This window comes from Actinoplanes sp. NPDC049599 (assembly GCF_044465625.1).
Lineage (GTDB): Bacteria > Actinomycetota > Actinomycetes > Mycobacteriales > Micromonosporaceae > Actinoplanes.
In genome coordinates this window covers 59746-115792 of sequence record NZ_JBITLX010000024.1, presented here as the reverse complement: position 1 = coordinate 115792, position 56047 = coordinate 59746, and the positions used below count along the sequence as shown (strand labels likewise).

Below are 56047 nucleotides of genomic sequence, written 5' to 3'. Positions count from 1 at the left end.
CGAGGTGGCTTCCGACGGCCCGGGTGCGGTCGAGGCCGCCCGCCGGACGCCGCCGGACGCGATCGTGCTCGACGTCATGCTGCCGGGCTTCGACGGCCTCGAGGTGTGCCGGCGCATCCAGGCCGAGCGCGGCGTGCCGGTGCTGATGCTCACCGCCCGCGACGACGAGACCGACCTGCTCATCGGGCTCGCGGTCGGCGCCGACGACTACCTCACCAAGCCGTTCTCGATGCGCGAGCTCACCGCGCGGGTGCACGCCCTGCTCCGGCGGGCCAGCCGCAACGCCACGCCGGCCGAGCCGGCGCCGGCCGACGACAGCACACTGCGCTTCGGCGATCTGGAGATCAATCTGGCCGAACGGCGGGTGCGGCGCGCCGGGGTCGAGGCCAAGCTGACCCCGACCGAGTTCGACCTGCTCGTGCACCTGGCCGGCCGGCCGCGCACGGTGCTGCCCCGGGAGCGGTTGCTCGCCGACGTGTGGGGCTGGGCGGACGCCTCGGGCACCCGTACGGTCGACAGCCACATCAAGGGTCTGCGCCGCAAGCTCGGGGCCGACCTGATCCGCACCGTCCACGGCGTCGGTTACGCCCTGGAGGTGCGGCGGTGAGCTCACCCGCGGTCGAACGGCTGCTGCGCCGGGTGTCGCTGCCGCTGGGCTGGGCGCTCGGCTGGGTGGCGCCCGCGCTCGGCTGGTTGCCGCGCCCGCTCGACCCGGTGCGCTCGATCAAGGCCAAGCTGTCGGTGGCCCTCGGCCTGTCCGGCGGCGTCGGCCTGCTGATCTTCTGGTGGAGCCTCGACTTCATGCGGGTCGAGCTGTCCTGGTTCGCGATCGCCGTCGCGCTCGGCCTGGTCACGCTCCAGGTGGCGGCGCACGGTGCCACGGTCCCGCTGCGCGAGATGACCGACGCCGCCCAGGCGATGGCCCACGGCGACTACACCCGCCGGGTCCGGGCCACCTCCCGCGACGAGGTGGGCGAGCTGGCTCGGGCGTTCAACCAGATGGCGGCGGACCTGGCGGCGGCCGACCGGCAGCGCCGCGAGCTGATCGCCAACGTCTCGCACGAGCTGCGGACCCCGATCACCGCGCTGCGGGGCCTGCTGGAGAACATCGTCGACGGGGTGTCCGAGGCCGAGCCGGAGACCATGCAGACCGCGCTGACCCAGACCGAGCGGCTGGGCCGTCTGGTCACCGAGCTGCTGGACCTGTCCCGGCTGGACGCCGGCGTGGTGCCGCTGACCCGCACCCCGATCGACGTCCGGGCGTTCCTGGACGACGTGGTGCGCGAGGCGACCGTGAACGCGGACGGTGCGGGCCATGACGTCCGGTTCGTGGTGTCGGCGCCGGCGATCTCCATCGAGGGCGACCGCGAGCGCCTGCACCAGGTCTTCGCCAACCTGCTGGACAACGCGGCCCGGCACAGCCCGCCGGGCGGCACGGTGACGGTCCGGGCCGAACGCCACCACGCGCACCTGCTGGTGGCGGTCGCGGACCAGGGCGAAGGCATCCCGCAGGCCGACCGCGACCGGGTCTTCGAACGCTTCACCCGCGGCGAACGGGCCACCGACGGCGGCACCGGCCTGGGGCTGGCGATCGCCCGCTGGGTGGTCCAGCTGCACCGGGGCACCATCGCCGTGGTCGATCCGCCGAGCCCGGGGCCGGCCTCCGGCGCCGCGGTGCAGGTTCGCAGCCGACCGGGCTGCCTCATCCACGTGACGCTGCCGTTGCCGCCGGCCAGCTTCCCGACCTCCTGACGAAGGAACTCATCGTGTCCACGAACCCCCCATCACCGGCACCCGAGAACAGCCCGGCCGGAGCGCCGCAGGCGAAGAAACCCGAAACCCCGGGCAAGTCCGTGCTCGCGACCACGCCACCGCGCCCGACCGCCCCACCCGCGCAGAGCCAGCCGGCCATGCAGGTGGCGCCGCTGCACGGCCCGTGGGCCGCGCCGTCGCTGTTCGGCAACCGCTGGGCCGGTCCGGCCCGGCCGGCCTCCCGGGCCACCGTCGTCGCCGTGCTGGTCGCCGCCCTGGTGGCCGCGCTCAGCGTCCCGCTCGACCGCAGCGGGGTCGGCTGGCTGGTCACCGCGATCGCCGGGGTCGCCGCGCTGATCGTCGCCCGGGTGGTGCCGGACCAGGCTCCGCAGCGGGGGCCCGCGCCCCTGGTCCACCGGAACCTGCACACCGTCAGTAAGTTCCGGTTCTTCTGGGCCGCCACCACGGTCGCCCTGCTCGGGGTCGGCACCTTCCGGGCCGCCGGCTGGCTGTTCTTCCTCTGCCTGTGCACGGCGGTGGTCACCGGGGCGCTCGCCGTCGCCGGGGGCCGGTCGCTGCGCGCGATGATCGTGGCAGTCCTGATGGCGCCGGTCGCAGGCTTCCGGGCCCTGCCCTGGGTCAGGCGCGGCCTGACCGCGGCCCGCCAAGGCGGCGGTGGCAAGGGGCTGCGGATCGCCGCCACGGTTGCCGTCTCCGTCGCGCTGCTTGTCGTCTTCGGCTCGCTGTTCGCCTCGGCCGACGCCGCGTTCGCCGACCTGATCGACCGGGCGGTGCCCGACTTCGACGGTGTCACGGCCGTCCGCTGGGTCTTCGTCTTCGTCGTCACGGCGTTTGTGCTCGGCGGCGCCGCATACCTGCGGGCCGCGCCGCCCGATCTGACCGGGCTGGAGCGGCCCGGCAAGCGGCGGGTGGCCCGGCTCGAGTGGGCGGTGCCGCTGACCCTGCTGGTGCTGCTCTTCGCCATGTTCGTCGCCGTCCAGCTGACCGTCCTGTTCGGAGGGTCGGAGCACGTGCTGGACACCGAGGGCCTGACCTACGCCGAGTACGCCCGCGGCGGCTTCTGGCAGCTGCTGATCGCCACCGGCCTGACCCTGGCGGTGCTGGCCGGCGCGGCCCGGTGGGCGCCACGCGAGACCACGACCGACCGGGTGCTGATCCGGGTCGTGCTCGGCGCCCTCGCCGTGCTGACCCTGGTGATCGTCGCCTCCGCCACCCACCGCATGGACCTGTACGCCGACACCTACGGCCTGACCCGGCTGCGGCTGCTGGTCGCGCTCTGCGAGCTGTGGCTGGGCCTGGTGTTCGTGCTGATCCTCGTGGCCGGCGTCCGGCTCACCGGGCTGTGGCTGCCCCGGGTCGTCGTCGGCACCGCGGTGCTGGCGCTGCTCGGCCTGGCCGGCGCCAACCCGGACCGGCTGATCGCCGACCACAACGTCAGCCGCTTCGAGCAGACCGGCCGGATCGACACCTACTACCTGTCCACCCTCTCGGCGGACGCCGTACCGGCCCTGGACCGGCTGAGCGGCACCAACCGCGACTGCGCCCTGGCACCGATCGACGCCGATCTCCGGGCCGACCGCGACGACTGGCGCGGCTGGAACCTGGGCCGCTACCAGGCCCGCGACCTGCTCATCCACGACCCGCCGCACCAGCCCGGCGACACCTGCCCGGGAAGCTACGACCTGTACTGACCGCGGGTCTTTCTTGACATTGGCCGAGCGGCGGCAAGACTGCCGGGCATGGACGGCGACGCGAGCGAGCAGGCCAAGGTACGGCGCACCCGCGTCGTCCTGGGTGAGGTCGCCGCGCGCCGGCCGGTGCCCGATCCCGCCCGGGCGGACCTCGCCGAGCAGACGCCGGTCGGCGAGGCGCTGGTCAAGGGGCTGGTCCGGGCGCAGCTGGCGCTGGCCCTGCGGCTGTCGCTGGTGGTCCTGGCGGGGCTCGGCGCGCTGCCGCTGCTGTTCACCGTGGCACCCGCGGTCGGCCGGGCCCAGCTGCTCGGCGTCAACCTGCCCTGGCTGCTGCTCGGTGTGCTGTCGTTCCCGTTCCTGGTCAGCGTCGGTTGGGCCTACGTGCGCTGGGCCGAGCGCAACGAGCAGGACTTCACCGCCGTGATCAACAGGCCGGAAGGGTGAACCCGTACGTCGTACCGGGGCTGGTCCTGGTGCTGCTCGTGACCGTCGGGATCGGCGCGTACGGGCTGCGCTTCGCCCGTACCACCTCGGACTTCCTGGTGGCCTCGCGCTCGGTCAGCCCCAGCTGGAACGCCGCCGCGATCAGTGGCGAGTACCTGTCCGCCGCGTCCTTCCTGGGCGTCGCCGGCCTCGTGCTGCGGTACGGCGTCGACGTGCTCTGGTATCCGGTCGGCTTCGCGGCCGGTTATCTCGCGTTGCTGCTGTTCGTCGCCGCCCCGCTGCGCCGCTCGGGCGCATTCACCCTGCCCGACTTCTGCGAGGTGCGGCTGCGGTCCCCGGTGCTGCGCCGGCTCGCCACGGTCTTCGTGGTGTTCATCGGCTGCCTCTACCTGGTGCCGCAGCTGCAGGGCGCCGGCCTCACGTTCACCACCGTCACCGGCGGCCGGTACGAGTGGGGTGCGCTGCTGGTCGGGCTTGTCGTCACGGCCAACGTGGCGCTCGGCGGGATGCGGGCGATCACCTTCGTGCAGGCGTTCCAGTACTGGCTGAAGCTGACCGCGCTGGCCGTACCGGTGCTGTTCCTGGTCATGCAGTGGCAGGCGGACGGGCGCCCGGCCGTCACGCCCCCGGCCGGCCCGGTCTTCTCCGCCACCACCACGGTCACCTTCACCGAGGCGGCCACGCTGACGCTGCCCGACGGTTCGCAGACCCGGGTGGCCGCGGGCGAGGAGCGGACGTTCGCGGCCGGCGACACCGTCCCGGACGTGGGCTCGGTCGACGACAACCGCGGGGCGGAGTGGCTGCTGCCCGGCGGCGACGCCACCCTGTTCGCGACGTATTCGCTGATCCTGGCGACGTTCCTGGGCACCATGGGCCTGCCGCACGTGCTGGTCCGCTTCTACACCAATCCCGACGGCGCCTCGGCCCGGCGCACCACCCTGGTCGTGCTCGCCCTGGTCGGCCTCTTCTACCTGCTGCCCACCCTGTACGGCGTGCTCGGCCGGATCTACACCCCGCAGCTGCTGATGACCGGCCGGACCGACGCGGTGGTCCTGCTGTTGCCGGAGGCGGCGCTCGGCGGCGGCCACCTGGGCCGGTTCCTCGGCGCGCTGGTCACCGCCGGCGCCCTGGCCGCGTTCATGTCCACCTCGTCCGGCCTGCTGACCAGCGTCGCCGGGGTGGTCTTCACCGACATCCTGCACGCCGACCGGGGCGGTTCGGTGCGCGACTTCCGGCTGGCCACGGTGCTGTCCGCGATCGTGCCGATGGCGTTGTCGATCTACGTCGCGAACATGGACGTCTCCCGGGTGGTCGGGCTGGCCTTCGCCGTGGCCGCGTCGAGCTTCTGCCCGCTGCTCGTGCTCGGCATCTGGTGGCGGGGCCTGACCGACGTCGGCGCGGTGGCCGGGATCCTGGCCGGCGGCGGCGCGGCGATGGCGGCGGTGCTGATCACGGTGCTCGGCCCGCCGCTGTCCGGCTGGCCCGCGCAGTTCATCGGGCAGCCCGCGGCCTGGACAGTGCCGCTGGCGTTCCTGGTGATGGTCTCCGGCTCGCTGCTGACCAAACGCCGGGTGCCGCGGGACATCGGCGCGACCATGCTCCGCCTGCACGCTCCGGAGTCACTGCGGCTCTGACCGTCAAGCTTAACAATATTTAAGAAACTTGTCTGAACTCTCCGCGGCGCCCGCCCCGTAGCTATCCATGCTGCAACGGGGCAGCCCGACGAACGCGGAGGAGCGCTGCATGTACCGCAGGAACAGGATGAGCGGCCGGGCCCGGAAACTGCTGATCGGCGTGGCCGCAGCGACGCTGGCCGGCGGCGCGTTCGCCGTGAGCACCGGCATGAGCAGCGCGGGCGAGAACTGCGCCGGCCTGGACGGCGCGCTGCGCAACAACCTCGACTTCATCGCCGCCCAGCGGGCCAACCCGGACGCGCTCTCCGACGCGCGGATCGCCAACCGCCAGGCCGTGGTCGACCTGATCAACCAGCGTCGCGCCACCGCCGGCTGCACCGGCAACGTGCAGGCGGCACCGACAAAAGCCGCGCCGACAAAAGCCGCACCGACCAAGGCGGCGCCGACCAAGGCACCGGCCAACACCGGCACCGGTGAGGTCGTCTGCAAGGGCTCGACCGTGACCCTGTCCGGCGAGGGCGGCGCGCCGGCCGCGTCCAGCGGCACGTTCCCGATCGGCACCACGCTGAAGGTGACGAACCTGGACAACAACAAGAGCATCACCGTCAAGGTGGCGACCCCGTCCGGCAGCTGCGTGCTGCTCAACAACGCGGCCTTCGAGGGCGTCCGGGAGCCGGGCAAGTTCCTCATCCGGCGCGCCGTGATCGAACGAGTGGGATAAACGTGAGCGGCCCGGGCTGGTCCGGGCCGCTTACCAACCGTTAAGTTCTGGGGCATGACGGTTCCCCAGCAGCGCTCGAGCCCGGACCCGGCGCTCGCGCTGCGTGGTCTCGTCAAGCGGTTCGAGGCCAAGGTGGCGGTCGCCGGCGTTGATCTCGACGTGCCGGCCGGCTCGTTCTTCGGACTGCTCGGCCCGAACGGCGCGGGCAAGACCACCACCCTGTCCATGGCGGTCGGCCTGCTGCGGCCCGACGCGGGCCAGGCTCGCATCCTCGGGTACGACGTCTGGGCCGACCCGGTCGCCGCCAAGTCCCGGATCGGCGTGCTGCCGGACGGCGTCCGCCTCTTCGACCGGCTCACCGGCACCGAGCTGCTGGCGTACCACGGGCTGCTGCGCGGGATGGACGCCGAGGTCGTCGACCAGCGCGCCGCCGAGCTGCTGGACGTGCTGGCCCTGGGCGCGGACAACCGCACCCTGGTGGTCGACTACTCCGCCGGCATGAAGAAGAAGATCGGCCTGGCCTGCGCGATGCTGCACGCGCCCCGGCTGCTGGTGCTCGACGAGCCGTTCGAGGCCGTCGACCCGGTGTCCGCGGCGCTGATCCGCGACATCCTGCAGCGGTACGTCTCCGGCGGCGGCACGGTGGTCTTCTCCAGCCACGTGATGGCGGTGGTCGAGCGGCTGTGCAGCCACGTGGCGATCCTGGCCGACGGCACCATCCGGCTGCGCGGCACGCTCGCCGAGGTCCGCGGCGAGCGGTCGCTGGAGGACGTGTTCGTCGAGGTGGTCGGCGGCCGGACGGCAACCGGGTCGGAACTCGCGTGGCTGTAGGCGTCCGGCACTTCGTCCGGCTGAAGTTGCGCGTCACCGCGAACGGCCTGCGCGGCCAGACCTGGCGGGTCGCCCTGTTCGTGCTCGGCGCGGTGCTCGCGGCGTGCGCGGCCGTCGGCGGGTACGCCCTGTTCAGCCTGCCCGGCCTGCTGCACGAGCAGCGGGCGGCCGAGGTGGCGCTGCCGCTGGCCGGCGGGATCGTCATGCTCGGCTGGCTGTTCCTGCCGCTGGTGTTCTTCGGCGTCGACGAGTCCCTCGACCCGGCCCGCTTCGCGCTGCTGCCGCTGTCCCGGCACACGCTCATCCGGGGCCTGTTCGTCGCGTCGCTGGCCGGCGTCCCGGCGGTGGCGACCTTCGCCGGCACGCTGGGCATGGTCGACTCGGCGGTCCGGCTCGGCGGTCCGGGCGCCGGGCTCGTCCAGCTCGCCGGGGTGGTCACCGGCATCCTGCTGTGCGCGGCGATCAGCCGGTCGCTGACCAGCGCCTTCGCCACCGCCCTGCGGTCGCGGCGGTCCCGTGACCTGGCAACCGTGCTGCTGGCCTGCGTCGCCGCGCTGCTCGGTCCGCTGCAACTGGCCGCGCTCGCCGGCGCCGAGAACGCCGACTGGGCCGGGGTCGCCCGGGTCGCCGACGTGGTGGCTTGGACACCGTTCGGGGCGCCGTACAGCGTGGGGCTGGATGTCGCGGCGGGGCGGCTGTGGGCCGTACCGGTGAAGTTCGTGCTGGTCCTGGCGACCATCGGGCTGTTGTTGCGGTGGTGGTCCGCGACGCTGGAGCGGGCGATGCTCGGCGCGGTCGGCCGGTCCGGTCCGCGCGAGCGGCCGGCCTCGGCGCGCCGGCCGGTCGCCCAGCTGGTGCCGTCCTGGCTGCCGCGCAGCCGGTTCGGCGCGCTGACCGCCCGGGAGATCCGGTACTGGTGGCGCGAGACGCGGCGGCGGGCCAGCCTGATCACCTTCAGCGTGGTCGGCGTGTTCCTGCCGGTGTTCATCGGGGTGAGCAGCGGATCCGCCGACGCCCCGATCGGCATGCTGGTCTTCGTGGGCGCCCTGGCCGCGGTGAGCCTGGCGAACCAGTTCGGCTTCGAGGGCAGCGCCTACGCGGCCAACGTCGTGGCCGGCGTCCCCGGTCGGCTCGAGCTGACGTCGCGGGTTGCGGGTTTCTCCGTGTACGTGATCCCGGCGCTGATGGCCATCTCGGTCATCGTCGGCGTCGCCGTGGGCCGCCCGGAGACGATCCCGGCCCAGCTCGGCATCCTGGCCGCGGCGTACGGCGTGGGCCTCGCCCTGGTCCTGCCGATCTCGGTGCGGGTCGCCTACGCGCTGCCCGACACCGCCAACCCGTTCGCGCTGTCCTCGGGCGGCGGCATGGCCAAGGGGCTGCTCACCTTCGCCGCCCTGTTCGGCGCGGCGCTGATCACCGCGCCGCTCCAGGTGGCCGCCTTCCTGGCCGACGACGTCTGGCTGTGGGCCGGCCTCCCGGTGGGCGTGCTGTACGGCGCCGGCGCCCTGCTGATCGGGCTCCGCCTGGCCGGCCCGATGCTGGACAGGCGGATGCCCGAGCTGCTGGCGACCGTGACCGCCCGTCAGTAACGGGTGCCCATCGCCTCCCGTACCTCCTCGAGGGTCTGCTCCGCGATGGCGTTGGCCCGCGCGTTGCCGGCCCGCAGCACCTCCCGCACCAGCCCCGGCTCCTGCGCGTACGCGGCCCGGCGCGCCCGCATCGGCGCCAGGAACTCGTTGACCGCCTCGGTGACGGTCCGCTTCAGCGCCGCGGCGCCCGCGTCGCCGATCCCCGCGGCGACCTCGTGCGGATCCCGGTCCAGGCAGAGCGCGGCCAGCTGCACCAGCCCGGCCACCCCGGGCCGCCCGTCCGGATCGAAGGTGATGTGCCGGTCGGCGTCCGTCCTGGCGCCCCGGATCAGCCGGGCGGTCTCGTCCGGGGTCGCGGCGAGCGCGATGGCGTTGCCGCGGCTCTTGCTCATCTTCGTGCCGTCGGTGCCCAGCAGCAGCGGCGCGGCGCCGAGCAGGGCCTCCGGCACCGGGAACACCGGCCCGTAGCGCTCGTTGAAGCGCCTGGCCACCGTCCGGGTGACCTCGACGTGCGGGAGCTGGTCCTGGCCGACCGGCACCAGGTTGCCCTTGCAGAACAGGATGTCGGCGGCCTGGTGCACCGGGTAGGTGAACATCAGCCCGCTGACCGAGCTCTGCCGCGAGTGCGCGACCTCGTCCTTCACGGTCGGGTTGCGCTGCAGCTCGGGCACGCTGACCAGGCTGAGGAACGGCAGCACGAGCTGGTTGAGCGCGGGCACCGCGCTGTGCGTGAAGATCGTGGCCCGGGCCGGGTCGAGCCCCGCGGCGAGGTAGTCGAGGACCAGCCCGTCGACGGTCGGGCCGAGCCGTTCAGCGACGTCGCGGTCGGTCAGCACCTGATAGTCGGCGACGACCACGACCAGTTCGACGCCGCTGCGCTGGAGCCGGACCCGGTTGCGCAGGGTGCCGAAGTAGTGGCCGAGGTGCAGGGGGCCGGTGGGCCGGTCGCCGGTCAGCACGCGGAAGTCGCCGGGCCGGGCGGCGACGCGGTCGGCGAGGCTCAGGGTCTGGGTGGACACGGTGGTCTCCTTCGAGGGTCGGCGGACGCCCCGGGAAAGAGAAAACGGGCCGTCCGATGGGACGGCCCGCGCGTGCGGAGGTGGCAGCCGTCGCTAGGACGGACGCCAGCTCTGCGGGCACGCGGTGTACACAGCACAGAGATTACCGCGCGACCGGCAGAATGTTTCCCGTGAAACCTGTCGAGCCCGGTGCGCACATCCACTCCAGTGATCCGTTCGCCACCCCTGAGCAGGACAGATCCGCGGTCCGGCGGCTCCGGGGCCGGCTCGCCGCGCCGGTCACGCTCTGGACCGCGCCCGGCCCGGCCGGCCTCACCGTCTCCTCGATGCTCGTCGCCGACGGCAGCCCCGGCCGGGTGCTCGGGCTCGTCGACGAGGAGAGCGAGTTCTGGGACGCGGCCGCGCTGGCCGGGCGCTTCGCCGTCACCCCGCTGGGGCCGGCGGACCAGCAGCTCGCCGACCGCTTCGCCGGCCTGATGCCCGCGCCGGGCGGGTTGTTCGCCGGCCCGGGGTGGACCGGGACGGAGTACGGGCCGGTGCCGGCGGGAGCGGGCACCTGGGCCGGCTGCCGGCTGGACGAGCGCCGGCCGTACGGCTGGGGCCTGCTCGTCGAGGCCACCATCGAGTCGATCCAGCTGGACGACGCCGGGCTCGTGCCCCTGCTCCACTTCCGTGGCCGGTACCGGGGGCTCGACCGGTAAGCGCAACAGAGCCGCCGCTCGGCGCACCCCCTGACCAGCGACCAGTGACGGCCACCACTGCTTCGTACGGTGCGGAAAAGACCCGCCCCCACGAAGGTGGTGAGCCACGTTGACAACCGAAGTAACCCCGACCGAGAAGTACCTCGAGGTCCAGCGCTCCGCTGAGTTCGCCGGGTTGCGCCGCAAGCTGCGCAACTTCGTCTTCCCCATGACCATCGCGTTCTTCCTCTGGTACGCGCTCTACGTCCTGCTCTCGGCGTACGCCCGGGGCTTCATGTCCGTGAAGCTCATCGGGAACATCAACGTCGCGCTGCTGCTCGGACTGCTGCAGTTCGTCTCGACGTTCGTGATCGCCTGGTACTACTCGCGGTTCGCCGCCAAGGAGATCGACCCGATCGCCGACAAGATCAACGCGGACCTCACGGCCGGCGCCGCGGCCCGCGCCGACGCGGCGGCTCCGGCCCGCAGCGACGACGCCCCCGAGACGGACCAGGAGGCGGCCAAGTAATGGAATCTCATCTGAACCTCGCGGCCGAGGCGAGCCAGGCCAGCAGCCGCACCCTGACCATCACGCTGTTCCTGGTCTTCGTCGCGATCACCCTGGGCATCACGATCTGGGCGAGCCGGCAGACCAAGACGGCCACCGACTACTACGCCGGCGGCCGGTCGTTCTCCGGCTTCCAGAACGGCATGGCGATCGGCGGCGACTACATGTCGGCGGCCTCGTTCCTGGGCATCGCCGGCCTGATCGCCCTGTACGGCTACGACGGCTTCCTGTACTCGATCGGCTTCCTGGTCGCCTGGCTCGTCGCGCTGCTGCTGGTGGCGGAGTTCCTGCGCAACTCGGGCCGGTACACGATGGCCGACGTGCTGGCGTTCCGGATGCGCCAGCGCCCGGTCCGCACGGCGGCGTCGGTCTCCACCATCGTCGTGTCGATCTTCTACCTGATCGCCCAGATGGTCGGCGCGGGCGCGCTGGTCAGCCTGCTGCTCGGGATCAAGCCCGGCACCACGTTCCTGGGCATGGACGCCGACACCGCGAAGATCGCCACGATCATCCTGGTCGGCGCGCTGATGATCGTGTACGTGGTGGTCGGTGGCATGAAGGGCACCACCTACGTGCAGATCGTCAAGGCGTTCCTGCTGATGTCGGGCGCGCTGCTGATGACCCTGCTGGTGCTGGCGCACTACAAGTTCAACCTGTCGACGCTGCTGGGTGACGCCGCCGAGCAGTCGGGCAAGGGCACGGCGTTCCTCGAACCGGGCCTGCGGTACGGCGTGGAAACCGCCGGCGACGCGGCGAAGACGTTCTACAGCAAGATGGACCTGCTCTCGCTCGGCATCGCGCTGGTGCTCGGCACGGCGGGCCTGCCGCACATCCTGACCCGGTTCTACACGGTGCCGACCAGCAAGATCGCTCGCAAGAGCGTGCTCTGGGCGATCGGCATCATCGGCACCTTCTACCTGTTCACCCTGGCCCTGGGCTTCGGCGCGGCGGCCCTGGTGGGCAGCAAGGCGATCACCGCACAGGACAAGGCGGGCAACACGGCCGCACCGCAGCTGGCCCAGGCGCTCGGCATCGACTACTTCGGCGGCAACACCGGCGGCGCGGTGCTGCTGGCGATCATCGCGGCGGTGGCCTTCGCCACCATCCTCGCGGTGGTGGCCGGCCTGACCCTGGCGTCGTCGTCGAGCGTGGCGCACGACTTCTACGCCAGCGTCGTCAAGCGCGGCCAGGCCTCGGAACGCGACGAGGTGCGGGTGGCCCGGATCTCGGCGTTTGTCATCGGCGCGATCGCGATCGTCTTGTCGATCTTCGCGCAGAGCCTGAACGTGGCGTTCCTGGTGGCGCTGGCGTTCGCGGTGGCGGCCTCCGGCAACCTGCCGGCGATCATCTACAGCCTGTTCTGGAAGAAGTTCAACACCTCCGGCGCGCTGTGGGCGATCTACGGCGGCCTGATCTCCGCCGTGGTGCTGGTGTTCTTCTCGCCCGTCGTGTCCGGTTCGCCCACGGCGATGTTCCCGGACAGCGACTGGCACTGGTTCCCGCTGAACAACCCGGGCATCATCTCGATCCCGATCGGCTTCCTCTGCGGCTGGATCGGCGCGGTGATCTCGAAGGAGTCGGACGAGGACAAGTACGCCGAGCTCGAGGTCCGGTCGCTGACCGGCTTCGGCGCGCACTAGCCGAGCACCAGCCGGCAACGGCGGAAACAGCCCCGGGGCCGACGCGCGAAATGCGCGCCGGCCCCGGTCGCTTAGAGTTGCCACCATGTCAGTGCAGCAGCGGTACGGCGAAGGCCATCGAATCCTCGTCAGCGGCGGTGCCGGTTTTGTGCCGTCCCACGTCGTCGACGCCCTCCTGGCCCGGGGCTGCACCGTGGTGGCGATCGACAACTTCATCACCGGCGCCAAGGAGAACGTGGCGCACCTGGCCGACGAGCCCCGCTTCACGATGGTCGAGGCCGACCTCAGCGACGGCCTGCCCGCGCACCCGGCGCTGCTCGACCGCTTCGACGCGATCCTGCACATGGCCTCGCCGGCCAGCCCCACCGACTTCACCAAGCTGCCGGTGGAGATCCTCAAGGTCGGCTCGGTGGGCACGCTGGCGCTGCTCGACCGCTCGGTGGTGGACGCGGCGCGCTTCCTGATGGCGTCGACCTCGGAGGCGTACGGCGACCCGATGGTGCACCCGCAGCCGGAGACGTACTGGGGCAACGTCAACCCGATCGGCATCCGCTCGGTCTACGACGAGTCCAAGCGGTTCGCCGAGGCGGCCACGATGGGCTACCACCGGTTCCACGGCCTCTCCACCGCGATCGTGCGCATCTTCAACACGTACGGCCCGCGGATGCGCCCCGACGACGGCCGGGCCATCCCCACCTTCATCAGCCAGGCGCTGCGCGGGGCTCCGATCACCGTGCACGGCACCGGCGCGCAGACCCGGTCCATCACCTACGTCGACGATCTGGTCCGCGGCATCCTGCTGCTGCTCGACTCGGCAGAGACCGGCCCGATCAACTGCGGCACCGAGCACGAGCTGACCATGCTCCAGCTGGCCGAGCTGATCGTCCGGCTGTGCGGCAGCGACTCGCGGATCGACCTGGTCGAGCGCACGGCCGACGACCCGGAGAAGCGCCGCCCCGACCTCACCCTGGCCCGCACGCTGCTCGGCTACGAGCCGCAGGTGGGCCCGGAAGAGGGGCTGAAGCGCACGATCGACTTCTTCAAGGGCTGAGCATTTCGGCCCGGTAGTGAACGTTTCACGAAGAGTAATTGTCTCCTCCCTTCGTGCCGCGCCAGTGTCGATGCACGCTTTGCCTGGTTCCCGGTACGTAACCTGAAGTCATGTCTGCGACCACGTCCCCTTGGGGTAGCTCCTCCGGCCGGGCTTCCGTGCCGGGCTCGATGAGCCGGGCCTCGGTGCCCGGCTCGGGCCGCGCCGGCGTCGGCGGTCCCGCATCGGCACGCGCCGGTGTCCCCCGCGGGTACGGCGCAGCCCCCGCCGGCCGCGAGGACTGGCCGCCGCGAGGCTCCGGCGCGGGCCCCGGCGGACCGGTCGGCCCGCCGCGTGGGCCCGGCTCCGGCCGGCCGTACAAGGGCAAGCGCAAGCCGCACTGGGGCCGGATCGCCGCCGTGGCCGCCGCCGTCCTGGTGGTCGGCGCCCTGGTCGCCGGCATCTCCCTGTACGGCTACGCCAACGGCCTCAACGACGACCTCAAGCGCACCAACGCGTTCGAGGACATCACCAACGGCCGGCCGGCCAAGACGGTGGACGGCGCGCTCAACATCCTGCTGGTCGGCAGCGACTCACGGGACCCGGACGCGACCAAGGACGACACCAACCAGTGGCGCGCGGACACGCTGATCGTCATGCACATCCCGGCCGACCACAAATCCGCCCAGCTGGTGTCGATCCCGCGGGACCTGTGGGTGCAGATCCCGTCCGGCAACTCGGCGGACTGCAGCAGCGGCAGCCGGGCCAAGATCAATGCGGCGTTCGCGTTCGGTGGCCTGCCCCGCGCGGTGCGGACCGTGGAGTGCATGACCGACGTGCACCTGGACCACGTGCTGGCGATCGACTTCGGCGGCTTCAAGGAGGTCACCGACGCCCTCGGCGGCGTGGACCTGAAGGTGGAGCAGAGCATCACCTCGATCCACAAGCCGTTCCGCAAGTTCAAGAAGGGCACCATGCACATGGACGGTGCCCAGGCGCTCGACTGGATCCGTCAGCGCAAGCAGTTCGCCCGCGGCGACTTCGCCCGGATGCAGCACCAGCAGGAGTTCCTCAAGGCGCTGATGGACAAGGCGGCGAGCACCGGCACCCTGAGCAACCCGGCGAAGCTCAACAGCTTCCTGAAGGCGACCACCAACGCGATCACCGCCGACCAGGACTTCTCGCTGACCGACATGGCGCTGCAGTTCCGCAGCCTGCGCGGCGAGAACCTCACCTTCATCACCAGCCCCAACCTGGGCGGGCAGACCATCGCCGGGCAGAGCGTCGTGGTCTCCGATCGGGAGAAGGCTCTTGCTTTGTACAAGGCGATCGCTGCCGACAAGATGGATGAGTGGATGACGTCGACCAAGACGGCGCCGTCGACCCAGGCCAACGGCTGATCTGAACAAGATCCGGGCAAACGGCGCGGGTCGGCGGTAATCGTCGGCTCGCGCCGTTGTTTAACGCTGCGTGTCATTTATCCGAAACCTCGGAGACCTCGCAAGAGATCGAAGTTGAACGTACAGTGATGTCCGCCCGGATGCCGAACCGCTTGGAGAGCGCATGACCGTCCAGACCCCCCGACGGGTTTCGTCGATGGATCGGGACGCCGTGAAGGCCCCCAACCGTCCGGCACCGCCGGCCTCGTCCCAGGTCCGCAAGAAGGCCAAGAAGAGGGACCCGCTCTGGGCGAAGATGACGCTCGTCTTCGGCGCGGTCCTGATGATGGCCAGCGGCGCCGGCATCGTCGGCACCAAGTGGATGGTCAGCAGCGCGACCAGCGCGGTGACCCAGGACAACCTGCTGGGCGGCACCAAGAAGACGGCGGCCGAGGGCGGCAACAGCCTCAAGGGCCCGATCGACCTGCTGCTGATGGGCGTGGACGCGCGCAAGCGCTGGGCGGTCGACGACCTGCACGCCGACACGATCATCATCCTGCACATCCCGGCCAGCCACGACCAGGCGTACCTCGTCTCGATCCCGCGCGACACCGAGGTGCGGGTGCCCGCGTTCGCCAAGAGCAAGTATCCGGGCGGCACCGCGAAGGCCACCGAGGCGTTCTTCCACGGCGCCCAGAACGGCGGCGGCTGGGCCGGCGGCGCGCAGCTCATGGCGCAGACGCTGAAGAACACCACGGGCATCAGCTTCGACGGCGCGGCGATCATCGACTTCAACGGCTTCAAGGGCGTCATCGACGCGCTCAAGGGCGTCAGGATGTGCGTCGACCAGCGGGTCAAGTCGCACCACATGGTCATGGTGGGCGGCAAGCCGATGTATCTGGCCGACGCCCGCAAGACCGGCAAGGCCCAGACGCCGATCTGGCACGAGAAGGGCTGCCGCGACATGGAGGGCTGGGAAGCCCTCGACTACGCCCGCCAGCGGTACGGCCTGGAGAAGGGCGACTACGACCGCCAGCGCCACCAGCAGCAGCTCATCAAGGCGATGGCGAAGAAGGCCAGCAACAGCGGCGTGCTGACCAACCCGGTCAAGGTCAGCTCGCTGATCAAGGCCGCGGGCAAGGCGTTCGTGCTGGACACCGGCGGCGTGCCGGTCGCCGACTTCATCTTCACCCTCAAGGGTGTCGCCGCCAACGACCTCGTGTTGCTGCGCAGCAACAACGGCTCGTTCGCCGGCAACGGCAGCGGCCGGGAGACGATCACGCCCAAGACGATGGACATGTTCCGGGCCGTCAAGCAGGACAAACTCGCGGACTTCATCATCGGCAACCCGGACGTCGTGGCCAAGGAGAAGTAGCTCTACGCTGGTCACGTGTTCGGACCTCAGGTACCCAGCGTGACGCCGTCACAGGTCGAGGCCACTGCCTACCTGCTTGATGTGCGGGAGCCCGACGAGTGGACGGCGGGCCATGCCCCCGGCGCTCACCACCTGCCGATGATGGAGGTCCCCGCGCGCCTCGCTGAGATCCCGGCCGACACCGAGGTCGTGGTGGTGTGCCGCTCCGGCGGGCGCTCCGGCCAGGTCGTGTCGTACCTGATGAGCAACGGGTGGGACAACGTCCGCAATCTCGACGGCGGCATGCAGGCGTGGGCCGGCAACGGCCGCGATGTCGTCAGCGAGAACGGTCAGCCACCCCGCGTCCTGTGACCGACGGCCGACCCCTGGTCTTCGCCCACCGCGGCGGGGCCGACGCGCTGCCGGAGCACACCCTCGCCGCGTATCTGCGCGCGCTCGACGAGGGTGCCGACGGCGTGGAATGCGACGTGCGGCTGACCCGCGACGGCCACCTGGTCTGCGTGCACGACCGGCGGCTCAACCGCACCAGCAACGGCACCGGGCTGGTCAGCGGCAAGACGCTGGCCGAGCTGGACGCGCTCGACTTCGCCTCCTGGCACCCGGCCGCGGCGACCGAGGAGTGGCAGGACGACCACGTCCGGCTGCTCACCCTGGAGCGTCTGCTGGGTGCTCTGCGTGACCACGGCGGCCCGGTCCGGCTACTCATCGAGACCAAACACCCGTCACGGTACGGCGCCGAGGTCGAGCGCCGGCTCGTCGAGATGCTGCACCGGTACGGCCTGGCCGAGCCGAAGCCGGACGACCCGATCCAGGTGACCGTGATGTCCTTCGCGGCGCTGGCGCTGCGCCGGGTCCGCCGGCTGGCTCCGGCCATCCCGACGGTCTACCTGCTGGAGATCGTGCCACCGGGCGTGGGCCGCGGCCGGCTGCCGTTCGGCGCCCGGATCGCCGGCCCGGGGATCGGCCTGATCCGGTCCCGCCCCCAGCTGATCTCCGCGCTGCGCGCCGCCGGCCACCAGACCTACATCTGGACCGTCAACGACGAGCCGGATCTCGACCTGGTGCTCGCCCAGCGCCCCGACGGCATCATCAGCGACCGCCCGAAGTTTGTGCTCGACCGGCTGCAGAAGGCGCCACCCGTGTGACACCTGACACTCTTTGCCGGATAGCGGCAAGATCCACACTAACCGCCCTGCCCAAAAGCCCGTAAGCGAGGCAGACTCGCAGACATGCCGGATCGACCCGACTACGCCGCGCTGACGCGAGGGCAGATCGCGCTTCTCGACCGGATCAACGCCGGCGAGGCCGGCCTGGCTGTGCTGAACCAGCTCGTCCGCCTCGCCCAGGACGTGCTGGGCGGGCTCGGCGCCAGCTTCGCCGAGTACAGCCCCGGGCACGGCCGGATCATCGCCGCCAGCGGCCGCTGCGCCCGCGCGCTGGGCCGCCGGGTGGACCGCGAGAACAACCCGCTGGCCACCGGCGACCGCACCCAGCTGCTGCCGCTCGGCTCGGTCAACGACGAGCTCGCCGGCCAGATCGAGGGCGGCGACCGGCACCGGCTGCTGGGCGCCCGGTGCGAGATCGGCGGCCTGATCGTGGGCTCCCTGCACGTGTACTACGGCGCCGTCGACGAGCCCGGCCCCGAGCACCACGACGTGCTGGAACTGCTCGCCACCAACATCGGCCACATGTACGGCGACCAGGCCGGCCTGCCGGTGCACGGCGACGGCCCGGTGGTGGCCGCCCTCTCCGACGGGTTGACCATCATCGACCGCGACGGCGTCGTGCAGCTCTGGAACCCGGCCGCCGAGCAGCTCACCGGGCGCAGCGCCGCCGAGGTGCTGGGCCGCGAGCTGCAGTTGCCGGTGCCGCCGCCGGGCCAGGTGCTGGTGCACCGGCTGCCCTCCGGCCGGCTGCTCAAGGTCACCGCGGGCGATCTGCCGCACACCCCGTCGATGCGGGTGGTGACGTTCCGGGACTCCACCGACCAGGACCGCCGGCACGAGGACCGCGACCTGTTCGTCGCCGTGACCAGCCACGAGCTGCGCACCCCGGTCACCGTGATCAAGGGCTACGCGGACACCCTGACCAACCACTGGGAGACCCTCGGCGAGGACGGGCGGCAGGAGGCGGTCCGGGTGATCGGCGCGCGCGCCGGTGAGCTGGCCCGGCTGGTCGACCGGCTGCTCTCGGCGACCAGCGACGACGGCGAGGTGGGCGGCCAGCCGCCCGGGCCGTTCGATCTCACGGAGGGCCTGCGGCACGCCGCCGGCGACCTGCCCGCCGACCTGCGCCGCCGGCTGGTGCTCGACCGGCTGCCGACCGAGCTGCCGAAGGCGTTCGGCGACCGCGACTCGCTCGCCACGATCCTCACCGAGCTGGCCACCAACGCGGACAAGTATTCGGCCCCGGACACCGAGGTCGAGCTGACCGCGGCGGCCGACGAGGCGACGGTGACCTTCCGGGTCGCCGACCGCGGCGTCGGCGTCAAGCCGGAACACGTCGAGCGTGCCTTCGAGCGTTACTGGCAGGGCGACTCGCACGACCGTGGCCGCAACCCGGGTGCCGGCCTGGGCCTGTACCTGGTCCGCCGGATCGTGGAGCGGCAGCACGGCTGGGTCTCGCTGCGCCCGCGCGAGGGCGGCGGCACGGTCGCGGAGGTCCGGCTCCCGCGAGCCTGAGTGCCCCGATCGTCCGGCCACCGCATAGGCTGGTTCGCCGTGAGCAAGCGTCGAAACCCCCGCGCCGCCGCCAACGCGGCCCCCAAGCGCCAGAAGGTGCGTGACATCTTCGTCGCCCGGCCGTTCGAAGGCCTGGCCGACGAGCCGGAGTGGATCGCGCTGAGGGAGCTGGTTCCGGCCGCTTCCGCGCCGCTGACCCTCAAACCGGAGATCATCTCCGAGTACGGGGACCGCCCCGTCACGCTCTCCACGGTGCTGCCGATGGCCTGGCCGGCGATGACCCGCCAGGACGGCCGGATCTTCGTCGGGCTGCAGCGGCACGTGCAGTCCGGGGACGTGTCCCGGGACATCGCCGTGGCGATCCTGTGCGCCCTCAAGACCGAGCCCGGTGACACCGTCGCGGTGCCGGCGCTGCCGGGCGAGGGCCCGCGGCTGCAGGACATCCTGGTGGACGGCCCGCTCGACATCTCGATGCACGAGGGCTTCGAGTACTGGCTCGACGCCGAGCAGGCCGAGGACCCGAACGTGAAGGCGTCGCTGGAGCGGGCGAACGCCTCGATCTACCCGACCGTACGGCTGGGCGTACCGGCCGCGTACTGGTGCCGGGTGCAGCCGGACAAGTCGCACGTGCGCTGGGTGCTGCCACAGGAGGAGGACCCGGCGCTGGACGCGCTGGCCCGGCTCTCCGCGAGCGGCGACCTGCTGCTCGGCGAGAACACCAAGTTCGCCGGGATGTTCCGGGCGCACGGCCTGCTGGTGCCGGTCTGGGACGTGCCCGGTGAGCCGGAGGCCGGCGACTGGGAGGCTCCGCTGGCCGACTTCGCCAAGCGCTACACCGACATCCTGGCCGAAACCGGTCCGCTGGACGCCGCGGCCCGGCGCGCCAAGCAGGGTCTGGTCGGTCGGCAGCTGACTTTGCGGTAGGTAGCCGGGTACGTTGCGTCGATGGAGGACCACTTCGCCGGCGACGCGCTCGACACCGAGGTGTGGTTGCCGTATTACCTGCCGCACTGGAGTTCGCGCGCGTCGTCCGCGGCGACGTATCAGGTCTCTGACGGCGAGCTGCGCCTGAGCATCCCGCCCGAGCAGGGCCTGTGGTGCGCGGAGCTGCACGACGGGCCGTTACGTGTCTCGGGCATCCAGAGCGCCGGCTTCTCGGGGCCGGTGGGCAGCCCGGTCGGCGGGCAGCCGTTCCGGGACGACCTGCTGGTCGCCAGCGAGGAGCCGGATTTCTGGGGCTACACACCGCTGTACGGCCACATCGAGGCCCGCGCCCGGGGGGTGCTCTCGCCGCACTCCATGATGGCCTTCTGGCTCGCCGGCATCGAGGACAAGCCGCAGCACTCGGGTGAGATCTGCGTGATGGAGATCTTCGGGGACGCGGTCCGGCCCGGCTCGGCCGACGTCGGCATCGGGCTGCACAAGTTCCGCGACCCCGGGCTGACCGAACAGTGGTCCACAGTGCCGCTGGACCTCGAGGTCACCGAATTCCACACGTACGCGGTCGACTGGCAGCCCGGGTCGCTGGTGTTCACCGTGGACGGTGCGCCGGTGCGCCGGATCGACCAGTCACCGAACTATCCGGTGCAGCTCATGCTGGCGGTCTTCGACTTCCCCGACAAGGCCACCGGCGACGGGCCGGTGCCCGTGCCGGAGCTGGTCGTCTCGCACGTGCGAGGGTCCTGAGCCTCAGCGCTGCGCCCGTTCGATCGGGCAGCTCATGCAGCGCGGCCCGCCCCGGCCCGAGCCCAGCTCCGAACCGCTGATCGCGATCACCTCGATGCCGGCCCGCTCCAGCTGCGCGTTCGTCTCGACGTTGCGCTCGTACGCGACGCAGAGCCGGGGCGCGATCGCCAGCGTGTTGTTGCCGTCGTCCCACTGCTCGCGCTCCGCGGTGACCGGGTCCAGCCCGGTGTCGATGATCCGGAGCCGGTCGATGCCCATCGCCTCCGCGGCCGCGTCCAGGAACGGCCGGGACGGGCCCACCACCGGCTCACCGTCGTACCCGGCGGTCACCGGGTACGCCCGCAGGGTGTCCGCGATGTTCGGGTACATCACCACGGCGTCGACGTCGACCATCGTGCAGACCGTGTCGAGGTGCATGGTGGCGCGTTCCTGGGCGATCGGCACGGCCAGGATCGTGTGGGCCAGCCCGGCGGCGAAGACCCGGCGCGCCAGCCGCTCGGCGCCGGCCGGGGTGGTGCGCTCACCGACGCCGATCGCCAGCACGTTCGGGGCCAGCAGCAGCACGTCGCCGCCCTCGACGTGTTCGAGGCCCGGCCGGTGCAGCAGCTCGGTGCCGGCGAAGCGCGGGTGGTGGGTGTAGATCGCCTGGGTCAGCGTGGTCTCGCGGTTGCGGGCCGGCATCGCCAGGCTGGTGACCGCGACCTGGTCGCGCACCCAGACCGAGGAGTCCCGGGTGAACAGCAGGTTGGGCAGCGGGTCGATGACGAAGTCCAGCCGGTCCATGAGCTGGTAGACCAGCCCGCCCGAGCGGCCGGCGCCCGGCTTGACCTCCTCGTGCGCCAGCCCGGCCATCAGCACCTGGGCCAGCTCGTGCGGCCCGAGGTCGGCCAGGTGGGCGGCGACCCGCTCGCGCAGGGTGTCGCCGAGCCGCGGGGCTTCCAGCACGCTCGCGGTCAGCGCCTCCCGCGCGGCGCCCACGGCCAGCGTCTGCTCCAGCAGTTCGCCCAGGTAGAGGACCTCAACGCCGCGCTCGCGCAGGGCCGCGGCGAACGCGTCGTGCTCCTCCTGGGCCCGGCCCACCCACGGGATGCCGTCGAACAGCAGGGAGTCGTTGTTGCGCGGGGTCAGTCTCGCGAGCTCGGCGCCCGGCCGGTGCAGCATGACCGTGGCTAGCCGGCTCACTTCGCTGTCGACGTAGTGGGCCACGCTCCGAGCCTAGGGCTTGGCCGCCGTTCGGGCGCGTCGTCTGGGGTGTGGCCGTACGGCGCGGAGCCGAGCTGTGACTTAGCGCGCAGAATTTTGAGACAACGCTGCGCGAGCAAGGTAGGTAAGGCTAACTTGGCGGGGACGTTTCGGATTCCTGGGAGCCCTAGGTCGCGTGATGCACCATACGGAAAAAGAGGATGTGCGTGAATGCGGCATTCATCCCCACTCATTCCGCTTTCTGTCCCATCCGATGACTTGCTTGAGTACCGGGTCCAACACTTACCGTAGTGAAAAGAGAGCCCGATGGACCTTTTGCCGGAGGTCGCAGTGACTGTCTTCCCCGCACGTCCCGCCCTGCCAGTCCCGTCTCGCAACTATCCACCCGCCATCGATCCTCGACGCACCGCACCGCCCGCGGCGCTCGAGCCTCGCCAGAGTCCCGTCGAGTGGGCCCGCCGCCGCCGCGCTGAGCGCGACGCCCGCCGCCTCGAGGCCGCCGGTGCGCGCGCACTGACCCGCCTCGACCGGCTCGGTCCCGCCTGGCACATCGTCGACTGGCCCCGCACCGATTCGCTGGGCCACGAGAGCGACCCCACCGACGACCGCGCCGGATTCCTCGCGATCGGCCCGGGCGGTGTCTATGCCGTCACCGTCGCCGACCACGGCCGCGCCCGGGTGCTGATCGCCGGGGACGTCGTGCAGATCAACGGCAAGCGCCCGGCGTACGTGGCCGAGGCGCGCCGCGACGCCAAACGGGCCGGCCGGGCCATGAGCTCCGCCGTGGGGCTGAGAGTGCCCGTCACCCCCGTGCTGGCGTTCGTCGGCTCCGGGGTGATCAGCGTGCACGGTCTGCCCAAGGACTGTCTCGTGGCCACCCACAAGGAGCTCGACCGGCTGCTGATCGCCGGCGGCGCGCGGATTTCGCCCGCCACCGCCAGCAAACTCTCCGCCGTGGCACAACAGCCCGCTACCTGGGCAAACGCGCCATATCGGCCGAGCGGCGACTACCGGTGGTACCCAAGCGGCCAAACGGCCGCTGACAAGCGGCCGACCCGCCGGTAACGTTCCTTGCAGGGCACCGCACGCCGTCGCAGGTTGACGCGAGCGACGCCGGCCGGACACTCGAGCGGCCGAGGCTTACGCTTCGGGCCCGGGCAGTCCGGCCGGAGTCAAGCCAGGTGCCCGGCACGGATCAGGAGGAGGTGCGGGTGGCGCACGTCGAGCTCTCACTCTCGGGAGCGTTTGTGCCGCAGGCGCGTACGCCGGACGAGTCCGAGTTCGTCTCGAGCGTCGACCGCTGGGCGGCGACGGTCTGGCAGGCCGTCGAGCCCTGTCTGGTCATCGACGTGGCCTTCAGGATCGTGGCCGTGTCGCCGTCGGCGAGCGAACTCCTCGGACTGGGCAAAGGCCTGGACGCGGTCGGGCAGCCCCTGCTCGGCGCCGAGGGCTCCCTGCGCCTGATCGACTTCACGGCCGGCGGGGGCGACCTCACCGAGCAGGAGATCGAGAAGATTCCGCCGCTGCTCGCGCTCACCAGCGAGCGGCTGGCCCGGGGCCTGATGCGGGTCCAGCCCGACGGTGAGGACAGCCATCTCACGGTCGACGCGATCGCGAGCCCGCTGCTGGAGGCCGGCCGGGTGGCCGCGTCGCTGACCTTCTTCTCCGCGATCCGGTATTAGTCACCCGTTCGTGTGGCGATCAACGCACCCGCTACCCATTGGGAACGTAGGTCTCCGGACCGTAGTGTCTCCCTCATGCTCGATCTAGATCTGCTACCAGAGGAGTACGCGGTGTGCCGGCTGCCGGCCGGTTCCGCCCTGCCCGCTTCCCTGAGCGCCGGTCCGGACGACAAGAGCGTCATCTCCGTGACCTGGGCTCCCGACGAGCTCTCGGTGATCTGCCCGGCCGACCGGGTGCCGGAGGGCGCAACCGTCGAGGCCTCCTGGCGCTGCCTGCGGGTCGTCGGCCCGCTGGACCTGGCGCTCACCGGCGTGCTGGCGTCGCTGATCGGCCCGCTGGCCGAAGCCCGGGTCAACATCGTCGCCTTCTCCACCTACGACACGGACTATCTGCTGATCCCCCAGGTGCGGCTCTCCGAGGCGGTCGACACATTGATAGCCGTCGGTCACCGACTCGCCTCCGCCTGACCGCAGCGGTAACCCGCCGGAGGACCTACCATGGGCGCGTGCTGCGCAACGTCCCTCTCCGACTCCTGGCGCTCGCCGGGTCGTTGACGCTGCTCGCCGCGTGCGGGGAGCCGCCGGCCCCGCCGCTCACCGCGCCGCCCGGACCCTCCGCCAGCCCCGGCACGGGCGCCTCCGGCCCCGTCCTCCCGCTGCCCAGCGGTTACCCCACCGGGCCGCTGCCCACCGGCACCCTGCCGCCGGGTGCCCTGCCACCGGGCGCGCTGCCCACGCTGCCGTACGTGCCGCCCGCGACGCTTCCCCCGGTCGCCACCACGCCGCCGCGGACCACGGCCACCACCACGCCGCCGACCCCGACGGTGTCACCCGCCGCCAAGTGCCCCGCCGCCGGTCCGACGAAGGCGCAGGTGCTCGCGGTCCTGGCGGGTCTGCCCGGCATCCCGGACAAGAAGCTGGAGGTGGCCGAGGGCCCGTTCTGCTCGGGGTCGTGGCAGTTCGCCGCGGTGCGGATCGCCGACGAGGCCAAGGCCGAGCAGCTGTTTGTCGTGACCACGGGCAAGCCCACCGCGCTCAAGGTGATCGAGGCGGGCACCGACGTGTGCAGCACCGAGGTGCAGACCAAGGCGCCCGCCCCGATCCGGGTCCGGGCCTGCGGCGCCTGACCGGCCGCGCCGCCACGGGTACGGGTTGCCGCTAGGCTCGGCACATGCCGGGAAACCCGCCCACCCGCTTCGTCTATCTCGGCCCGGAGGGCACCTTCACCGAGCAGGCGCTGCGGACCATCCCCGCCGCCGAGCACGGGATCCGTACGCCCGCCCGCAGCGTCCCCGAGGCCCTGGAGGCCGTCCGCGCCGGTGACGCCGACGCCGCGCTCGTGCCGCTGGAGAATTCCGTCGGCGGCGCGGTGCCGGTCACCCTGGACGAGCTCGGCACCGGCACGCCCCTGGTGATCACCCGCGAGGTGGTGCTGCCGGTGGAGTTCGTGCTGGCCGCCCGGCAGCTCACCGGCCTGCATCGGATCCGGTCGGTGGCCGCGCACCCGCAGGCGTCCGCGCAGTGCCGCAACTGGCTGCGGACCCACCTGCCCGACGCGGTGGTGGTCGACGTGCTGTCGAACGCAGCGGCCGCGATCAGCGCCGCGACCGGCGAGCACGACGCGGCGATCTGCGCGCCGATCGGGGTGCCCCGCAACGACCTGACGGTGCTCGCCGACAAGATCTCGGACCACGAGGACGCGGTCACCCGGTTCGCGCTGCTGACCCGGCCCGGCCCGCCCGGGCCGCCCACCGGCGACGACGTGACCTCGCTGGCCGTGATGATCGACCATGACCGGGTCGGTGCGCTGCTGTCGGTGCTGACCGAGCTGGCCGTCCGCGGCATCAACCTGTCCCGCATCGAGTCCCGCCCGACCGGCAAGCAGCTCGGCGTCTACGTCTTCTTCCTGGACTGCGGCGGGCACGTCGCGGAGCCGCGGCTGGGCGAGGCGTTGCAGGGGCTGCGGCGGATCTGTGCGGAGGTGCGCTTCCTGGGGTCGTACCCCCGGCACCGGTGGTCGAAGGCCGCCGCCGGGGAGCCGGCGCCGTCGCAGCCGGGCCTGACCAACGCCGACTTCGCCGACAGCGCCGCCTGGCTGGACCGGCTGCGCTCCGGCGAGCCCACCTGACCAGCGCAGCGGCCCGGGTCCTGCAGCGCAGGACCCGGGCCGTTGCCGTGCCGGTGGTGCGAGGGCCGAGGATCAGCCCATCAGGTTGCCGAGGATGCCGCCCTGCTGCTGCTGGCCCTGCGCGGCGCCGGCCAGGCCGCCCGGCGGCTCCTCCGACGGCTGCACGACGACAAAGCCCTGACCGGCGAAGCTCATCGTGAAGCGCTCGCCGGTGCTGCGGCCCAGCAGCGTGCCGAGGCCCATCTGCTCGGCCCGGTGGTAGCCGGTCTGCAGGTTGGCCGACCAGCAGATCGCCGCCTGCGGGTCCACATAGGTCGGCTGGTCCACGCTGAGCACGACCGGGGTGCCCTTGGTGGTGACCGCGATCCGGCCGTAGCCGGAGAAGACGCAGTTGAACAGGCCGGCGTTGGACAGCATGCCGGCGCCGCCGACCATCTTGATGTCGTAGTTCAGCGTCGAGTCGAAGGCCAGGACGTTGGCCCCGTTGATCGACAGGGCGTCGCCCGGCTCGATGTCGATGATGTGGATGTCGGCGGCGTTCTCGGCGAGGAAGACGTCACCGCGGCCGCTGACCTTCATCAGCGGCACACCCTCGCCGGTCAGCTTCTGCTTGAGGAACTTGCCGAGGCCGCCCGAGCCGAGCGCCTCGAACTGCACCTGACCCTGGTACGCGACCATCGTCCCGACGCGGGCCATGAACTCGCCGTTCAGCTCCGCCTTGAGAAGTTTGGAATTCTGCAGCCGAAGTCCCGGCTGGGACGATTCCTTCTCGAGGTTTTCGGCCGAGAACAGTTCGCTGCGCATGGAGGCCCTCCTGTTGGCGTGGATTCTCAGGGTAGGCCCACTCGGCAACGGCCGGGTCGGCCTTTCAGCCCCAACCCAACTCGTGCAACCGCTGGTCGTCTATGCCGAAGTGGTGGGCGATCTCGTGCACCACGGTGATCGCCACCTCGTCGATGACGTCCGTCTCGGTGTCGCAGACCTGCAGCGTGGGCAGCCGGTAGATGGTGATCCGGTCGGGCAGCACGCCGGCGTAGTCCCAGCCGCGATCGGTCAGCGCGGTGCCCTCGTAGAGGCCGAGCAGGCCCATCCCGCCGTCCGGCGGTAGGTCCTCCACCAGGATGACCACGTTGTTCATGACTTTCATCAGGTCGGGTGGCACCTCGTCCAAGGCCTCGCCGACCAGTTCCTCGAAGCGCTCACGGCTCATCTCGACGGGCACGCCGCCCATTGTGCTCCACCCGTGACACCACACGGGTGGAGCACATCGCGGGTCAGGCGAGCTTGGCGCTCAGGGTGATCTCGGCGCCGGGCGACAGCAGCCGGGAGATCGGGCAGTTCTCCTTGGCGCCTTCGGCGATCTTGGCGAACGTGCCCTCGTCGATGCCGGGGACGGTGCCCACGGTCTCGAGATCGATGCGGGTGACCCCGAAGCCGGCGTCACCCTTGTCCAGGTGGACCTTGGCGACGGTCTCGACGGAGGTCGGCGTGAAGCCGGCGTCGGCAAGGCCCTTGGAGAACGCCATCGAGAAGCAGCCGGCGTGTGCGGCGCCGATCAGCTCCTCGGGGTTCGTCCCCTCGCCCTCCTCGAAGCGGGACTTGAAGGAGTAGTTCCCCTCGTACCCGCCCTTACCGGTCTTGATCGTTCCGGAGCCCTCGGTGAGGTTGCCCGACCAGCGGGCGGAAGCAGTGCGAATAGGCATACGACTGACGCTAGCCCATCTCCGTGAGCACTGGTCGGCGGACAGGGCACGGGCAATGATGGATCTCATGCCGGAGAGCGGAGAGGCCGTCGTCGAGTTCGGCGCGGACAACGATGCCGAACGCGCGCCGGGCCGCCGGGCCCCGATCGGCGCCTTCCTGACCGGGCTGGGCGCCGATCGCCGGCTCGTGCCGCTCGCCGCGGCCCTGGGCGGGGTGGCCCTGTTCGCCTCGCTGATCTCCGAGTGGCAGCTCACCGAGGTCGACGGCACGTTCTGGGGCGACGGCGAGGTGGGCGCCCGGCCGCCGCTGGAGACCATGGTGGCCGACCTCGGCGGCTGGGGTGGCGGCTATCTGGCCGGGCTGTTCCTGCTGGTCACCCCGGTGGTGCTGACCCTGTTCGGGCCGTCGGCGGGTCGCCGGTACGCCCGGCTGTGCGCGCTCAGCGTCGGCGGGGTGCTGCTCGCCATGGTGGTCGCGATGGCGTCGTACCTGGGTGACACCAGCCGCACCGTCGGCCAGATCGGCCTGACCGGCCTCGAGGAGGACCAGATCGCCGTCTCGCTCGGCCGGGGCAGCTGGTGCGCGGCGGCCGGCGTGCTGCTGGTCCTGCTGGCGATGGTGCTGGCCGGTCGGCACCTGCGGGCCGGGCCGGCGCCCGCCGACGGCACGGCCGAGGCGGAGCAGCCGGCGCCCGCCGAGGCGCCGATGTGGTCCTGGCGGCGCCCGGACGCCGGCCCGGAGGACGGGCTCCCGGAGGCGCCGTTTGATCTCACCGTGGGCCCCGCGAAGCCGTTCATCACGTCGCCGGACAACCGGGACACCTCCGGCCGAGGGATATCGGGGTGAAAGCCGGACATCGCCGCCGGTAGGCTCACTGCCGTGATTGACCTGCGCCTGCTCCGTGAGGACCCCGACCTGTTCCGCGCCAGCCAGCGGCTGCGCGGCGAGTCCCCGTCGAAGGTCGACGACCTGCTGCGCGCCGATGAGGAGCGCCGGGCCGCGACGAGGAAGTTCGAAGCCGTACGGGCGGAGCAGAAGTCTCTCGGTGGCGAGGTCTCGCGGGCCCAGGGTGACGAGCGGGCGGCGCTGCTGGCGCGCACCAAGGAGCTCAGCGCCACGGTGAAGGAGGCACAGGCCGCGACCACCCGGGCCGACCAGGCCCTGCGCGAGGCTCACCTGGCCGTGCCCAACCTGGTGCAGGACGGTGTCCCGCCGGGCGGCGAGGACGACTTCGTGGTGCTGCGCGAGGTCGGCGACCTCCCGCAGATCGACAACCCGAAGGACCACCTGGAGATCGGCGAGGCGCTGCGCGCGATCGACACCGAGCGCGGGGCCAAGGTGTCCGGCTCGCGGTTCTACTTCCTCACCGGCGTGGGCGCGCTGCTCCAGCTCGGCATGCTGCAGCTGGCCATCGCCCAGGCCGTCGAGCACGGGTTCATCCCGTCGATCACCCCCGCGCTGGTCAAGCCGGAGGCGATGGAGGGCACCGGCTTCCTCGGCGCCCACGCCGGCGAGATCTACCGCCTCGAGGCCGACGACCTCTACCTGGTCGGCACGTCGGAGGTGGCGCTGGCGGCGTACCACTCGAACGAGATCCTGGATCTCGAGCGGGGACCGGAACGGTTCGCCGGCTGGTCGTCGTGTTTCCGCCGGGAGGCCGGCTCGCACGGCCGGGACGTCCGCGGCATCCTGCGCGTGCACCAGTTCGACAAGGTGGAGATGTTCTCGTTCTGCAAGCCCGAGGACGCCGCCGGCGAGCACGAACGACTGCTCGCGATGGAGGAGGAGATGCTCGCCAAGGTCGAGATCCCGTACCGGGTGATCGACGTGGCGGCCGGTGACCTCGGCTCCAGCGCGACCCGCAAGTTCGACTGCGAGGCCTGGGTGCCGTCGCAGCAGCGCTACCGCGAGGTCACCTCGACGTCGAACTGCACCACGTTCCAGGCGCGCCGGCTCAACATCCGCTACCGCGACGAGGACGGCAAGGCGCAGACGGCCGCCACGCTCAACGGCACGCTCGCCACGACCCGCTGGCTGATCCCGATCCTGGAGAACCACCAGCAGCCGGACGGCTCGGTGCGGGTGCCCAAGGCGCTGCAGCCGTACCTGGGCGGCCGGGACGTGCTGGAACCTTCGCGTTGACGAACTGGTAACCGGCCCGCTACCAAACGGCATAGCCGCTGGTGGCCGGGCCGGTGTAACGTTTTCCTTCCGCCCTCCGCGGGGGTTGTCACACCCTCGGAGGCATGCATGGTCAAGCCTGGACTGCCCAAGCTGATCGCCACGGATCTGGACGGGACGCTCGTCCGCAGCGACGACACAGTTTCCGCGTACACCCATGAGGTGCTCGGCCGGGTCCGCGCCGCCGGCATCCGGATCGTCGGCGCGACCGGCCGCGGCCCGCGGCTGACCAGTCTGGTGCGCAACGACATCCGGGACGCCGACTTCCTCGTGCTTGCCCAGGGCGGCTGGGTCATCGACCAGCAGCTCGGCCAGGTGCTGCGCGCCGCCCGGCTGCCCGGCCGCGACCTGGAGCTCGCGCTGTCGAACCTGGAAGCCGCCGCCGGGCCGCTGTCGGTGATGGTCGAGGCGCTGGCGCACGACGACGCGCCGCTCTGGGGCGACTTCGACCCGAGCTGGCGCTACCCGGTCGTGGTGGAGCAGCGCCCGCGCGCGGAGTGCGTGACCGGTGACGTGATCAAGGCGTTCGCCCGGTCGTTCGCGCACCACGTGGACGATCTGCTGGCGGTGGCCCAGCGGGTGATCCCGGCGCACGTGGCCTCGGTCACCCAGGCCGGGCTGAACTACCTCGAGATCTGCCCGCCGGACGTGGACAAAGGCACCGGGCTGGCGGTCGTCGCGGAGGCGGTCGGCGTCGACCCGGCCGACGTGCTGGTCTTCGGCGACATGCCCAATGACCTGCCGATGTTCGCCTGGGCCGGGTGGGGCCGGGTGGCGGTGCGCAACGCCCATCCGGCGCTGCTCGCGGTCGCCGACGAGGTCACCCTGAGCAACGACGAGGACGGGGTGGCCGTCTATCTGGACCGGCTACTGTCGAGGTGATGCATCCTTTTCGGCTCGTCGCCTCCGACATCGACGGCACCCTGATCCGGGCTGACGGCACGCTCAGTCCCCGCACCATCGAGGTCCTCGACCAGCTGTACTCGCGCGGCGTCCCCACGGTGCTCGTGACGGGCCGGCCGGTGCGCTGGCTGCGCCAGCTCTACGACCAGATGCTCGAGCCGCTGCCGGCGGTCTGCGCCAACGGCGCCGTGGTCTACGACCCCGACACCGACGAGATCCTGCGGGCCGCGCCGCTCTCGGTCGACCTGCTGCTGGACGTGACCCGGCAGCTGCGGGAAGCCGTGCCGGACGTCGCGCTCGCCGTTGAGGTCGAGGACGGCCGCAGCTTCTGGTACGAGGAGAAGTGGCCCTTGCACTGGGACGGCGAGCACAAGCAGGTCCGGGTGCTCGCGTCGCCCGAGGAGCTGACGTCCGTACCGGCGGTGAAGCTGCTCGCCCGCTCGGCCAGTTACGGCCCGGACGAGTTCGCCGCGCTGGTCAGCCGGACCCTGGGCGGCATCGCCGAGGCCACCCACTCGTCGTCGTCCGCGCTGGTGGAGATCTCCGCCGCCGGCGTGACCAAGGCCGCCGGGCTGGCCTGGCTCTGCGAGCGCGAGGGCTTCACCGCCGCGGACGTGGTGGCCTTCGGCGACATGCCGAACGACCTCCCCCTGCTGGCGTGGGCGGGCCGTTCCGTGGCGATGGGCAACGCCCACCCCGCCCTCAAGGAGATCGCCGACGAGGTGACCCTCACCAACGACGAGGACGGCGTGGCCGCTTACCTGGAAAAGGTCTTCTCGCTCTAGAGATACTGGCCGGTGCGGCCGCTGCCGTCGCCGTTGGCCTGGCCCGGCATGCCGGGCATGATCCCGTGGGGGCCCACCGGCAGGGCGGGCCGGCCGGCGTTGCCGCCGCGCATCTGCTCCAGCTGGAGCCGGGCCGCCATCTGCTGGGCGACCAGGGCCGCCTGGATGCCGTGGAACAGACCCTCCAGCCAGCCCACCAGCTGCGCCTGGGCGATCCGCAGCTCGGGCTCGCTGGGCGGGGTGTCACCCTCGAACGGCAGCGACAGCCGTTCCAGCTCCTCCTGGAGCTCCGGGGCCAGCCCGTCCTCGAGTTCCTTGATCGACCGCTGGTGGATCTCCCGCAGCCGGCCCCGGCTGGCCTCGTCCAGCGGAGCCGCCCGGACTTCCTCCAGCAGCTGCTTGATCATGCTGCCGATCCGCATCACCTTGGCGGGCTGCTCGATCAGGTTGCCGGGCTCCTCGGGCTTGAGATTGCCGTCGGACCCGACCGTGCCCAGGGGGCGGCCGTCGGGGCCCACCACGATGACGGAGTCGTCTTCCTGCTGGTCTGAGGTACGGGTGTCGTCGGTCATGCGTTCCATCTTGCCGCAGCCGACCGAGCGGGATGTCAGGGGCGTAGCTCGGCCACCGCGCACTTGACCGAGCCGCCACCCCGCTTGAGCTCGGTCAACTCGACCAGCACCGGGGTGTAGCCGTGCGCCCGCACCTTGTCGGCCATCGCGGTCGCCTCGGTGTTGAGGATCACGTGATGACCGTCACTGACCAGGTTCAGCCCGAACGCGTCGGCGTCCGTCCGGTCGGCGATGACGGCGTCCGGGAACAGCTGGCGCAGCACCAGCTGAGACGCCGACGAGAAGGCCTCCGGGTAGTACGTGATGTGCCGGTCGTCGAGCGCGGCCAGCGCGGTGTCCAGGTGGTAGAAGGCGGGGTCGACCAGCCTGAGCGAGAGCACCGGACGGCCGAGCACCTCCTGGGCCTCCGCGTGCGCGGCCGGGTCGGTACGGAAGCCGTGACCGGCAAGGATCAGCCCGCCGTATGCCCCGGGCAGGTAGGTGAAGTCGCCCTCGCCCTCGTTCACGTGCTCCGGGTCGGCGAAGGTCCACGGCCCGCCGGCGTAGAAGAGCTGGTGGGCAGCGGCCTCGGCGGCGCGCTGGGGGTGCTTGAAGCGGGCGCCGTAGACCCTGCCGTCGACGGAGAAGGCGCCGTTGGCCGCGTACACCATGTCGGGCAGGCCGGGACGGGCGTCCAGCACGTGTACGGCGTGCCCCAGCGAGCTGAGCGTGTCGCGGAGCAGGTGCCACTGCTTGAGCGCGAGGGCCGGGTCAACCGGGACGGTGGTGTCCATCCAGGGGTTGATCGTGTACTCGACCGTGAAGTGCTCGGGCGGACACATGAGATATGTCCTGTTTCGCGGCAAGCGCTCCGTGTAGCTCATGAGGTAAAGGGTAGGTAGGCTGACACGTTGGAAACAGCTCGAACTCTTGCTCGTCGGAGGCGAATCGTTGCGGATGGACGCCGTTGACCAGCGAATCATTGCGTTGCTCGTGGCAGACGCGCGGGCGTCGTACGCCGAGATCGGCGCCAAGGTCTCGCTGAGTGCCCCCGCGGTGAAGCGGCGCGTGGACCGGCTGCGCTCCAGCGGGGTCATCAAGGGATTCACGACCGTCATCGAGCCGGCCGCGGTGGGCTGGACCACCGAGGCGTTCGTCGAGCTGTTCTGCACCGGCCGCACCACGCCGGCGCAGATCACCGTGGCCACCCGCCGGCACCCCGAGGTGGTCGGGGCGTACACGGTCTCCGGTCAGGCGGACGCGCTCGTGCACCTGCGCGCCGCCGACATCGGGCACCTGGAGCAGGCCCTCGAACGGCTGCGGGCCGAGCCGTTCGTCACCTCCACCCGCAGCATGGTGGTGCTGTCCCGGCTGGTCGAGATCCCCACCCCGGTGCCCGCGCCGAATTAGCCCGGAACCGGGGACGGGTCACGCAGCGTCCCACCGGCATGTCACGCCGTCTGGTTCTCTCCGCCGTAGTCGCTCTCAGCCTGCCGCTCGCGGGTTGCACCGCGGATCGTCCCGCCCCTCCGACCAGCCCCCCGCCACCGACCGGTGCGGCGATGCGGCTGGTCGCTTTTGACTCCTGTCAGCAACTCGTCGCCGACCTGCGCAAGGCGGCCAAGGCCAGCGTCGGGCCGTACGGCCTGCCCGGCAGCGAGCCGATGTACCCGGCGACGGCGGCCATGGAAGGCGGCACCCGCACCATGGCCGACGCCGCGGGCCAGCCGGCGACAGCCTCGGGCCCGGCGTTCTCCGGCACCAACGTGCACGAGCAGGGCGCCGACGAGCCCGACGTGATCAAGACCGACGGCCGGCGCATCGTCACCATCAGCGACGGCGTGCTGCGGGTCGTCGACACCGCCACCCGCCGGGAGACCGGCAAGGTCAGCCTCGGCGTCGGCCGGATCGGCGAGCTCCAGCTGCTGCTCTCCGGCGACTCGGCCCTGGTGCTCGTGCCGCCGAGCTACGGCCGGCCGTTCCTGCGCGAGAAGCCCGCACTGCCCAGCGACGGTCCCCGGGTGCTGCTCGTCGACCTGACCGGAACGCCCACGGTGGCCAGCACCTACCGCGCGGAGGGCACCCTGATCGACGCCCGGATGACCGGCAGCACGGCCCGCATCGTGCTGCGCAGCACGCCCCGGATCACCTTCCCGGATCAACCCTTCGCGGGCGCCGAGGACAAACGGATCACGGCCAACCGGGCGGTCATCAACGACGCTCCCGACTCGGCCTGGCTGCCGCGCTGGGAGGTCACCGGCCGCACCGGCACCACCGAGGGCCAGGTCGACTGCGCCCGGGTCAGCCGGCCCGCCGAGTACTCGGGCGGCACCATGGTCACCGTCGTCACGTTCGACCTGGCCCGCCCGGAGCTCGGCAGCGGCGACCCGGTCTCGGTGGTGGCCGACGGCGACCGCGTCTACGCCACCCCGGACAGCCTCTACCTGGCCAGCGACGACCGCTGGCGGTACGACCTGTTCCCCGGCCGCCGGGCCGCCCCGGACAGCCAGCAGACGGAACTGTTCAAGTTCGCCCTCGCCGGCAACCAGCCGCCGACCTACCGGGCGTCCGGCACCGTGCCCGGCTACCTGCTCAACCAGTACGCGATGTCCGAATGGGACGGGCACCTGCGCGTCGCCACCACCGACGCGGCGACCAACCGCTCGGCGGTGCGGGTGCTCGCCGACCGGGACGGCAAGCTGGTCCAGACCGGGATCGCCGACGGCCTCGGCAACGGCGAGCAGATCTACTCGGTCCGCTTCGTCGGCGACCGCGGTTACGTGGTCACGTTCCGGCAGACGGACCCGCTCTACAGCCTGGACCTGCGCGACCCGGCGAAGCCCGTGGTCACCGGCGAACTGAAGATCAACGGCTACTCGGCGCACCTCCAGCCGGTCGGCGAGAACCGGCTGGTCGGCATCGGCCAGGAGGCCGACGACAACGGGCGTACGCAGGGTCTGCAGGTGTCGCTCTTCGACGTGGCGGACCCGGCGCACCCGAAGCGCCTCGCCCGGTACCACCTGCCCCAGGCGTACTCCCACGCCGAGTACGACCCGCACGCCCTGCTCTGGTGGCCGGCGACGCAGCTGCTGGTCGTACCGGTGGAATCCCAGGGCGCGCTGGCACTGCGGGTGACCGACGACCTCACCCTGACCGACCGGCTCGACCAGCCCGCGCTGCTGCGGTCGCTGGTGGTCGGCACCGAGCTGTGGACGCTGTCGAAGGCCGGCCTGCGGGCCTCCGACCTGTCCACCCTGGACCAGCTGGCCTGGGTGCCGCTGCGCGGCTAGAGGTACATCCCCGGGCGGTGGTCGTCGCCGTCCTTGGCGTCCTTCGGCGGGGTGGGCTTGTCCCCCTCGCCGAAGAACCGCTTACCGCCGAACTCGCCGTGCAGCCGGTCGTCCAGCTCGTCGGCGAGCCCGGTCATCACCTGCACGGCGAGCATGAGGTGGGTGGCCTGGAAGTTGCGGCCGAAGACCGGGATGGAGGCCCAGACGGTGTCCTGCGCGACGTAGAGGCGGCCGATCGGCATCCGGTTGGTCAGCTCGGAGAGCTTGACGTAGAGCTGCTCGGTCGGCTCAACCTCGGTCAGGATCGGCGAGAACACGTCGACCAGCGGCGGATTGTCGCGGCACCGGACGAACACCATCGCGGAGCCGGCCCGGATGCCGATGTCCCCGTCGGTGTCGACCTGCAGCTGGTCCACGGTGGTCTTCGACATGGTGGCGACAACCGTGCGCACCCGCTCCTCGAGCGGGATGACCTCATCGGCGGCGTTGGCCAGCGCCTCGGACAGCACGCCGTCCTCATCCAGGTCGTCCAGGCTCAGCTCATCGTCGATGCTCGGCTCGTGCCGCGCGGTGCCGATCGGCGCGGTCTCGATCGGCTCGTCCTCCTCGTCGTGCACGAGGTAGACCAGGAAGGCCGGGTGCGGCGCGCCGTAGACGTCCCGCAGCGTGCGGGAAACCACCGTGGCCAGCTGCTTCGCGCCGTCGGTGGTGGTGCGCAGACCGAACGAGTCACCCGAGCCGGGCAGCACCCCCGGCGGCGACCAGCCGAGCGCGACCAGGTCGGCCACCGAGGCCCGGTTCATCCGGAACCCCTCGGGCAACCCGGCATTGCCCACCGCAAGCGCCTCGATGGCGCCGTCGGGCAGCACCCGCATGCTCACCGAATAGACGGCGGTGCCGGTGCCCGAAGCGGTCGGGTCGAGCGTGATGTCGACGTGCGCGCCGGCGGCCAGCGTGGGCAGCAGCGCGGACAACGCCCCGGCGAACTCGCGCCAGGCCTCCGTCACCTTGGCCCGCAGGTCGGCCGTGGTCGGCTCGTCCAACAGGACACCCTCGTGCTGGTCAGCAGTGTTATCCGCCGTCATGATCGGCACCTCCGCCCGCCACCCTATCGAGCGCGCCGCCGGCCCACCGGCCGCGTCTCATTCCCGACCCTCGCCGCGCGGGGGTCGGGCGCGTTGCCGGCTCACCGCCCGGGGTTCATTCCTGGCCGGCTGGCTGCCGGCTCACCGCCCGGGGTTCATACCTGGCCGGCGGGCTGCCGGCTCAGCGGCTGGGGCTCAATCCCGGTCGTCGGCCGGCCAGTCGAGTGCCAGGGAGCTGATCCGGGCGGCGATGTCCGCCGGGTCCGCGCCGCGGCCCACGGCCAGCCCCATCAGGTACGCCGTGACCGGCGCACCCGGCCGCACCACGTGGTGCGCGACATCGCGGGCGACGTCCAGCACCGCCTTCTGCTCCACGTCAGCCGGGGTCAACCCCAGTTCGTCGCAGGCCGCAGCGATCCAGGTCTCGAGCACGCTCACCGGGCCCATTCCTCCGCAGTACGCAGGTCATCATCGGTATCGCAATCGAACCAGGGCGGCGGCCCCGGGCGTCGCCAGGACACCTCGATGAACCGCAGCTGGTCCATAAGCGCATGCATCGGGGCGCCGTGCAGGCTGCCCCGTTCCTCGGCCACCCGCTGGAGCGCCGCACGCAGGGCGTCCGTCCGCCAGACCCCGCAGAGCGACTGCAGCCGGCCCTCGGCGTCCCGGTAGACCGCACCCTGCATGGGCGCCGACTCGACCGTGAGCCGAAGCACATCGATGGCCTCGCCGGTGAGCAGAGGCAGGTCCGCCGCAAGCAGCGCCGTGAAGCTGACATCCGCGGGAACCAGCTCAAGACCGGCGGCGGTCGCGGCAACCGGGCCACCACCGGGCGGCTGCTCACTGGTCGAGGCGACCGGCACAGGCAGGTCGGGAGGAACACGTCCGACCACCACCTGCGGGTCGGCGTCATGCACCGCGGCCAGGACACGCGTCAGCATCGACTGCCCGGCCACCGGGATGGTGGGCTTGTCCGCACCACCCATCCGACGTGCCGCACCGCCGGCCAACACCACCGCCGCGAATCCCCCCACGTACGTACCGTATCCCGTGGGGGACATGAGCGTGACCGGGCGGACGGCTTGCCGGGTGGGTGCGCTGGTGAGAGTGGGGCGGTTTGTCGGGCTTGCGGGGTCCTGGCCGCGGTGATCGCAAGGGGCCGGACGATCTTGATGGGCGCGGGGTGACGGGCAGCGATCCGGTCCCCGGTCACCCGCGGGGGCGCAGCTGGCTCCCGGTCTTCGCTCGGTTGCAGCGGCTGGGGGTTCCGGTCCCTGCCCGGGTGGGACGACCAGGTTCCGATCTGACCCGAGCGCAGCGGGCGGGTTCCTGTCCCGGCCCAGGTGCAACGGCCGAGGTTCGCTTGCGGCCCGGGCGGCGGGCGCTCTCGGTTCTGTGGCGGCTGGGCTGCGCTGGTGATGCGGGCTGCGGTGATCGGCATACGCTCGGGTGATGGCGCGCACCACGAACCGGCGACCCGTTATGAAGATCGATCTGGCGGGGACAGCCGGGCCGCGCCGGCGGCCCGATGAGCTGGCCGCCGAGGAGCCGTTGGAGATCCGCTTGCGCCAGGCGCCGTTGGCGGTGACCATGCGGACCCCCGGCCAGGACATTGATCTGGCGATGGGTTTCCTGCTGACCGAGGGTGTCATCCGGGCCGCGGCCGATGTGGTGACCGCCCAGCTCTGCGCCGGCACGGACACGCCGAACACGTACAACGTGGTCGACGTGGTGCTGGGGGCGGACGTGCCGGCGCCGGTGACCGATCCGAGTCGCAACTTCTACACGACCAGCTCGTGCGGGGTGTGCGGCAAGGCCAGCATCGACGCGGTCCGCACCCGTTCGCAGTTTGATGTGGCCGGCGACGCCTGCACGGTGCCGGCGCGGATGCTCGCCGACCTGCCGGACCGGCTCCGGGCCGCCCAGCGCTCCTTCGAGCGCACCGGCGGACTGCACGCGGCCGGCCTGTTCACCGCCGCGGGGGAGCTGCTGGTGCTGCGCGAGGATGTCGGGCGGCACAACGCGGTCGACAAGGTCATCGGGTGGGCGCTGCGCGAGGGACGGCTGCCGCTGGCCGGGCACGTGCTGCTGGTCTCCGGGCGGGCCAGCTTCGAGCTGACCCAGAAGGCCTGGATGGCGGGAATTCCGCTGCTCGCGGCCGTGTCCGCGCCGAGCACCCTCGCGGCCGAACTGGCGGACGAGGCGGGGATGACGCTGGTCGGCTTCCTGCGGGGACAGACCATGAACGTGTACGCCGGTTCGCACCGCGTGACCGTCTGACCTTCGTACGGTCTTCGGCGACCCTTCACCCGTGCCATGCGGGCAGGACATTCACGGTCATGAGGCTGCGGGCATGGCACTCTCACGACGTACTCTCCTGCTCAGCAGCGCTGCGGTGGGCGCTGCCGGCGCCGCGAGCGTCTGGCCGTTGGCCGCCTCGGCGGCTCCCTACCGTGGGCCGCTGCGCACCGATCCGTTCACCCTCGGGGTGGCCTCCGGCGACCCGGACCACGACGGTTTTGTGCTGTGGACCCGGCTGGCCCCGAACCCGCTGGCCGACGACGGCCTGGGCGGCATGCCGTCCCGCGACGTCCCCGTGCAGTGGCAACTCGCCGCCGACCCCCACTTCCGGCGGGTCGTCCGCCACGGCGTGACGGTCGCCCGGGCGAAAGCGGCCCACACCGTGCACGTCGAGCTGCACGGACTTCCGCCAGGGCGCGAGTTCTACTACCGCTTCAAGGCCGAGCGGTACGTCTCCCCGACCGGCCGTACCCGCACCGCCCCGGCGCCGTGGGTCGGCAACGGCACTCTGGCGATGTCGTTCGTGTCGTGCTCCCAGTACGAGCACGGCTACTTCACCGCGTACCGGCGACTGGCGGAGGACGAGCCCGAGCTGATCCTGCACCTGGGCGACTACCAGTACGAGTACGGCCCGGACACGTACAACATCCCGGGTGGCAATCCGCGCGACCACCAGGGCCCGGAGACGGTGACGCTGGCCAACTACCGCCAGCGGCACGCCCAGTACAAGAGCGACCCGGACCTCCAGGCGGCGCACGCCGTGGCGCCGTGGGCGGTGGTCTTCGACGATCACGAGATCGAGAACAACTGGGCGGACGAGGTCCCGGAGCAGCCGGACCCGAACTTCCTGGCCCGCCGGGCAGCGGCGTTCCAGGCCTACTACGAGAACATGCCGCTGCGCCGCACCTCGATCCCCCGCGGCATCGACATGCAGCTGTACCGGCGGCTGCACTGGGGCCGGCTGGCGACGTTCCACCTGCTCGACACCCGCCAGTTCCGCGACGACCAGGGCTGCGGCGACGGCTACAGGGACTGCCCGGCGGCGCTCGACCCAGCCCGCTCGATCACCGGCGCGGCGCAGGAGAGGTGGCTGCTGGACGGCTTCCACCGCTCGTCGGCCCGCTGGGACATCCTGGGCCAGCAGGTCTTCTTCGGCCAGCGCGACAACAACGCCGGCCCCGCGCAGGTGGTCAGCATGGACTCGTGGGACGGATACGCGGCCAGCCGCGACCGCATCACCCGAGGCTGGGTCGACGCGGGGGTACGCAACCCGGTGGTGCTGACCGGCGACGTGCACGCGCACTGGGCGGATGAGCTGAAGCTGGACTACACGGACCCGACCTCGCGCACCGTGGGCACCGAGCTGGTCTGCTCGTCGATCACCTCCACGGGGGACGGGGCGGATGTGGTCTCCGGACGGCACCCGTGGGCGGCCTGGAACCCGCACCTGCGCTTCTACAACAACCAGCGGGGTTACGTGCGCACGAAGATCAGCCGGGAGGCGATGACGGTCGACTTCCAGGTGCTGCCGTACGTGACACGGCCGGGTGCTGAGGTGCATACGCGGGCGACCTTCGTGATCGAGGACAGGGTGGCCGGGTTGCAGCAGGTGGCGGACAACCCGACGCCGGGTGGTGGCGCCGCCCTGCGGACCGGGGACCTGGGCGAAGCCACGGTTCAGCAGGAGACCGAACGGCCTTGATCCACGTCGCCCCGGCCGGGCCGTCGTGGAGGCCCGGCCGAGGGCTGGTCGTGGCGCTCGGTCCCCGCAGCCGATCGCGACGGCCGGCAGGGGGTCGCGACGGCTGGCAGGGGGTCGCGACGGCCGGCAGGGGTCAGATGCGGCGGCGGGTGGCGCGGCCGGTCTGCTGCGGGCGTTTGTCCCGCTTGTTCGGCCGATTGCCGGCTGCGCCACGGGACTTGGTCGGCGCAACTCGACGTTCCGGCTGTTCGCGGGCTTGATCGAGGCCGCCGTCCGGCGGGAGGACCGGGCCGGGCCGCAAGTAGGCCGGCTGGTCGGGCGCCGGGTCGTCGTCCTCCGGGTCGAGCCAGGCACTGACCGGGGGCATACCGGCCACGGCCGGCCAACCGTCGAGCACTGACGGCGGCAGTCCGGCCGCGAGCACGCCCTGCATGAGGTACGCCAGCGAGTAGTCGAGCTTCTGGTCGAGGGCGCGCTCCACCGCGACGCTGGACAGCGGGCCCAGCCCCATCCGCCAGGCCACGAAGGCCAGCAGGGCGGCCGGCGCCGGAAGGTAACGCGGTTCCACCCGGCGCATCAGATCCGACCACAACGCCAGTTCCCACTCGTGGGTCCGGGTGCGGGCCCAGGCGTAATCGCGGACCGGCGTGTGCAGCAGCAGGACACCGAGCCAGGCCGCGTCGTCGTCGCTGAGCCGCCCGCCCGCGCGGTAGCAGCACTCGGCTTCCCGGACCGCCGTCCGGCCCGCGCTGCGGACCAGGGCATAGAAGTGCTCGGCGTCCGTCAGGAGGCCCGCGTCCTCCGCGGCGGACTCCGGCTGGTTGTCCGGGAGCGGCGCCGCGACACCCAGACTCGACCAGATCACGTCGCCCGGACCCAGCTCGGTCGGTCCGGGTTGATCGTCGGCGGAGGTGACCAACACGAGCTGGGGCGCCTTCCCGTCATGGAATCGGGAGCTTCGCAGGCCCGTGGTGCTCGGCGGCTCGCCGTCGACGGGTCCGGCATCACCGGGCACCTCGTCGGGTCCAGCCTCGGCGGGCTTCTCGGCGGGGGCGGGATCGGCGAGTTCCTCAGCGGGTGCGAAATCGGCGGGCTCCTCGGCGTCAGGAGCGGGGTCGGCGGGCTCCTCGGCGTCAGGAGCGGGATCGGCGGGGGCCTCGGCGTCTGGTGCCGGTCGGCGTTCGGCCGCGAGGGCTGCCAGGCGCAGCACCGCCCTTGCCGTGGCCGTGTTCATCGCCTCACGGTCGTCACCCGTCACCGACTCGAGCTGCGCTGCCAGCGCCTCCCGGCTCGGCAGGGCCACGGCACCGGCATACGTCGCTTCCGTCGCCACCACGCTGAACGCCGGCTCGCACACGAGCCCCTCGGGCGGGCAGCACGCCGGGTCTTCGCACAGGTAGGACCAGTGGCGGCCGTCCGTCACGCGCAGCTCGTCGACGATCGCCACTTCCGCCTCGCGGAACGCCTTCGACAGGCGCAGGACTGCCGGTGTGACGCGGGGCTCTTCGCCGTACCCGATGATCGTGACGGCCTCGATCTGCTGTTGCCGGACGACCTTCGCCAGATGCAGCACCGCTGCCTTGGCCTCTTCCTCCGGGGCGTCGCGTGCGGGCAGGTCGGCGCGCATCGCGCAGATGATGCGCGCGGCGCGCATCGCCACCACGATCAGGCTGTCAGCAGGATGGAAGCCGACCAGGAACGGCACGGCGGAGATGAGCTCGGCGGGGGAACTGACCTTCAGCAATGTCATGCCGGGCAGCGTGGCCGAATCCGGCCCGCGCCTGTCTGCCAAAAGTCGAACCTGTGGATAACCGGGTTATCCACAGGGGCCCAGCGCGGAATCGCGTCAGGAACGAAACTGCAACTCATGCAACTCGAGCCCGTCCTGCTGCCACTCGTGGGCATGCCGGTCCAGGTCCATGGTCAGTTCGATCGACGACACCACGTCGTAGCCGGCCGCGTGCAGGCTGCGGATCGCGTCGACGTTGCGCGACGACGGCGAGATCGTCAGCGACACCATGTTGCGCTTCTTGGCCTCCGCGGCCACGTGCCGCAGCAGCTTGCGGCCGACGCCCTTGTGCCGGTGCGAGCGGGTGACCACCACCGGCTCCACCTCGCCGCCACGTCCGCGCATGATCAGCCCGACGAGCCCGATCACCCCGTCGTCGGCATGGTCGGCGACCCACAGGCCGCTCAGGTCCAGCCGGGTCAGGTACTCCTCGAAGCCGGCCCCGGCGTCGTCGGCGGCATCGCCGTACATCTGGTTGTGCTGATTGGTCAGCTCCGACCACAGGCGGCGACCAGCGTTGTGGTCGCTCGGCCGGTACGAACGCACCGCGACAGGTGTCATGCCGACATTTTGACTCCGATTCGGGCATGCCGTAACCCGAAGTGGAAGATAAGGCGGTGGATCTGGCGTACCTGCGCGCGCACCCCCAGCATCTCCCGACATTTCTCACCCACCAGCGGATCCGGGAAACTCCCGTCGGGGGCGGTGACGTGTGCGTCGCATCCCGCTTGACCTTGGACGACGGCGCGTCACTCTTCACCAAGACGTGGCCGTCCGGAACAGCGCCCGAGCACTTCTTCACCACCGAGGCGGCCGGGCTGCAATGGCTCCGCCAGGCCGCGACAGTGCCGATCCCCGAGGTGTTTGTCGCACTTCCGGAGATGCTCGCGCTCGAATGGATCGACCCGGGCCCGGCGTCGCCTGCGGCCGCCGAGCGCTTCGGCCGGGAGCTGGCGGGGCTCCATCGCGCCGGCGCGGAGTCGTTCGGCGCCGGCTGGCCCGGCTTCATCGGGCCGCTGACCCAGGACAACACGCCGTCGGGTGGGCCGTGGGGGCCGTGGTTCGCGGAGCGGCGGCTGCGGCCGTACCTGAAGATCTCGGCCGACAGCGGCGCGCTCCCGGCGGCCGACGTCGCGGCCGTGGAGCAGGTCATCCTCCGGATCGAGGAGTACGGCGGGGAGGAACCGCCGGCCCGGATCCACGGCGACCTGTGGCCGGGGAACGTGCTGTGGGGCGCCGACGGCCGGGCGTGGCTGGTCGACCCTGCCGCGCACGGCGGGCACCGGGAGACAGACCTGGCGCAGCTCGGACTGTTCGGTGGGGCGCCGCACCTGGAGACGATCCTGCAGGCGTACGCGGAGGAGTGGCCGCCGACGGACGGGTGGCGCGACCGCGTACCCGTGCACCAGCTGCACCTTTTGCTGGTGCACACCGCGGCGTTCGGCGGCGCCTACCGGAGCGCGGTACGGGCGGCGGCCGACGCTGCACTGCGAAAATGAGCACTCCGTGGCCGGTTGAGTGCGTCGCACCACAAACCGCGCGCCGCCAAATGTCGTATCCAGGCGCTAGGTTCGACCAGTGAGCAAGCGGGCCGGGCTTTCCGAGTGGCGCCGAGCTACCGCGGGCAGGCGGGGTGAGGGGTCGACGTGAGTGTGCTCGCTGACCGGTTCGGACGGGTTGCGCGCGACCTGCGGGTGTCACTGACCGACCGCTGCAACCTGCGCTGCACCTACTGCATGCCCGAGGAAGGGCTCGCGTGGATGCCCCGCGAGCAGCAGCTCACCGACGCCGAGGTCGGCCGGCTGATCCGGATCGCCGTCGAGCAGCTCGGGGTGACCCAGGTGCGGTTCACCGGCGGCGAGCCGGTGATCCGGCGCGGGCTGACCGGCATCATCGCCGCGGCGGCGGCGCTCAAGCCGCGCCCGAAGCTCTCCATCACCACAAACGGCATCGGGCTCGACCGGCTGGCGGCGCCCCTGCGCGACGCCGGGCTGAATCGCGTGAACGTCTCGCTGGACACGCTCTCGCCCGCACGGTTCCAGCAGCTCACATACCGGGACAGGCACGCCGACGTGCTGAAGGGCCTGGCCGGCGCGGCGCGCGCCGGGCTCACCCCGGTGAAGATCAATACGGTGCTGATGCGCGGGGTCAACGACGACGAGGCCCCCGAGCTGCTGCGTTTCGCCCTGGACCACGGGTACGAGCTCCGGTTCATCGAGCAGATGCCGCTCGACGCCCAGCACCAGTGGGACCGGCACCAGATGGTCACCGCCGAGGCGATCCTGGCGTCCCTGGAGCCCTTCGGGCTGGTGGCGGATTCGGTTTCACGTGGAACAGCGCCGGCCGAGACCTGGCTCGTGCCGGGCTACGTCGACGCGGCGGGCAACCCGGCAAGGGTGGGTGTCATCGGGAGCGTGACCAGGCCGTTCTGCGGCGACTGCGACCGCACTCGGCTCACCGCGGACGGCCAGGTGCGCAACTGCCTCTTCGCCACGGAGGAGTCCGATCTGCGCGGGCTGCTGCGCTCGGGCGGGAGTGATGCGGCCATCGCGAAGGCCTGGCAGGTCGCCATGTGGGGCAAGCGGGCGGGCCACGGCATCGACGATCCCTCATTCCTGCAGCCGGCGCGGCCGATGTCGGCGATCGGGGGCTGACATGCCAAGCGCGGTTCAACGGCGACCAGGTAGCCGAGGTCGCGTTGCGCTTCGGGCGGCCGAGACCAGCAGCTCTCTCCGCTGCCGGGCCAACCTGGGCAGGAGGGTGAACCGTCATGGTTGAGGTTCGATACTTCGCCGGCGCGCGGGCGGCCGCGGGCCGTTCGTCGGAGCACCTCACGGCCGATTCGCTTGACGATCTCACCTCGCTGCTGACCGAACGCCACGGCGAACGGCTCGCGCTGGTCCTCAAGGCGGCCAGCTTCCTGGTGGACGGGCTCGCCTGCCATGATCGACAAGCGGCGCTGCCCGCCGGTGCGACGGTTGACGTCCTGCCGCCGTTCGCTGGGGGTTGAGCTTGATCGCGTTCGTCGCGGTGGTCTTCATCGTCATCGACTTGATCCACTTTTACCTGTGGAAGCGCCTGGTCAAGGACCCGCTCCGGCCCGGGCGGCTGCGCCACGCCGGTGCGGTTGTGGCGGTCCTGCTGGCGGTGCTGGTGCCGGTCACCTTGATCGGGGTCCGCTCCGGGTATCTGGTGTGGCTGGCCTGGCCGGGCTACCTCTGGCTCGCCCTGATGTTCTACCTGCTCGTGACGCTGGCCGCCCTGGAGATCCCGCGCCTGGTGATCAACCTGTGGATGCGCGCTGCGAGCAGGCGCGCGGGCGACGTTGAGCGCGTGAAGGCGGGCGCGGCTGAGACCGTGAGGTCCGTCACGGCCCAGCGGGAGAGGGTAGGCGCGGCCGAGCTGGAGAGGGTCGGCGCGACCGAGCCGGAAACCGCGGGCGCGGCAAAGCTGGCAAACGCGGGCGCGCAGGCGGAGGGGGTCGCGGCCGAGCTGGAGAGGGTCGGCGCGGCCGAGCTGGAGAGGGTCGGCGCGGCCGAGCGGGAGAACGCCGCCGCGATCGCCGCGACGATGGTCCATGCCGGCGTGGCTGATCCCGCGACCCTGCTCGACCCGGCCCTCGACGCCCAGCTGGGCCCGGACGCCCAGGCCGGCATCAACCGCCGTCTTCTTCTGGCCCGCGGCGTCGCGATCTTCGCCGGTCTCACCGCCGCCGGTGTCACCGGCTACGGCGTCAAGACCGCCCTCGGTCCTCCTCAGCTCGACCGCGTCCAGCTTCCCCTCGCCAAGCTCCCCCGGGCCATGGACGGCACCCGCCTGGCCGTCGTCTCCGACATCCATCTCGGGCCGCTGACCGGCACCCAGCACGCCGCCCGGATCGTCGGGCTCATCAACTCCGTCAACGCCGACATCGTCTGCATCGTCGGGGATCTGGTCGACGGCAGCGTTGCTGAGCTGGGCAGGTTCGCCGCGCCGCTGGCCGGCATTCGGTCGCGGCGGGGCGCCTTCTTCGTCACCGGCAACCACGAGTACTACTCCGGATATCAGGAGTGGGTCACCGAGGTGGCGCGGCTCGGGGTGCGGCCGCTGCGCAACGAGCGGCTGGAGATCGACGGGCTTGACCTGGCCGGGGTCAATGATCTCGGCGGTGTCGACTTCGGGGACGGGCCCGATCTGCAGCGGGCGCTCGGTGACCGGGATGCCCGGCGGCCCGTTGTGCTGATGGCGCATCAGCCCGCGGTCGCCCGGGACGCGGCTCCGTTCGGAGTGGACCTGCAGGTTTCCGGGCATACCCACGGCGGTCAGATGGCGCCGTTCAACCTGCTCGTCAAGCTGGAGCAGCCCGTGGTGAGCGGCCTGGGCAAGGTCGACGGTGTGCCGGTTTACGTCACCAACGGCGCCGGGTTCTGGGGCCCGCCGGTCCGGGTCGGGGCTCCGCCGCAGGTCACGGTCATCGAGCTGCGTACCCCGTAACAGTGAATCCGGGGAGTTCCGCGGAGCCACGACGCACATCTCCGCAGGATTCAATCGTGGATCGGTTATGTCACTTCGCGCGTGGCGGCTCGTGGCGTGCCGGGCGCTCGTGACAGGATGCAGCGTGCCCTCGGTTAGCGAAGGGTCCTCGGTCACCGCGGACACATACGTCGCGGATCTGCACATCCACTCCAAGTACTCCCGGGCCTGCAGCCGCGATCTCACCCTGCCGAATCTGGCCTGGTGGGCCCGGCGCAAGGGCATCGCGGTGCTCGGCACCGGTGACTTCACGCATCCCGCCTGGTTCGACCACCTGCGGGAAAACCTCCGCCCTGCCGACGAGCCCGGCCTCTACCGGCTCGGCGGCGACGCGGAGCAGGACGTCAGCCGCCGCCTGCCGCCGATCCTGCAGGGCGGCTCGGACGCGCGGTTCATGCTCAGCGTCGAGATCTCCACGATCTACAAGCGTGACGACCGCACCCGCAAGGTGCACCACCTCATCTACATGCCGGACCTCGCGGCCGCCGCCCGGTTCAACACGGCGCTCGGCCGGATCGGCAACCTCACCGCGGACGGCCGGCCGATCCTCGGCCTTGACTCCCGGGACCTGCTGGAGATCACGCTCGAGGCCAGCCCGGACGCCTATCTCGTCCCCGCGCACATCTGGACCCCGTGGTTCTCCGCACTGGGTTCGAAGTCCGGCTTCGACGCGATCGCGTACTGCTACGCCGACCTCGCCGAACACATCACCGCCGTGGAGACCGGCCTCTCCTCCGACCCGGCGATGAACTGGCGGGTCTCGAGCCTGGACCGCTACCGGCTGGTGTCCAATTCGGACGCGCACTCGCCGGCGGCGCTGGCGAGGGAGGCGACGCTCTTCACCGGCGCGCCGGACTACTTCGCGATCAAGGCCGGGGATGCCCTCGCCGGCACCATCGAGTTCTTCCCGGAAGAGGGCAAATACCACGCGGACGGGCATCGCGCCTGCGGCATCAACTGGGCGCCCGAGCGGACCCGGGAGCACGGCGGCCGCTGCCCCGAGTGCGGCAAGCCGCTGACGGTCGGCGTGCTCAACCGGGTCGAGGAGCTGGCCGACCGCTCCGCCGGCGGCGGCGCGCGGGACCAGCAGGTTGTGCATCTCATCCAGCTGGCCGAGATCATCGGCGAGATCAACGGTGTCGGCCCGAAGTCCAAGACCGTCGACGGCCAGCTCAACCACCTGGTCGCCAGCCTCGGCGCGGAGCTGGACATCCTGCGGCGGGTCCCGCTCGACGAGATCGGCCAGGTGGGCGGCGAGCAGCTCCGCGAGGCCATCGGCCGGCTGCGGCGCGGCGACGTGCGGCGGATTTCCGGGTACGACGGCGAGTACGGCGTCATCACCCTCTTCGAGCCCGGCGAACTGCGCAACAAGCAGAGCGCACCGCAGGCCGAGACGTTGTTCGACATGATCCCCGTACCGGTGCCGCAGCAGCGCAAGGCCGAGCCGGCGATCGGCCGCGCCCCGGTGCCGAAGGCCGCCAAGGAGCCGAAGAAGAAGGCACCGCCGCTGCCGCCGCCGGCCAGCCCGCACGAGCCGTTCGAGCCGATGCTCGCCGGCATGGAAGAGGTCGGCACCGGGCTGCTGGACCGCCTCGACGCCATGCAGCGGGTCGCGGCCTCCGCGCCCGGCGGACCCCTGCTGATCGTGGCCGGCCCGGGCACCGGCAAGACCCGCACGCTGACGCACCGGATCGCCTACCTCTGCGCCGAGCTGGGCGTCTTCCCCGAACGCTGCCTGGCGATCACCTTCACCCGCCGCGCCGCCGAGGAGATGCGGCACCGGCTCGACGCGCTGATCCCGGACGTCGCCGAGGACATCACCGTCGGCACGTTCCACTCGCTGGGGCTGAGCATCCTCAAGGAGAACGCGAAAGCCGCCGGGCTCGGCGCGAACTGGCGGATCGCCGACGACGCCGAACGGGCCGCCGCCCGGGAACAAGCCGGCGACGACGACCAGGCGTACGCGAAGCTGCTCCGCCAGCAGGACCTGGTCGACCTGGACGACCTGCTCACGATGCCGGTCGCGTTGCTGCGGGACGAGCCCGAGCTGGTCGAGCGGTACCGCAAGCGCTGGCAGTGGATCTTCGTGGACGAGTACCAGGACGTCGACGACGTGCAGTACGAGCTGCTGCGGCTGCTCGCGCCCGAGAACGGCAACCTGTGCGCGATCGGAGACCCGGACCAGGCGATCTACTCCTTCCGTGGCGCCGACGTCGGTTACTTCCTGCGCTTCTCCCGTGACTTCACCGATGCCCGGCTGGTCCGGCTGACCCGCAACTACCGCTCGTCGGCGCCGATCCTGGCCGCGGCCGTGCAGGCGATCGCGCCGACCACGCTGGTGCAGGGCCGGCGGCTCGACCCGGCCCGGGTCAACCCCGAGTCGCCGCTGGTGGGGCGCTACTTCGCCGGCAGCGTGGCGGACGAGGCGGACTTCGTGGTCCGTACGGTCGACGAGCTGGTCGGCGGCCTGTCGCACCGTTCCCTGGACTCCGGCCGCGTCGACTCCCGCGCGGTGGCCCCGGGCACGTTGTCCTTCTCGGACATCGCCGTCCTGTACCGCACGGACTCGCAGGCCCAGGCCGTGGTGGACGCGCTGTCGCGGGCCGGCGTACCCGTGCAGAAGCGGTCACACAATCGCCTGCGGGACCGGCCCGGGGTGCAGGTGCTCGCGCGCGAGCTGCGGCACGCCGACGGGCTCGGCGGGTCACTCGCGGCGCGCGTCAAGCTCACCGCCCAGGTGATGGCCCAGCGCTACGCGGCGCCGACCCTGGACGCCGAGCAGCTCGCGCCCGAGGACGTCTGGACGGCGGCCGACCTGCTCATGCCGCTGGCGCACCGGATCGGTGAGGACCTGCCGCGGTTCCTGCAGGAGATCGCCACGGGCGCCGAGGTCGACGCGCTCGACCCGCGCGCGGAGGCGGTCAACCTGCTCACCCTGCACGCCGCGAAGGGCCTGGAATTCCCGGTCGTCTTCCTGGTGGGCTGCGAGGACGGGCTGCTGCCGCTGCGCTGGCCCGGCACCAAGCCGACGGACGACGAGACGGCCGAGGAGCGGCGGCTGTTCTTCGTCGGGCTGACCCGGGCGCAGGACCGGCTCTATGTGAGCCACGCGGCGCGACGCTTCCGGCACGGCTCGGAACGCGAGCAGTCGCCGACGCCGTTTCTGGACGCGATCGACCTGGGGCTCTTCGAGCGGATGGGCGACACCGTCCCGGCCCGTCCGAAGGACCGGCAGCTGCGGCTCCTCTGACCGGGGCAGCCGGCAGGAGCAGCCCGACCCGCACGTCGTCGCCCATGTCCGAAAGTCTGGCAGCAGCCTCTGACAATTTCGGCAGGCTCACTCGACCTCGACAGCCCGGCCACCCGATCGAGGCCAGGTCGGGCGAGGCCAGGTCGGGCGAGGCCAGGTCGGGCGAGGCCAGGTGAGGCGAAGCCAGGCGAAGCGAAGCCAGGCGAAGCGAAGCCAGGCGAGGCGGGGCCACGTCAGGCGAGGACAGGTCAGGTGAGGGCGATGGCGAGGAGCGCGCCGGTCAGCAGCGCCGGCCCCAGCGGCATCCCGGTCCGGCGTCCTGCTCGACGGGTGAGCAAGAGGATCAACGCAGCCGGTCCGTTGATCAGATGCGGTGCCACGAGGCCGGCCACCAACGCCTCCCACCCCACAAAGCCGAGCGTGAACCCCAACACCGCCGCCAGCTTGACGTCCCCAAGCCCCAGCCCACCACCCGGCAACAAGGCGACAACCAGATAGATCGCCCCGCTCAGCAACGCCGCCAGCATGCCCCGGCCGACCCGGCCCGGATCCCCGGCAACCACGGCCCCGAGGCTCAACGGCACCACCGTAGCCACTCCCAGCAGCGCCACGAGCGCGTCCGGCAGCCGGAGACAGCGGAGGTCGATCACGGCCAGCAGGATGCCCAGCATCGCCACGGGCAACAGCACCAGCAGCATGAGCGCCGGGCCGGTCGTGGCGGCCAGCACGCCCGTCACCACCGCACCCGCCATCACCGTCCACACCGGTGGCCGGGCACACGGGCACGGTGCTCCGGCCCGTACCCAGGTCGTCAAGGCTGCCGCGCAGGCCGCGCAAGTTGATCTCGGATGGTCGCCGCGGGGCACCGCCAGGCGGTGCGCCGGGCGCGGCACGAACGCGGCCGACGCGCCGCCGAAGACCGCCGCGCAGACCGTCACCGACAATGACATGGGGCTGAACGCTAGCGGGCCGACCGGCGCCGGGCGGGTCGCGTTGCCGACAGATGAGGCGAATAGCCCTGTTGTCACCGAGTTGAGCCCAGGTCGGCGCGATTCCGGGAGAGAACGAGTCAGTCCGCCACGCTACGGTGGCGTACAGCGATCCCGCGCCTGGAGGAACCCCGATGTCGCAGAACGGCCCCTATCCCGGCCAGGGCTGGCCGGCCAGCGGATCATCAGGTTCCGACGAGCCCTACACGGAGCCGGCCGACCCCTGGGGTGACGCGGCGACCCACGCGTCGCCGGTGCCCGACACCGCGTGGGGCGGTCAGCCGATGTCGGTGCCGCCCGTGCCCGAGAGTTCCACCGGCTTCAACGGCGGTTATCCCGTGAATCCGATGAACGGCGCGCCACCGATGTGGCACCCGGCGCCGACCCCGGCGCCGCCGAGACGGCGCAACACCCCGATCGTCGTGCTGGTTGTGGTGCTCGGCCTGCTCATCCTCGGCGGTCTCGCGACCGCGGGGTGGCTGGTGCAGCGTTCGAGTGATCCGCAGGGCGGCGCGACGGGAGAGCCCAGCGCGACGGCGAGCGCCACCAACGGTTCCGTGCCCGAGCCGCAGAGCAGCGAGGACGCGCGCTTCGTGGCCAAGGGCCAGTGCGTGCGCAACGAGGGTTCGGCCGACGACAGCCCCGACCTCAAGATCGTGGCTTGCGCCAGCGGCACCTACGAGGTGCTCAAGCGGGTCGACGGCCGCACCACCGGCGAGGCCGACGCCGAGTCCAAGTGCAGCAAGGTGTCCAAGTACACCAAGTGGTACTTCTACGACAGCGAGCTGGACAGCCTCGACTTCGTCCTCTGCCTCCGCGAGTATGGCGTCGACTAGCGCTCTCTAGCTTCAACGCTAGACTGCCGTAGATACCGTTCGATTGTTGACTCTAGCTTTTCGGCTAGAGAGCCCGATACGGTGCTATCCGTGGATCCGGTCCGCAACCCGTACGCGCCCGGCGCCGGCCAACGGCCACCCGAGCTGGCCGGTCGCGGCCGTGAGCTGGATGCCTTCGACGTGGTGCTGGAACGCGTCGCCCGGGGCCGGCCGGAACGCAGCCTGGTCCTGACCGGACTGCGCGGGGTCGGCAAGACCGTGCTGCTCAACACGCTCCGGTCCGCCGCGATCGGCCGGCTCTGGGGCACCGGCAAGATCGAGGCCCGGCCCGACCAGTCGCTGCGCCGGCCGGTTTCCGCCGCGCTGCACATGGCGATCCGCGAGCTGACCCCGCACCACCGCAACCCCGAACGGGTCGACGAGGTGCTGGCGGTGCTCAAGGCCTTCGCGCTGCGGGCCAACGACTCGTCGGCGAAGCTGCGCGACCGGTGGACGCCCGGCATCGACGTGCCGCCCGCCCGTGGCCGCGCCGACTCGGGCGACATCGAGATCGACCTGGTGGAGCTCTTCACCGACGCCGCGTCGCTCGCCACCGACGTCGGCACCGGCATCGCGCTGTTCATCGACGAGATGCAGGATCTGGGCCCGGCGGACGTGTCCGCGCTCTGCGCCGCCTGCCACGAGTTGTCCCAGCTCGGCGCCCCGCTCATCGTCGTCGGCGCCGGCCTGCCCCACCTGCCGGCGGTGCTGTCCGCGGCGAAGTCCTACTCGGAACGGCTCTTCCGCTACCAGCGCATCGACCGCCTCGACCGGATCGCCGCCGACCTTGCCCTGTGTGCCCCGGCGGCGCGCGAGGACGTGGAGTACGAGCCCAAGGCGCTGGACCTGCTGTACGAGAAGTCCGGCGGCTACCCCTACTTCGTGCAGGCGTACGGGAAGGCGACCTGGGACCACGCGCCGACGTCGCCGGTGACCGCGGAGGACGTCCGGATGGCGGCGCCGGAGGCGGAGACCGAGCTGGCGGTCGGCTTCTTCGGCTCCCGGTTCGAGCGGGCCACGCCGGCGGAGCGCGAATACATGCGCGCGATGGCCTCGCTCTCCGGCGACTCGGAGAACGACATGGACGCGGCCGTGCCGACCGCTGACATCGCCGCGGCCCTGTCGCGGCGGCCGGCCAGCCTGTCGCCGGCCCGGGACGCCCTGATCAAGAAGGGCCTGATCTACTCGGGCGAGCGCGGCACGGTGGCGTTCACGGTGCCGCACTTCGGCCGCTACCTGCGTACTCAGCCCTGAAGGTCGGCCTGGACGTTGCGCCACGGCGCGGGGTAGCGGGCCTCGACCGCCCGCAGGGCCAGGACCTGCCAGGCGTCACCCGCCGAGGACCATTCGCTGGTGATCCCGTACGGCGCGGCCGGGACGAACCCGAAGCGGCGGTAGTACGCGGGCTCACCGAGCACCAGCACCAGCCGCTCCCGGGACTCCGTGGCCCGCCGCAGGGCGTCGCGGACGACGGCCGTGCCCAGCCCGTGCCGCTGCCGCCCGGGTGCGACCGCCACCGGCCCGAGCGCCAGCCCCGCCTCCCCGCCGATCATGATCCGGCTGAGCAGCGCGAACGCGACCACGTGGCCGTTTTCCTCGGCGACGACGGAAAACTCCGGGAGCCACGCATGGGTCGGCCGCAACGCCGCGACCAGCCGGGCCTCGTCCTCACCCCCGAACGCCGCCTCCAGCACACGGCGTACGCCGTCAGCATCCTCGGGTTACTCGATCCGCACCTCACTCATGCCCGGAACCCTACGGAGGGGTCGGGGAAGCTATCCACAACTCACCCGGCGCGCTTCCGCGGATCCGGGTATAACGGGGCTATGAAGCCTGTGCGTACTGCAGCCCGCGCCATGCTCGGTGCGGTCTTCGTGGTCAGCGGAGTTCGGATCGTCCTCGACCCCGATGACAAGGTCACGGCCGCCAAGCGGGTCACCGACAAGGTCGGACCGCTGATCGAGCGGGTTGATCCCCGGCTGCCCAGCGACGCGCGCACCCTGGTGCAGGCCAAGGCCGCCGCCGACGTGGTCGCCGGGCTGCTGCTGGCCAGCGGGCGCTTCACCCGGCCCGCCGCCGCCGTGCTCGCCGCCGGCCTGGTGCCGACCACCTTCGCCGGGCACCCGTTCTGGAGGTTCCCCCAGCCGGAGCGGTCCCACCACCAGACGCACTTCTTGAAGAACCTCGGCCTGCTCGGCGGGCTGCTGCTGGCCGCGGTCGACACCCAGGGCAAGCCGGGGATCAGCTACCGCACCAGTCACGCCGTCGACCGTTCGCAGCGCTCGGTGCGCCGCGTGGTGCGCACGGCCCGGCGCGAGGCCAAGATCGCCGCGGTCACCGCGGCCGCCGCGCGCAAGATCCCCGGCTGAATCACCTAACGGGCTCACCCGGCGTTAAGCCGTCGAAGCACCAGGGCGGCGCGCCTGCAAGACCGGCGCGGTGACGCCGGGGTCGAGCTACGGGGAGGTCGCGCCATGCCCGCGATGCGGACTGCCGCGCGTCCGGCCACCACCAGGTGCGTGGTGGTCCTGCTCGCCTGGGTCGGCATCCTGGCCGCGATCACCACGATCGCCCAGCGGTACGGCTTCAGCATCCTCGCCGTGGACCGCGCGGCGATCGGCCACGCCCTGTCCGGCGACGGCCTGTACGCGTACCGGGCGCCTCTGACGCACCTGGGCACTGCCCTGCCCCCGCCGGCGTTGTTCCTGGTCTCCCCCGCGGTTTTCCTGCCGTTGCCGGTGGCCGGCTGGCTGACCGCGCTCGCCGGGGTCGCCGCGCTCGGCCTGTCCCTGGTGGCGTTGGTGGGCCCGGTGGCCCGCCGGTACGGCCGCCGCCCCTGGCCGGTGGTGCTGGCCGCGGGCGCCCTGGCCCTGACCGTGGAGCCGGTGCGTGCCGCGCTCGGCCTGGGCACGCTGGGTCTGCTGGCGTTCGGGCTGATCACCGCCGACATCGTGGCCCTGCGCCGGGGCGCGTGGGCCCGCAGCCGCGCCGCATGGTGGCCGGGCCGCCCCGCCTCCTCGCCACCGCGCAGCCGCACCCCCGTTGACCTGCTGCAGCGAGGCTGGGCGACCGGCGCGTGGGCCGGCGTGGGCGTCGGCCTGGCCACGGCGCTCGCGGTGACCCCGGCGTTCTTCATCCTCTACCTGGTGATCACCCGGCAGTGGCGGGCGGCGCTGACCGCGACCGGCACGGCCCTGACGGCGGCCGCGGCGGCCCTGCTGGTCAGCCCCGGGGAAACCGTCGCGTGGCTCGGTGAGGTGCTCTGGCGCATCGACCGCACCGGCCCGGTGGACACCATCGCCAACCAGTCGCTGGCGGGCGTGCTGGCCCGTATCTACGACTCGGCGACGACGCCGGTGCTGCTGTGGCTGTCGTTCTCGCTGCTGCTCATCGCGGTCGGGCTGATCCGGGCCCGGGCGGCGCACGCGGACGGCGACGAGATCGCGGCGTTCACGCTGGTCGGGCTGACCGCGGCGATCGTCGGACCGGTGACCGACACCAACGAGCTCATCTGGGTGCTGCCGGCGGTGCTGATCCTGATCGACGCCGCGGCCCGCCGCCGGGTCACCTGCGGCCGCCCGCCGCCGGGGCGCTGGGCGGGGCTGCCCTTCGCGATCGCCGCCGGGGTCACCTATCTGCTCTTCGTGCTCGCGCCGATGTGGAGCCTGCCCGACACGTTCTCCGCCAACTGCTACGCCCTGGCCCTGATCCTGCTGGTCAACGCCTTACCGTGGCGGCCGGGAGTGGCGCCGGCCTTCCCGGTCAACCGGTGGCTGGGCCGGTCCCGCCGAGCGGCGGCCCCGGCAACGTCCGCTCCCGGCCCGGCGAATCCGGTGCGGCGAGTGGGCCCGATGCGGAACACCCCGGGCGGGCCGCTGTCGGCGTCGACGATCCCCCCGCCCCGCGACCCGGGCCGCTAAGGCGTGCCCGTGATCCTCACGGGCAGTTCACCCATTCCTCGGTGCCGTCGGTGAAGACCTGGCGTTTCCAGATCGGCAGGCGCGCCTTCGCCTCGTCGACCAGCCGCGCGCAGGCCGTGAACCCCGCCGCCCGGTGTGCCGTGCTCACCGCCGCCACCAGCGCCACGTCGCCGATCTCCAGCACGCCGACCCGGTGGGACACCGCCACCGCATACACGGCCGGGTCGGCCGCGATCTCCTCAGCCACCTGGCGCAGCACCGCCGCCGCGCTCGGGTGACCCTCGTATTCCAGCAGCGTGACGCCCTTGCCGTCGTCGTGGTCGCGGACCGCGCCCTGGAACGACACGACCGCGCCGGCCCGGGGGTCCGCGACGGCTTTCTCGTGGGCCGCCAGGTCCAGGGTCGTGTCGTGGACCTCGGCGATACGCACTGTCTCTGGCGTGGTCACGGGCGCTC

56 protein-coding genes and 1 pseudogene (2 of these 57 running past the window's edge) are annotated in these 56047 nt (G+C 71.8%); 41 read left to right on the top strand and 16 right to left on the bottom strand.

All coding sequences use genetic code 11. The features are described 5' to 3' along the window. The 8 genes from ACIBQZ_RS32590 to ACIBQZ_RS32555 form a co-directional block, all read left to right on the top strand. Positions 1 to 607: the 3' portion of a response regulator transcription factor gene (locus tag ACIBQZ_RS32590; RefSeq protein ID WP_396092668.1), read on the top strand. Its footprint begins 89 nt before the window's first position; the window shows 607 of its 696 coding nt (coding positions 90-696); its start codon lies beyond the left edge, outside the window; the stop codon is at positions 605 to 607. Between the two features lie 65 nt (positions 608 to 672). After that, complete coding sequence (locus ACIBQZ_RS32585; RefSeq protein ID WP_396092696.1) at positions 673 to 1752, top strand: sensor histidine kinase; 1080 nt, start codon at positions 673 to 675, stop codon at positions 1750 to 1752. A gap of 14 nt (positions 1753 to 1766) precedes the next feature. Further along, entirely contained in the window at positions 1767 to 3464 is a 1698-nt protein-coding gene (locus tag ACIBQZ_RS32580) for a DUF4153 domain-containing protein (RefSeq protein ID WP_396092667.1), read from the top strand. Between the two features lie 48 nt (positions 3465 to 3512). Next, entirely contained in the window at positions 3513 to 3908 is a 396-nt protein-coding gene (locus ACIBQZ_RS32575; RefSeq protein WP_396092666.1) for a hypothetical protein, read from the top strand. Continuing rightward, on the top strand, positions 3905 to 5542 hold the full coding sequence (locus ACIBQZ_RS32570; RefSeq protein WP_396092665.1) for a cation acetate symporter: 1638 nt from the start codon (positions 3905 to 3907) through the stop codon (positions 5540 to 5542). Before ACIBQZ_RS32575 ends, ACIBQZ_RS32570 begins: the two co-directional genes overlap by 4 nt. Positions 5543 to 5651: 109 nt before the next feature. Then, entirely contained in the window at positions 5652 to 6263 is a 612-nt protein-coding gene (locus tag ACIBQZ_RS32565; protein WP_396092664.1) for a hypothetical protein, read from the top strand. A 54-nt stretch (positions 6264 to 6317) separates the two neighbouring features. Further along, on the top strand, positions 6318 to 7094 hold the full coding sequence (locus ACIBQZ_RS32560; protein ID WP_396092663.1) for an ABC transporter ATP-binding protein: 777 nt from the start codon (positions 6318 to 6320) through the stop codon (positions 7092 to 7094). Then, positions 7085 to 8683: an ABC transporter permease gene (locus tag ACIBQZ_RS32555; RefSeq protein WP_396092662.1), complete on the top strand. Its 1599-nt coding sequence runs from the start codon at positions 7085 to 7087 to the stop codon at positions 8681 to 8683. The genes ACIBQZ_RS32560 and ACIBQZ_RS32555 overlap by 10 nt, the downstream gene beginning before the upstream one ends. On the opposite strand, the gene trpS is transcribed toward ACIBQZ_RS32555, so the two are convergent. Beyond that, on the bottom strand, positions 8677 to 9702 hold the full coding sequence (gene trpS / locus ACIBQZ_RS32550; protein WP_396092661.1) for a tryptophan--tRNA ligase: 1026 nt from the start codon (positions 9700 to 9702) through the stop codon (positions 8677 to 8679). The genes ACIBQZ_RS32555 and trpS overlap by 7 nt on opposite strands. A 161-nt stretch (positions 9703 to 9863) precedes the next feature. Between trpS and ACIBQZ_RS32545 the strand changes: the two genes are divergently transcribed. From ACIBQZ_RS32545 to ACIBQZ_RS32495, 11 genes are all read left to right on the top strand, one after another. After that, on the top strand, positions 9864 to 10403 hold the full coding sequence (locus tag ACIBQZ_RS32545) for a flavin reductase family protein (protein ID WP_396092660.1): 540 nt from the start codon (positions 9864 to 9866) through the stop codon (positions 10401 to 10403). Between the two features lie 109 nt (positions 10404 to 10512). Then, complete coding sequence (locus ACIBQZ_RS32540) at positions 10513 to 10911, top strand: DUF485 domain-containing protein (RefSeq protein ID WP_396092659.1); 399 nt, start codon at positions 10513 to 10515, stop codon at positions 10909 to 10911. Then, positions 10911 to 12590 carry a cation acetate symporter gene (locus ACIBQZ_RS32535; protein WP_396092658.1) on the top strand — a complete coding sequence of 560 codons (1680 nt, stop codon included), beginning with the start codon at positions 10911 to 10913 and terminating at the stop codon, positions 12588 to 12590. The genes ACIBQZ_RS32540 and ACIBQZ_RS32535 overlap by 1 nt, the downstream gene beginning before the upstream one ends. Before the next feature lie 85 nt (positions 12591 to 12675). Next, entirely contained in the window at positions 12676 to 13641 is a 966-nt protein-coding gene (locus ACIBQZ_RS32530; protein ID WP_396092657.1) for an NAD-dependent epimerase/dehydratase family protein, read from the top strand. Positions 13642 to 13751: 110 nt separating this feature from the next. After that, positions 13752 to 15020, top strand: a complete 1269-nt coding sequence (locus tag ACIBQZ_RS32525) for an LCP family protein (RefSeq protein ID WP_396092656.1) — start codon at positions 13752 to 13754, stop codon at positions 15018 to 15020. 163 nt (positions 15021 to 15183) lie between these two features. Further along, the gene (locus ACIBQZ_RS32520; protein WP_396092655.1) at positions 15184 to 16374 is read left to right on the top strand and encodes an LCP family protein; all 1191 of its coding nucleotides are present in this window, start codon (positions 15184 to 15186) and stop codon (positions 16372 to 16374) included. Positions 16375 to 16389: 15 nt separating this feature from the next. After that, positions 16390 to 16725, top strand: a complete 336-nt coding sequence (locus ACIBQZ_RS32515) for a rhodanese-like domain-containing protein (protein ID WP_396092654.1) — start codon at positions 16390 to 16392, stop codon at positions 16723 to 16725. Further along, entirely contained in the window at positions 16722 to 17519 is a 798-nt protein-coding gene (locus ACIBQZ_RS32510) for a glycerophosphodiester phosphodiesterase (RefSeq protein ID WP_396092653.1), read from the top strand. The genes ACIBQZ_RS32515 and ACIBQZ_RS32510 overlap by 4 nt, the downstream gene beginning before the upstream one ends. 84 nt (positions 17520 to 17603) lie before the next feature. Then, the gene (locus ACIBQZ_RS32505; RefSeq protein ID WP_396092652.1) at positions 17604 to 19055 is read left to right on the top strand and encodes a sensor histidine kinase; all 1452 of its coding nucleotides are present in this window, start codon (positions 17604 to 17606) and stop codon (positions 19053 to 19055) included. A 39-nt stretch (positions 19056 to 19094) separates the two neighbouring features. Beyond that, complete coding sequence (locus ACIBQZ_RS32500) at positions 19095 to 19979, top strand: DUF5926 family protein (RefSeq protein ID WP_396092651.1); 885 nt, start codon at positions 19095 to 19097, stop codon at positions 19977 to 19979. A gap of 21 nt (positions 19980 to 20000) precedes the next feature. After that, positions 20001 to 20741 (top strand): glycoside hydrolase family 16 protein, encoded by a 741-nt coding sequence (locus tag ACIBQZ_RS32495; RefSeq protein ID WP_396092650.1) that lies wholly within the window; start codon positions 20001 to 20003, stop codon positions 20739 to 20741. Between the two features lie 3 nt (positions 20742 to 20744). Here ACIBQZ_RS32495 and ACIBQZ_RS32490 read toward each other — a convergent pair whose 3' ends face one another. Further along, positions 20745 to 21947: an arginine deiminase gene (locus ACIBQZ_RS32490; RefSeq protein WP_396092649.1), complete on the bottom strand. Its 1203-nt coding sequence runs from the start codon at positions 21945 to 21947 to the stop codon at positions 20745 to 20747. A gap of 327 nt (positions 21948 to 22274) precedes the next feature. On the opposite strand from ACIBQZ_RS32490, the gene ACIBQZ_RS32485 reads away from it, so the two are divergent. The 5 genes from ACIBQZ_RS32485 (at position 22275) to pheA (ending at position 25754) form a co-directional block, all read left to right on the top strand. Beyond that, the gene (locus ACIBQZ_RS32485) at positions 22275 to 23009 is read left to right on the top strand and encodes a hypothetical protein (protein ID WP_396092695.1); all 735 of its coding nucleotides are present in this window, start codon (positions 22275 to 22277) and stop codon (positions 23007 to 23009) included. Between the two features lie 146 nt (positions 23010 to 23155). Continuing rightward, on the top strand, positions 23156 to 23626 hold the full coding sequence (locus tag ACIBQZ_RS32480) for a hypothetical protein (protein ID WP_396092648.1): 471 nt from the start codon (positions 23156 to 23158) through the stop codon (positions 23624 to 23626). Positions 23627 to 23701: 75 nt separating this feature from the next. After that, positions 23702 to 24094: an ACT domain-containing protein gene (locus tag ACIBQZ_RS32475; protein ID WP_396092647.1), complete on the top strand. Its 393-nt coding sequence runs from the start codon at positions 23702 to 23704 to the stop codon at positions 24092 to 24094. 38 nt (positions 24095 to 24132) lie between these two features. Continuing rightward, positions 24133 to 24753 carry a hypothetical protein gene (locus tag ACIBQZ_RS32470; protein ID WP_396092646.1) on the top strand — a complete coding sequence of 207 codons (621 nt, stop codon included), beginning with the start codon at positions 24133 to 24135 and terminating at the stop codon, positions 24751 to 24753. Between the two features lie 44 nt (positions 24754 to 24797). Then, positions 24798 to 25754, top strand: a complete 957-nt coding sequence (gene pheA, locus ACIBQZ_RS32465; RefSeq protein ID WP_396092645.1) for a prephenate dehydratase — start codon at positions 24798 to 24800, stop codon at positions 25752 to 25754. A gap of 72 nt (positions 25755 to 25826) precedes the next feature. Here the strand turns inward: pheA and ACIBQZ_RS32460 are convergent, their stop codons facing one another. The 3 genes from ACIBQZ_RS32460 to ACIBQZ_RS32450 form a co-directional block, all read right to left on the bottom strand. Further along, the gene (locus ACIBQZ_RS32460; protein WP_396092644.1) at positions 25827 to 26558 is read right to left on the bottom strand and encodes an AIM24 family protein; all 732 of its coding nucleotides are present in this window, start codon (positions 26556 to 26558) and stop codon (positions 25827 to 25829) included. Between the two features lie 64 nt (positions 26559 to 26622). After that, entirely contained in the window at positions 26623 to 26985 is a 363-nt protein-coding gene (locus ACIBQZ_RS32455; RefSeq protein WP_396092643.1) for a metallopeptidase family protein, read from the bottom strand. 43 nt (positions 26986 to 27028) lie between these two features. Further along, complete coding sequence (locus ACIBQZ_RS32450) at positions 27029 to 27457, bottom strand: OsmC family protein (RefSeq protein ID WP_396092642.1); 429 nt, start codon at positions 27455 to 27457, stop codon at positions 27029 to 27031. 67 nt (positions 27458 to 27524) lie between these two features. On the opposite strand from ACIBQZ_RS32450, the gene ACIBQZ_RS32445 reads away from it, so the two are divergent. The 4 genes from ACIBQZ_RS32445 (at position 27525) to ACIBQZ_RS32430 (ending at position 31327) form a co-directional block, all read left to right on the top strand. Continuing rightward, positions 27525 to 28304, top strand: a complete 780-nt coding sequence (locus ACIBQZ_RS32445; protein WP_396092641.1) for a hypothetical protein — start codon at positions 27525 to 27527, stop codon at positions 28302 to 28304. Positions 28305 to 28337: 33 nt separating this feature from the next. Continuing rightward, on the top strand, positions 28338 to 29600 hold the full coding sequence (gene serS / locus ACIBQZ_RS32440) for a serine--tRNA ligase (RefSeq protein WP_396092640.1): 1263 nt from the start codon (positions 28338 to 28340) through the stop codon (positions 29598 to 29600). Positions 29601 to 29708: 108 nt separating this feature from the next. Then, on the top strand, positions 29709 to 30521 hold the full coding sequence (locus ACIBQZ_RS32435) for an HAD family hydrolase (protein WP_396092639.1): 813 nt from the start codon (positions 29709 to 29711) through the stop codon (positions 30519 to 30521). Beyond that, positions 30521 to 31327 carry an HAD family hydrolase gene (locus ACIBQZ_RS32430; protein ID WP_396092638.1) on the top strand — a complete coding sequence of 269 codons (807 nt, stop codon included), beginning with the start codon at positions 30521 to 30523 and terminating at the stop codon, positions 31325 to 31327. Before ACIBQZ_RS32435 ends, ACIBQZ_RS32430 begins: the two co-directional genes overlap by 1 nt. Here the strand turns inward: ACIBQZ_RS32430 and ACIBQZ_RS32425 are convergent. After that, a complete protein-coding gene (locus ACIBQZ_RS32425; protein ID WP_396092637.1) occupies positions 31324 to 31899 on the bottom strand; it encodes a bacterial proteasome activator family protein in 576 nt (191 codons plus the stop codon). The genes ACIBQZ_RS32430 and ACIBQZ_RS32425 overlap by 4 nt on opposite strands. 35 nt (positions 31900 to 31934) lie before the next feature. Further along, positions 31935 to 32762, bottom strand: a complete 828-nt coding sequence (ddaH, locus tag ACIBQZ_RS32420) for a dimethylargininase (protein WP_396092636.1) — start codon at positions 32760 to 32762, stop codon at positions 31935 to 31937. Between the two features lie 67 nt (positions 32763 to 32829). On the opposite strand from ddaH, the gene ACIBQZ_RS32415 reads away from it, so the two are divergent. Further along, complete coding sequence (locus ACIBQZ_RS32415; RefSeq protein WP_396092635.1) at positions 32830 to 33288, top strand: Lrp/AsnC family transcriptional regulator; 459 nt, start codon at positions 32830 to 32832, stop codon at positions 33286 to 33288. A gap of 152 nt (positions 33289 to 33440) precedes the next feature. Next, positions 33441 to 35168: a beta-propeller domain-containing protein gene (locus ACIBQZ_RS32410; RefSeq protein ID WP_396092634.1), complete on the top strand. Its 1728-nt coding sequence runs from the start codon at positions 33441 to 33443 to the stop codon at positions 35166 to 35168. On the opposite strand, the gene ACIBQZ_RS32405 is transcribed toward ACIBQZ_RS32410, so the two are convergent. The 3 genes from ACIBQZ_RS32405 to ACIBQZ_RS32395 form a co-directional block, all read right to left on the bottom strand. Then, positions 35165 to 36253, bottom strand: a complete 1089-nt coding sequence (locus ACIBQZ_RS32405; protein ID WP_396092633.1) for a T3SS (YopN, CesT) and YbjN peptide-binding chaperone 1 — start codon at positions 36251 to 36253, stop codon at positions 35165 to 35167. The two genes, ACIBQZ_RS32410 and ACIBQZ_RS32405, sit on opposite strands and share 4 nt — an antisense overlap. 195 nt (positions 36254 to 36448) lie before the next feature. Then, positions 36449 to 36691, bottom strand: a complete 243-nt coding sequence (locus ACIBQZ_RS32400; RefSeq protein ID WP_396092632.1) for a DUF6457 domain-containing protein — start codon at positions 36689 to 36691, stop codon at positions 36449 to 36451. Continuing rightward, positions 36688 to 37239 (bottom strand): molybdenum cofactor guanylyltransferase, encoded by a 552-nt coding sequence (locus tag ACIBQZ_RS32395; RefSeq protein ID WP_396092694.1) that lies wholly within the window; start codon positions 37237 to 37239, stop codon positions 36688 to 36690. The genes ACIBQZ_RS32400 and ACIBQZ_RS32395 overlap by 4 nt, the downstream gene beginning before the upstream one ends. A 466-nt stretch (positions 37240 to 37705) precedes the next feature. Between ACIBQZ_RS32395 and fdhD the strand changes: the two genes are divergently transcribed. Next, entirely contained in the window at positions 37706 to 38533 is an 828-nt protein-coding gene (gene fdhD, locus ACIBQZ_RS32390) for a formate dehydrogenase accessory sulfurtransferase FdhD (protein ID WP_396092631.1), read from the top strand. Between the two features lie 73 nt (positions 38534 to 38606). Continuing rightward, positions 38607 to 40256 carry an alkaline phosphatase D family protein gene (locus tag ACIBQZ_RS32385; RefSeq protein ID WP_396092630.1) on the top strand — a complete coding sequence of 550 codons (1650 nt, stop codon included), beginning with the start codon at positions 38607 to 38609 and terminating at the stop codon, positions 40254 to 40256. Between the two features lie 133 nt (positions 40257 to 40389). Here the strand turns inward: ACIBQZ_RS32385 and ACIBQZ_RS32380 are convergent, their stop codons facing one another. Both ACIBQZ_RS32380 and ACIBQZ_RS32375 read right to left on the bottom strand, forming a co-directional pair. Then, positions 40390 to 42006, bottom strand: a complete 1617-nt coding sequence (locus ACIBQZ_RS32380; protein WP_396092629.1) for a DUF4192 family protein — start codon at positions 42004 to 42006, stop codon at positions 40390 to 40392. Between the two features lie 96 nt (positions 42007 to 42102). Next, positions 42103 to 42606, bottom strand: coding sequence for a GNAT family N-acetyltransferase (locus tag ACIBQZ_RS32375; protein ID WP_396092628.1), 504 nt, complete (start codon positions 42604 to 42606; stop codon positions 42103 to 42105). A gap of 56 nt (positions 42607 to 42662) precedes the next feature. Here ACIBQZ_RS32375 and ACIBQZ_RS32370 point away from each other — a divergent pair, with 56 nt between their 5' ends. From ACIBQZ_RS32370 to ACIBQZ_RS32350, 5 genes are all read left to right on the top strand, one after another. After that, a complete protein-coding gene (locus ACIBQZ_RS32370; protein WP_396092627.1) occupies positions 42663 to 43544 on the top strand; it encodes a fructosamine kinase family protein in 882 nt (293 codons plus the stop codon). A 147-nt stretch (positions 43545 to 43691) separates the two neighbouring features. Beyond that, on the top strand, positions 43692 to 44699 hold the full coding sequence (gene moaA, locus ACIBQZ_RS32365; protein WP_396092626.1) for a GTP 3',8-cyclase MoaA: 1008 nt from the start codon (positions 43692 to 43694) through the stop codon (positions 44697 to 44699). 116 nt (positions 44700 to 44815) lie between these two features. Further along, positions 44816 to 45055, top strand: coding sequence for a MoaD/ThiS family protein (locus ACIBQZ_RS32360; protein WP_396092625.1), 240 nt, complete (start codon positions 44816 to 44818; stop codon positions 45053 to 45055). Positions 45056 to 45057: 2 nt separating this feature from the next. Continuing rightward, complete coding sequence (locus ACIBQZ_RS32355) at positions 45058 to 46518, top strand: metallophosphoesterase (protein ID WP_396092624.1); 1461 nt, start codon at positions 45058 to 45060, stop codon at positions 46516 to 46518. 67 nt (positions 46519 to 46585) lie between these two features. Beyond that, entirely contained in the window at positions 46586 to 49807 is a 3222-nt protein-coding gene (locus ACIBQZ_RS32350) for a UvrD-helicase domain-containing protein (protein ID WP_396092623.1), read from the top strand. Between the two features lie 248 nt (positions 49808 to 50055). Here ACIBQZ_RS32350 and ACIBQZ_RS32345 read toward each other — a convergent pair whose 3' ends face one another. Next, the gene (locus ACIBQZ_RS32345; RefSeq protein WP_396092622.1) at positions 50056 to 50757 is read right to left on the bottom strand and encodes a prepilin peptidase; all 702 of its coding nucleotides are present in this window, start codon (positions 50755 to 50757) and stop codon (positions 50056 to 50058) included. Positions 50758 to 50930: 173 nt separating this feature from the next. On the opposite strand from ACIBQZ_RS32345, the gene ACIBQZ_RS32340 reads away from it, so the two are divergent. Beyond that, a complete protein-coding gene (locus ACIBQZ_RS32340) occupies positions 50931 to 51632 on the top strand; it encodes a hypothetical protein (protein WP_396092621.1) in 702 nt (233 codons plus the stop codon). Between the two features lie 90 nt (positions 51633 to 51722). Further along, on the top strand, positions 51723 to 52925 hold the full coding sequence (locus ACIBQZ_RS32335) for an AAA family ATPase (RefSeq protein ID WP_396092620.1): 1203 nt from the start codon (positions 51723 to 51725) through the stop codon (positions 52923 to 52925). Here ACIBQZ_RS32335 and ACIBQZ_RS32330 read toward each other — a convergent pair. Further along, a pseudogene (locus ACIBQZ_RS32330) lies at positions 52916 to 53392 on the bottom strand (GNAT family N-acetyltransferase); the annotation flags it as partial. The gene ACIBQZ_RS32335 and the pseudogene ACIBQZ_RS32330 overlap by 10 nt on opposite strands. Before the next feature lie 105 nt (positions 53393 to 53497). On the opposite strand from ACIBQZ_RS32330, the gene ACIBQZ_RS32325 reads away from it, so the two are divergent. Both ACIBQZ_RS32325 and ACIBQZ_RS32320 read left to right on the top strand, forming a co-directional pair. Further along, positions 53498 to 54040, top strand: coding sequence for a DoxX family membrane protein (locus tag ACIBQZ_RS32325; protein WP_396092619.1), 543 nt, complete (start codon positions 53498 to 53500; stop codon positions 54038 to 54040). 105 nt (positions 54041 to 54145) lie between these two features. After that, positions 54146 to 55591, top strand: a complete 1446-nt coding sequence (locus ACIBQZ_RS32320) for a glycosyltransferase 87 family protein (protein ID WP_396092618.1) — start codon at positions 54146 to 54148, stop codon at positions 55589 to 55591. Positions 55592 to 55607: 16 nt separating this feature from the next. Here the strand turns inward: ACIBQZ_RS32320 and ACIBQZ_RS32315 are convergent, their stop codons facing one another. Together ACIBQZ_RS32315 and ACIBQZ_RS32310 are read right to left on the bottom strand one after the other, a co-directional pair. Then, a complete protein-coding gene (locus ACIBQZ_RS32315) occupies positions 55608 to 56039 on the bottom strand; it encodes a molybdenum cofactor biosynthesis protein MoaE (protein ID WP_396092617.1) in 432 nt (143 codons plus the stop codon). Further along, positions 56036 to 56047: the end of a molybdopterin molybdotransferase MoeA gene (locus tag ACIBQZ_RS32310; RefSeq protein ID WP_396092616.1), read on the bottom strand. Its footprint extends 1215 nt past the window's final position; only the last 12 of its 1227 coding nucleotides appear in the window; its start codon lies off the right edge, out of view; its stop codon occupies positions 56036 to 56038. The genes ACIBQZ_RS32315 and ACIBQZ_RS32310 overlap by 4 nt, the downstream gene beginning before the upstream one ends.

Coding starts and splice junctions, on each gene's coding strand:
- ACIBQZ_RS32435 (WP_396092639.1), top strand. CDS start 29,709: ATGGTCAAGCCTGGACTGCCCAAGCTGATCGCCACGGATCTGGACGGG.
- ACIBQZ_RS32545 (WP_396092660.1), top strand. CDS start 9,864: ATGTTTCCCGTGAAACCTGTCGAGCCCGGTGCGCACATCCACTCCAGT.
- ACIBQZ_RS32475 (WP_396092647.1), top strand. CDS start 23,702: ATGCTCGATCTAGATCTGCTACCAGAGGAGTACGCGGTGTGCCGGCTG.
- ACIBQZ_RS32395 (WP_396092694.1), bottom strand. CDS start 37,239: ATGGGTGGTGCGGACAAGCCCACCATCCCGGTGGCCGGGCAGTCGATG.
- ddaH (WP_396092636.1), bottom strand. CDS start 32,762: ATGAGCTACACGGAGCGCTTGCCGCGAAACAGGACATATCTCATGTGT.
- ACIBQZ_RS32385 (WP_396092630.1), top strand. CDS start 38,607: ATGGCACTCTCACGACGTACTCTCCTGCTCAGCAGCGCTGCGGTGGGC.
- ACIBQZ_RS32530 (WP_396092657.1), top strand. CDS start 12,676: ATGTCAGTGCAGCAGCGGTACGGCGAAGGCCATCGAATCCTCGTCAGC.
- ACIBQZ_RS32345 (WP_396092622.1), bottom strand. CDS start 50,757: ATGTCATTGTCGGTGACGGTCTGCGCGGCGGTCTTCGGCGGCGCGTCG.
- ACIBQZ_RS32320 (WP_396092618.1), top strand. CDS start 54,146: ATGCCCGCGATGCGGACTGCCGCGCGTCCGGCCACCACCAGGTGCGTG.
- ACIBQZ_RS32380 (WP_396092629.1), bottom strand. CDS start 42,006: ATGACATTGCTGAAGGTCAGTTCCCCCGCCGAGCTCATCTCCGCCGTG.
- ACIBQZ_RS32525 (WP_396092656.1), top strand. CDS start 13,752: ATGTCTGCGACCACGTCCCCTTGGGGTAGCTCCTCCGGCCGGGCTTCC.
- ACIBQZ_RS32460 (WP_396092644.1), bottom strand. CDS start 26,558: ATGCGCAGCGAACTGTTCTCGGCCGAAAACCTCGAGAAGGAATCGTCC.
- ACIBQZ_RS32375 (WP_396092628.1), bottom strand. CDS start 42,606: ATGACACCTGTCGCGGTGCGTTCGTACCGGCCGAGCGACCACAACGCT.
- ACIBQZ_RS32575 (WP_396092666.1), top strand. CDS start 3,513: ATGGACGGCGACGCGAGCGAGCAGGCCAAGGTACGGCGCACCCGCGTC.
- fdhD (WP_396092631.1), top strand. CDS start 37,706: ATGGCGCGCACCACGAACCGGCGACCCGTTATGAAGATCGATCTGGCG.
- ACIBQZ_RS32430 (WP_396092638.1), top strand. CDS start 30,521: ATGCATCCTTTTCGGCTCGTCGCCTCCGACATCGACGGCACCCTGATC.
- ACIBQZ_RS32560 (WP_396092663.1), top strand. CDS start 6,318: ATGACGGTTCCCCAGCAGCGCTCGAGCCCGGACCCGGCGCTCGCGCTG.
- ACIBQZ_RS32535 (WP_396092658.1), top strand. CDS start 10,911: ATGGAATCTCATCTGAACCTCGCGGCCGAGGCGAGCCAGGCCAGCAGC.
- ACIBQZ_RS32565 (WP_396092664.1), top strand. CDS start 5,652: ATGTACCGCAGGAACAGGATGAGCGGCCGGGCCCGGAAACTGCTGATC.
- ACIBQZ_RS32455 (WP_396092643.1), bottom strand. CDS start 26,985: ATGGGCGGCGTGCCCGTCGAGATGAGCCGTGAGCGCTTCGAGGAACTG.
- ACIBQZ_RS32425 (WP_396092637.1), bottom strand. CDS start 31,899: ATGACCGACGACACCCGTACCTCAGACCAGCAGGAAGACGACTCCGTC.
- ACIBQZ_RS32410 (WP_396092634.1), top strand. CDS start 33,441: ATGCGGCTGGTCGCTTTTGACTCCTGTCAGCAACTCGTCGCCGACCTG.
- ACIBQZ_RS32450 (WP_396092642.1), bottom strand. CDS start 27,457: ATGCCTATTCGCACTGCTTCCGCCCGCTGGTCGGGCAACCTCACCGAG.
- ACIBQZ_RS32445 (WP_396092641.1), top strand. CDS start 27,525: ATGCCGGAGAGCGGAGAGGCCGTCGTCGAGTTCGGCGCGGACAACGAT.
- ACIBQZ_RS32350 (WP_396092623.1), top strand. CDS start 46,586: ATGTCACTTCGCGCGTGGCGGCTCGTGGCGTGCCGGGCGCTCGTGACA.
- ACIBQZ_RS32340 (WP_396092621.1), top strand. CDS start 50,931: ATGTCGCAGAACGGCCCCTATCCCGGCCAGGGCTGGCCGGCCAGCGGA.
- ACIBQZ_RS32405 (WP_396092633.1), bottom strand. CDS start 36,253: ATGACGGCGGATAACACTGCTGACCAGCACGAGGGTGTCCTGTTGGAC.
- pheA (WP_396092645.1), top strand. CDS start 24,798: ATGCCGGGAAACCCGCCCACCCGCTTCGTCTATCTCGGCCCGGAGGGC.
- ACIBQZ_RS32505 (WP_396092652.1), top strand. CDS start 17,604: ATGCCGGATCGACCCGACTACGCCGCGCTGACGCGAGGGCAGATCGCG.
- ACIBQZ_RS32325 (WP_396092619.1), top strand. CDS start 53,498: ATGAAGCCTGTGCGTACTGCAGCCCGCGCCATGCTCGGTGCGGTCTTC.
- ACIBQZ_RS32495 (WP_396092650.1), top strand. CDS start 20,001: ATGGAGGACCACTTCGCCGGCGACGCGCTCGACACCGAGGTGTGGTTG.
- ACIBQZ_RS32520 (WP_396092655.1), top strand. CDS start 15,184: ATGACCGTCCAGACCCCCCGACGGGTTTCGTCGATGGATCGGGACGCC.
- ACIBQZ_RS32360 (WP_396092625.1), top strand. CDS start 44,816: ATGGTTGAGGTTCGATACTTCGCCGGCGCGCGGGCGGCCGCGGGCCGT.